Origin of the sequence: Pseudomonas sp. PARCl1, from assembly GCF_947311875.1 — a bacterium.
Lineage (GTDB): Bacteria > Pseudomonadota > Gammaproteobacteria > Pseudomonadales > Pseudomonadaceae > Aquipseudomonas > Aquipseudomonas juntendi.
In genome coordinates this window covers 1-57,671 of sequence record NZ_CAMZMX010000020.1, presented here as the reverse complement: position 1 = coordinate 57,671, position 57,671 = coordinate 1, and the positions used below count along the sequence as shown (strand labels likewise).

47 protein-coding genes, 2 tRNA genes and 1 other RNA gene (1 of these 50 running past the window's edge) are annotated in these 57,671 nt (G+C 62.1%); 28 read left to right on the top strand and 22 right to left on the bottom strand.

The window, feature by feature from the left end; all coding sequences use genetic code 11:
- The 6 genes from QME24_RS13305 to QME24_RS13280 form a co-directional block, all read right to left on the bottom strand.
- On the bottom strand, positions 1 to 51 hold the start of the coding sequence (locus QME24_RS13305; RefSeq protein ID WP_281690859.1) for an integrase domain-containing protein. It extends 1,206 nt beyond the left edge of the window; 51 of the gene's 1,257 nt are visible here — the first part of the coding sequence; it begins with the start codon at positions 49 to 51; its stop codon lies beyond the left edge, outside the window.
- Between the two features lie 187 nt (positions 52 to 238).
- Positions 239 to 637: a transfer-messenger RNA gene (gene ssrA, locus QME24_RS13300) on the bottom strand.
- Between the two features lie 99 nt (positions 638 to 736).
- Positions 737 to 1,027 (bottom strand): hypothetical protein, encoded by a 291-nt coding sequence (locus QME24_RS13295; protein ID WP_280091273.1) that lies wholly within the window; start codon positions 1,025 to 1,027, stop codon positions 737 to 739.
- Positions 1,028 to 1,302: 275 nt separating this feature from the next.
- On the bottom strand, positions 1,303 to 4,113 hold the full coding sequence (locus QME24_RS13290; protein ID WP_280091272.1) for an FAD-binding and (Fe-S)-binding domain-containing protein: 2,811 nt from the start codon (positions 4,111 to 4,113) through the stop codon (positions 1,303 to 1,305).
- A 75-nt stretch (positions 4,114 to 4,188) separates the two neighbouring features.
- Positions 4,189 to 5,334, bottom strand: a complete 1,146-nt coding sequence (gene lldD / locus QME24_RS13285; protein WP_009685323.1) for an FMN-dependent L-lactate dehydrogenase LldD — start codon at positions 5,332 to 5,334, stop codon at positions 4,189 to 4,191.
- A gap of 63 nt (positions 5,335 to 5,397) precedes the next feature.
- Positions 5,398 to 7,068 (bottom strand): lactate permease LctP family transporter, encoded by a 1,671-nt coding sequence (locus tag QME24_RS13280; protein ID WP_009685324.1) that lies wholly within the window; start codon positions 7,066 to 7,068, stop codon positions 5,398 to 5,400.
- 255 nt (positions 7,069 to 7,323) lie between these two features.
- On the opposite strand from QME24_RS13280, the gene QME24_RS13275 reads away from it, so the two are divergent.
- Positions 7,324 to 8,091 (top strand): GntR family transcriptional regulator, encoded by a 768-nt coding sequence (locus QME24_RS13275; protein WP_054881451.1) that lies wholly within the window; start codon positions 7,324 to 7,326, stop codon positions 8,089 to 8,091.
- 169 nt (positions 8,092 to 8,260) lie between these two features.
- On the opposite strand, the gene smpB is transcribed toward QME24_RS13275, so the two are convergent.
- A complete protein-coding gene (smpB, locus tag QME24_RS13270) occupies positions 8,261 to 8,743 on the bottom strand; it encodes an SsrA-binding protein SmpB (protein WP_029887491.1) in 483 nt (160 codons plus the stop codon).
- 163 nt (positions 8,744 to 8,906) lie between these two features.
- Here smpB and QME24_RS13265 point away from each other — a divergent pair, with 163 nt between their 5' ends.
- Positions 8,907 to 9,341, top strand: coding sequence for a type II toxin-antitoxin system RatA family toxin (locus QME24_RS13265; protein ID WP_009685329.1), 435 nt, complete (start codon positions 8,907 to 8,909; stop codon positions 9,339 to 9,341).
- 57 nt (positions 9,342 to 9,398) lie between these two features.
- Here the strand turns inward: QME24_RS13265 and bamE are convergent, their stop codons facing one another.
- On the bottom strand, positions 9,399 to 9,935 hold the full coding sequence (gene bamE, locus QME24_RS13260) for an outer membrane protein assembly factor BamE (protein WP_009685330.1): 537 nt from the start codon (positions 9,933 to 9,935) through the stop codon (positions 9,399 to 9,401).
- 97 nt (positions 9,936 to 10,032) lie between these two features.
- Between bamE and fur the strand changes: the two genes are divergently transcribed.
- Entirely contained in the window at positions 10,033 to 10,437 is a 405-nt protein-coding gene (gene fur / locus QME24_RS13255) for a ferric iron uptake transcriptional regulator (RefSeq protein ID WP_009685331.1), read from the top strand.
- A 124-nt stretch (positions 10,438 to 10,561) separates the two neighbouring features.
- Here fur and recN read toward each other — a convergent pair whose 3' ends face one another.
- Positions 10,562 to 12,235, bottom strand: a complete 1,674-nt coding sequence (recN, locus tag QME24_RS13250; protein WP_029887492.1) for a DNA repair protein RecN — start codon at positions 12,233 to 12,235, stop codon at positions 10,562 to 10,564.
- Positions 12,236 to 12,428: 193 nt separating this feature from the next.
- Between recN and grpE the strand changes: the two genes are divergently transcribed.
- From grpE to QME24_RS13210, 8 genes are all read left to right on the top strand, one after another.
- Positions 12,429 to 12,986, top strand: a complete 558-nt coding sequence (gene grpE / locus QME24_RS13245) for a nucleotide exchange factor GrpE (RefSeq protein WP_009685333.1) — start codon at positions 12,429 to 12,431, stop codon at positions 12,984 to 12,986.
- Between the two features lie 101 nt (positions 12,987 to 13,087).
- Positions 13,088 to 15,013: a molecular chaperone DnaK gene (dnaK, locus tag QME24_RS13240; protein WP_009685334.1), complete on the top strand. Its 1,926-nt coding sequence runs from the start codon at positions 13,088 to 13,090 to the stop codon at positions 15,011 to 15,013.
- Positions 15,014 to 15,209: 196 nt separating this feature from the next.
- Positions 15,210 to 16,334 carry a molecular chaperone DnaJ gene (dnaJ, locus tag QME24_RS13235; protein ID WP_009685335.1) on the top strand — a complete coding sequence of 375 codons (1,125 nt, stop codon included), beginning with the start codon at positions 15,210 to 15,212 and terminating at the stop codon, positions 16,332 to 16,334.
- Positions 16,335 to 16,347: 13 nt separating this feature from the next.
- Positions 16,348 to 17,151: a 4-hydroxy-tetrahydrodipicolinate reductase gene (dapB, locus tag QME24_RS13230; RefSeq protein WP_009685336.1), complete on the top strand. Its 804-nt coding sequence runs from the start codon at positions 16,348 to 16,350 to the stop codon at positions 17,149 to 17,151.
- A 265-nt stretch (positions 17,152 to 17,416) separates the two neighbouring features.
- Positions 17,417 to 18,553 carry a glutamine-hydrolyzing carbamoyl-phosphate synthase small subunit gene (gene carA / locus QME24_RS13225; RefSeq protein ID WP_003249935.1) on the top strand — a complete coding sequence of 379 codons (1,137 nt, stop codon included), beginning with the start codon at positions 17,417 to 17,419 and terminating at the stop codon, positions 18,551 to 18,553.
- Between the two features lie 105 nt (positions 18,554 to 18,658).
- Entirely contained in the window at positions 18,659 to 21,880 is a 3,222-nt protein-coding gene (gene carB / locus QME24_RS13220; RefSeq protein ID WP_029885745.1) for a carbamoyl-phosphate synthase large subunit, read from the top strand.
- Entirely contained in the window at positions 21,877 to 22,359 is a 483-nt protein-coding gene (greA, locus tag QME24_RS13215; protein ID WP_029885744.1) for a transcription elongation factor GreA, read from the top strand. Before carB ends, greA begins: the two co-directional genes overlap by 4 nt.
- Entirely contained in the window at positions 22,337 to 22,777 is a 441-nt protein-coding gene (locus QME24_RS13210; RefSeq protein WP_080709202.1) for an MFS transporter, read from the top strand. Before greA ends, QME24_RS13210 begins: the two co-directional genes overlap by 23 nt.
- Positions 22,778 to 22,936: 159 nt before the next feature.
- Here QME24_RS13210 and yhbY read toward each other — a convergent pair whose 3' ends face one another.
- Entirely contained in the window at positions 22,937 to 23,245 is a 309-nt protein-coding gene (gene yhbY, locus QME24_RS13205; protein ID WP_009685341.1) for a ribosome assembly RNA-binding protein YhbY, read from the bottom strand.
- A 102-nt stretch (positions 23,246 to 23,347) separates the two neighbouring features.
- On the opposite strand from yhbY, the gene rlmE reads away from it, so the two are divergent.
- The 16 genes from rlmE to QME24_RS13125 all read left to right on the top strand — a co-directional run bounded on the left by rlmE (position 23,348) and on the right by QME24_RS13125 (position 39,319).
- Positions 23,348 to 23,974, top strand: coding sequence for a 23S rRNA (uridine(2552)-2'-O)-methyltransferase RlmE (gene rlmE / locus QME24_RS13200; RefSeq protein ID WP_009685342.1), 627 nt, complete (start codon positions 23,348 to 23,350; stop codon positions 23,972 to 23,974).
- Between the two features lie 203 nt (positions 23,975 to 24,177).
- Entirely contained in the window at positions 24,178 to 26,082 is a 1,905-nt protein-coding gene (ftsH, locus tag QME24_RS13195) for an ATP-dependent zinc metalloprotease FtsH (protein ID WP_009685343.1), read from the top strand.
- An 8-nt stretch (positions 26,083 to 26,090) separates the two neighbouring features.
- Positions 26,091 to 26,942 carry a dihydropteroate synthase gene (gene folP, locus QME24_RS13190; protein WP_029885742.1) on the top strand — a complete coding sequence of 284 codons (852 nt, stop codon included), beginning with the start codon at positions 26,091 to 26,093 and terminating at the stop codon, positions 26,940 to 26,942.
- Between the two features lie 16 nt (positions 26,943 to 26,958).
- Positions 26,959 to 28,299 carry a phosphoglucosamine mutase gene (gene glmM, locus QME24_RS13185; protein WP_009685345.1) on the top strand — a complete coding sequence of 447 codons (1,341 nt, stop codon included), beginning with the start codon at positions 26,959 to 26,961 and terminating at the stop codon, positions 28,297 to 28,299.
- A gap of 65 nt (positions 28,300 to 28,364) precedes the next feature.
- Positions 28,365 to 29,120, top strand: coding sequence for a triose-phosphate isomerase (gene tpiA / locus QME24_RS13180; protein ID WP_232892402.1), 756 nt, complete (start codon positions 28,365 to 28,367; stop codon positions 29,118 to 29,120).
- A 4-nt stretch (positions 29,121 to 29,124) separates the two neighbouring features.
- On the top strand, positions 29,125 to 29,526 hold the full coding sequence (gene secG / locus QME24_RS13175) for a preprotein translocase subunit SecG (RefSeq protein ID WP_009685347.1): 402 nt from the start codon (positions 29,125 to 29,127) through the stop codon (positions 29,524 to 29,526).
- A 21-nt stretch (positions 29,527 to 29,547) separates the two neighbouring features.
- Positions 29,548 to 29,633: transfer RNA gene (locus tag QME24_RS13170), tRNA-Leu, on the top strand.
- A 100-nt stretch (positions 29,634 to 29,733) separates the two neighbouring features.
- Positions 29,734 to 29,810 (top strand) — tRNA-Met (locus QME24_RS13165).
- Between the two features lie 129 nt (positions 29,811 to 29,939).
- Positions 29,940 to 30,398, top strand: coding sequence for a ribosome maturation factor RimP (rimP, locus tag QME24_RS13160; protein WP_009685348.1), 459 nt, complete (start codon positions 29,940 to 29,942; stop codon positions 30,396 to 30,398).
- 59 nt (positions 30,399 to 30,457) lie between these two features.
- The gene (gene nusA, locus QME24_RS13155; RefSeq protein WP_009685349.1) at positions 30,458 to 31,939 is read left to right on the top strand and encodes a transcription termination factor NusA; all 1,482 of its coding nucleotides are present in this window, start codon (positions 30,458 to 30,460) and stop codon (positions 31,937 to 31,939) included.
- Between the two features lie 27 nt (positions 31,940 to 31,966).
- Positions 31,967 to 34,495: a translation initiation factor IF-2 gene (gene infB / locus QME24_RS13150; RefSeq protein ID WP_154211612.1), complete on the top strand. Its 2,529-nt coding sequence runs from the start codon at positions 31,967 to 31,969 to the stop codon at positions 34,493 to 34,495.
- Positions 34,496 to 34,611: 116 nt separating this feature from the next.
- Positions 34,612 to 35,010 carry a 30S ribosome-binding factor RbfA gene (rbfA, locus tag QME24_RS13145; protein WP_009685351.1) on the top strand — a complete coding sequence of 133 codons (399 nt, stop codon included), beginning with the start codon at positions 34,612 to 34,614 and terminating at the stop codon, positions 35,008 to 35,010.
- Positions 35,011 to 35,013: 3 nt separating this feature from the next.
- On the top strand, positions 35,014 to 35,931 hold the full coding sequence (gene truB / locus QME24_RS13140; RefSeq protein WP_009685352.1) for a tRNA pseudouridine(55) synthase TruB: 918 nt from the start codon (positions 35,014 to 35,016) through the stop codon (positions 35,929 to 35,931).
- 147 nt (positions 35,932 to 36,078) lie between these two features.
- Positions 36,079 to 36,348, top strand: coding sequence for a 30S ribosomal protein S15 (gene rpsO / locus QME24_RS13135; protein ID WP_009685353.1), 270 nt, complete (start codon positions 36,079 to 36,081; stop codon positions 36,346 to 36,348).
- Between the two features lie 250 nt (positions 36,349 to 36,598).
- The gene (gene pnp, locus QME24_RS13130) at positions 36,599 to 38,704 is read left to right on the top strand and encodes a polyribonucleotide nucleotidyltransferase (RefSeq protein WP_009685354.1); all 2,106 of its coding nucleotides are present in this window, start codon (positions 36,599 to 36,601) and stop codon (positions 38,702 to 38,704) included.
- Between the two features lie 264 nt (positions 38,705 to 38,968).
- On the top strand, positions 38,969 to 39,319 hold the full coding sequence (locus tag QME24_RS13125) for a BON domain-containing protein (protein WP_009685355.1): 351 nt from the start codon (positions 38,969 to 38,971) through the stop codon (positions 39,317 to 39,319).
- 69 nt (positions 39,320 to 39,388) lie between these two features.
- On the opposite strand, the gene QME24_RS13120 is transcribed toward QME24_RS13125, so the two are convergent.
- Positions 39,389 to 39,691: a putative quinol monooxygenase gene (locus tag QME24_RS13120; protein WP_280091271.1), complete on the bottom strand. Its 303-nt coding sequence runs from the start codon at positions 39,689 to 39,691 to the stop codon at positions 39,389 to 39,391.
- 58 nt (positions 39,692 to 39,749) lie between these two features.
- On the opposite strand from QME24_RS13120, the gene QME24_RS13115 reads away from it, so the two are divergent.
- Entirely contained in the window at positions 39,750 to 40,163 is a 414-nt protein-coding gene (locus QME24_RS13115) for a VOC family protein (protein WP_029886580.1), read from the top strand.
- A 154-nt stretch (positions 40,164 to 40,317) separates the two neighbouring features.
- Here the strand turns inward: QME24_RS13115 and QME24_RS13110 are convergent, their stop codons facing one another.
- The 11 genes from QME24_RS13110 to QME24_RS13060 all read right to left on the bottom strand — a co-directional run bounded on the left by QME24_RS13110 (position 40,318) and on the right by QME24_RS13060 (position 57,391).
- On the bottom strand, positions 40,318 to 43,254 hold the full coding sequence (locus tag QME24_RS13110) for a DUF748 domain-containing protein (protein WP_280091270.1): 2,937 nt from the start codon (positions 43,252 to 43,254) through the stop codon (positions 40,318 to 40,320).
- Positions 43,255 to 43,332: 78 nt separating this feature from the next.
- Entirely contained in the window at positions 43,333 to 44,202 is an 870-nt protein-coding gene (locus QME24_RS13105; protein ID WP_192440993.1) for an oxygenase MpaB family protein, read from the bottom strand.
- A 42-nt stretch (positions 44,203 to 44,244) separates the two neighbouring features.
- Positions 44,245 to 46,179, bottom strand: coding sequence for an acetate--CoA ligase (gene acs, locus QME24_RS13100; RefSeq protein WP_280091269.1), 1,935 nt, complete (start codon positions 46,177 to 46,179; stop codon positions 44,245 to 44,247).
- Positions 46,180 to 46,376: 197 nt separating this feature from the next.
- Complete coding sequence (gene pgi, locus QME24_RS13095) at positions 46,377 to 48,041, bottom strand: glucose-6-phosphate isomerase (RefSeq protein WP_009685361.1); 1,665 nt, start codon at positions 48,039 to 48,041, stop codon at positions 46,377 to 46,379.
- 147 nt (positions 48,042 to 48,188) lie between these two features.
- Entirely contained in the window at positions 48,189 to 49,052 is an 864-nt protein-coding gene (gene panC, locus QME24_RS13090; protein WP_054904429.1) for a pantoate--beta-alanine ligase, read from the bottom strand.
- The gene (gene panB / locus QME24_RS13085; protein WP_009685363.1) at positions 49,049 to 49,849 is read right to left on the bottom strand and encodes a 3-methyl-2-oxobutanoate hydroxymethyltransferase; all 801 of its coding nucleotides are present in this window, start codon (positions 49,847 to 49,849) and stop codon (positions 49,049 to 49,051) included. The genes panC and panB overlap by 4 nt, the downstream gene beginning before the upstream one ends.
- Before the next feature lie 262 nt (positions 49,850 to 50,111).
- Positions 50,112 to 50,591 (bottom strand): 2-amino-4-hydroxy-6-hydroxymethyldihydropteridine diphosphokinase, encoded by a 480-nt coding sequence (gene folK, locus QME24_RS13080; protein WP_009685364.1) that lies wholly within the window; start codon positions 50,589 to 50,591, stop codon positions 50,112 to 50,114.
- Positions 50,588 to 51,976 (bottom strand): polynucleotide adenylyltransferase PcnB, encoded by a 1,389-nt coding sequence (locus tag QME24_RS13075; protein WP_009685365.1) that lies wholly within the window; start codon positions 51,974 to 51,976, stop codon positions 50,588 to 50,590. Before QME24_RS13075 ends, folK begins: the two co-directional genes overlap by 4 nt.
- An 829-nt stretch (positions 51,977 to 52,805) precedes the next feature.
- Positions 52,806 to 54,251, bottom strand: a complete 1,446-nt coding sequence (locus tag QME24_RS13070; protein ID WP_054904430.1) for a sigma-54 dependent transcriptional regulator — start codon at positions 54,249 to 54,251, stop codon at positions 52,806 to 52,808.
- A 4-nt stretch (positions 54,252 to 54,255) separates the two neighbouring features.
- Positions 54,256 to 57,231, bottom strand: coding sequence for a sensor histidine kinase (locus tag QME24_RS13065; RefSeq protein ID WP_029886588.1), 2,976 nt, complete (start codon positions 57,229 to 57,231; stop codon positions 54,256 to 54,258).
- Entirely contained in the window at positions 57,215 to 57,391 is a 177-nt protein-coding gene (locus QME24_RS13060; RefSeq protein ID WP_003250005.1) for a hypothetical protein, read from the bottom strand. Before QME24_RS13060 ends, QME24_RS13065 begins: the two co-directional genes overlap by 17 nt.
- Between the last annotated feature and the right edge of the window lie 280 nt (positions 57,392 to 57,671).

Sequence of the window (57,671 nt, the reverse complement as noted above, 5' to 3'; positions counted from 1 at the left end):
TTTGACTCCCTTGAGCTGTCGATCGGAGAGGCGGAGGTTTTGAGCAGGCATGAGATTGTCCTCAGGCACTGATTCGGTATTCCAAAGATTAGCACCGGCTGAGCTGGAATACCGTCTGGAATACCCGAACGGCTGGAACTCAAAAACTCTCAAAAGACCGCAAAATCGCTGGAGGCCGCGTATTTACTGGATCGCAGGCACAAAAAAAGACGTCCATGGACGTCTTTGTTTGATCATTTGGTGGAGCCGGGGGGATTTGAACCCCCGTCCGCCAGTACTCCGCTGTCGGTACTACATGCTTAGCCGTGTCTACTGATTTAATCCGCAGCCGCCCGACGGGCAGGGTGCTTTGGATGAGTTGTGTAAGTTTTAGTCACTTCGCCCACAACGTGCTACGCGACGATCCTGTTCTATATGACAATCAGTTCGGGTTTACAGGCATCCCCTAGTGATTGCTGGAGCCGAAGCTACCAGAAGCAACGGGTCAAGAGGACTGCTTACGCAGCCAGCTTGTACTCCGCGCCGAAGGTTTCGTCATTGGCAACTATAAAAGTTGCAACAGTGGATTTACGAGTTCTGTTACCAACTCGGCATGCACCTAGAGTTTCGCTACCGGCGTCGAATCCTAATCGGCCCCTACACTAGCTCTTGGCTAACGCACCTTACGGCACGTGAGCCGGAGTATACGCCATTGTGCGGGCGACGTCGACAGCTGGTCCTGTCGCCCGCGCAGGGCTTAGGCGCCGCCGCTGCCCGTACCGCTGCCTTTATCGGTTTTTTCCAGGCGCTCCAGCACTTTGCTGGTGATGGCGATGCATTCCTTGGTGTCACCCGAGGCCTGGGCAGCCTTGGCTCTGTCGACGTGCTCGGTCAAGGCTTTGTCCAGGCCCTCGGAGGTGGCGCCGGCGGTGGCCATGCTGTCGTCGATTTTTTGCAGGTTGATGGCGCACAGGTCGTCAGCAGCGAACACCGGCGAAGCCAGCAGGGTAGCGGCCGCGAACAGGGCCGAAAGCGCGGTACCTTTCATGGGAGTCTCCTCTGGGGCCTCGGGAAGGTGGGCCTAAAAGATGGACCTTGGCAGTTTTGCAAGGGTTCAATCTTGTTCGTGCCGCGGGGGCGGGGTTGTTTGCGAGAGGGGGGCTTGCCCGCGAACACCGGCTTAGCCGGTGCCAGCTACCGCGCTGGATTCTTCGCGGGCACGCCCGCTCCCACACAGGGCGCGTCGCGCTTGCGGATTGAGTTCTCTTAGCGACAGCGCAGCCCGTTGGGCTGCGTTATCTCCCACAATGAATCGCGCAGGCTTCAGAGGCTGCGGGGGCGGGTGACGCGGTCCACCAGGTAGACCAGGCCGTGGTAGTCGATGCCGCTGTGGCTGCTCAAGCCGATCTCGCAGGTGCGGCTGGTGGAAATGCCTTCGCTGCAGTACTGCACGGCATCCTTCAGGCTGCGCAGCGAGTGGGCGTTGAGCTCGGGGGTGGTGAAGCCCTTGTCGCCAGCGAACCCGCAACAATGAATGCCTTCCGGGATCACTACCTGCTTGCTGCAGCGCCGGGCCAGGTCGATCAGGGCCTGGCTTTCGCCCAGGTGCTGGGTGCTGCAGGTCACGTGCACGGCCACCGGCTCATCCTGGGGGGTGAACTCCAGGCGTTCGAGCAGGTGGGTGCGAATGAAGCGCACGGGGTCGTACAGGTCCAGCCGGGTGTCGCCCAGGTCTTGTACCAGGCGCAGGGTGCAGGGGCTGGTGTCGCAGTAGATCGGGTCAATGCCGCCGCGGCTGGCGTGCAGCAGGGCGTTGATCAGCTCCTGGCGCTTGTGTTCGGCCTGCTCGGGGTAACCCTTGGACGCGAACGGCTGGCCGCAGCACAGGCTGTCGGCGTTGTCGGGGAACACGACCTGGTAGCCGGCCTTTTCCAGCAGGGCGCGGGTCTTGTCCAGCAGCGAGCTTTGCTCGCGGTCGGCATAGGCCGGGCCCATTACCCTGGACACGCAAGCCGCCAGGTACACCACCCGTGGGCGGGCGTCGTTGCTGGCCTGGCCGAAGGCGACCGGGCGCAGCGGTTGGGGCATGGCGGGCGTCCACTGCGGCAGGCGGCCGTTGCTGGCTTTGCGTAGGGTGGCGCTCAAGCGGCCCATGCGTGGGGCGCCGAGCAGCTTGCGCGCGCTGTTGGCTGCGGTCAGGGTCAGGCGGGCGCCGCCCAGTGCGGTGGGGAAGTGCTCGGCCAGCCAGTTGGCGGTGTTGCCGTGGTCGGCAGCCTGGCTGCGCAGTTTCTTTACCAGCTCGCCGGTGTTGATGCCCACGGGGCAGCGCTGGGCGCACAGGCCGGTGGCAGCGCAGGTGTCGATGCCTTGGTACTGGTAGGTGCGCCTCAGCTCGCGGGTGTCGACGCCGGCGCGCTGCTTGGCCTGGATGTCCCGCCACATCACGATGCGCTGGCGGGGGCTGAGGGTCAGGCCCTTGGACGGGCACACGGGTTCGCAGAAGCCGCACTCGATGCACTTGTCGACGATTTCGTCGGCGGCGGGCAGTGGCTTGAGGTTTTTCAGGTGAATGGCTGGGTCGTCACTCAGTACCACATCGGGGTTGAGGATGCCGTTGGGGTCGAGCAGGCGCTTGAGCTGCCACATCAGTTGGTAGGCGTCGTGGCCCCACTCCAGCGCCACGAACGGTGCCATGTTGCGCCCGGTGCCGTGCTCGGCCTTCAGCGAACCGCCGAACTCCACGGCCACCAGTTGCGCCACGTCGTCCATGAATGCCTGGTAACGGGCAACCTCTTCGGCGCTGTTGAACCCTTGGGTGAACACGAAGTGCAGGTTGCCTTCCAGGGCGTGGCCGAAAATGATCGCTTCGTCATAACGGTGCTTGTCGAACAGCTGAATCAGGCGGTTCACGCCCTCGGCCAGTTGCTCGACCGGGAAGGTCACGTCTTCGATGATGACGGTGGTGCCGGTCTGGCGCACGGCGCCGACGGCGGGGAAGGTGTCTTTGCGGATTTTCCACAGCTGGTTGTACACCGCCGGGTCTTCGCTGAAGTCCACGCGCTGCTCCAGCGGGAAGTCGGCGATCGAGGCCATTACCTGCTGCAGTTGCTCGTGCAGCAGGCTCTGGCTGGCCGCGCGTGACTCGATCAGCAGGGCGCAGGCGTTGGCCGACAGGCCTTTCACCCACAGCGGCATGCCGGCCATGTCCTGCACCGAGCGCAGGCTGCGGCGGTCGAGCAGTTCCACGGCCGACACCGGCTGGCGCTTGAGTACCGGCACCGCGCGGCAGCAGCTTTCCACGCTGGGGAACACCAGCAGGGCGCTGGCCTTGTGCGGGTGGTCGGGCACGGTGTTGTAGGTAACAGCGCTGATAAAGCCCAGGGTGCCTTCGGAGCCGACCAGCAAGTGCTGCAGAATATCCAACGGCTGGTCGTAGTCCACCAGCGCGTTCAGCGACAGGCCGGTGGTGTTCTTCAGCCGGTACTTGTGCCGGATGCGCTCGGCCAATGCCGTGTTGGCGCGGGTTTCGCGGCCCAGGCGGGCCAGCGCTTGCAGCAGCTCGGCATGGCTGGCTTCAAAGGCCGCCACGCTGGCCGGGTCTTCGCTGTCCAGGCGGGTGCCGTCTGCCAGCACCAGGCGCAGGCCGGCCAGGGTGTGGTAGGTGTTCTGGGCGGTGCCGCAGCACATGCCGCTGGCGTTGTTGGCGACGATACCGCCGATCTTGCAGGCGTTGATCGAGGCCGGGTCGGGGCCGATCTTGCGCCCGAACGGGGCCAGCCAGGCGTTGGCCTGGGCGCCGATCACCCCGGGCTGCAGGCGGATCTGTTCGCCTTGGCCACGGATCTCGCGGCCGTTCCAGTTATCGCCCAACACAATCAGCACCGAGTCGCTGATGGCCTGGCCAGACAGGCTGGTGCCGGCGGCGCGGAAGGTGACCGGCACCCGGTCGCGTTGGGCCAGCTTGATCAGGCCGACCACTTCGTCTTCGGACTCGACGCGCACCACCAGCTTGGGGATCAGCCGGTAGAAGCTGGCGTCGGTGCCGAAGGCCAGCGTCGAGGTGGGGTCGTCGAAGCGGCGTGCGGCGGGGATCAGGCGCTCGGCATCACGCAGAAACGCGGCGGGCAGGCTCATGCAGTCTCCTCGCGGGGCTGTGGCCTCTGCGTGCCACATGCCCCGGGTCTATCAGGCGGTCGTTGGTGCAGGCGCTCAGGCGCCCAGTTCGCGTACCAGCGAGTCGCGGGTGATTTCGCTGATGGTCTTGGCGCCGGTCAGCACCATGGCTACGCGCATTTCCTTCTCGAACAGCTCCAGCAGGTTTTTCACCCCGGCCTGGCCATGCACGGCCAGCGCATAGAGGAAGGCGCGGCCAATCAGCACGGTGTCGGCACCCAGGGCGATCATGCGTACCACATCCAGGCCGCTGCGAATGCCGGAGTCGGCGAGAATCTTCAAGTCACCTTTCACCGCATCGGCAATGGCCGGCAGGGCACGGGCGCTGGACAGCACGCCATCGAGCTGGCGGCCACCGTGGTTGGACACGACGATGCCGTCGGCACCGAACTTGACCGCATCGCGGGCATCATCGGCATCCAGGATGCCTTTGATGATCATCGGGCCATCCCAGAACTCGCGGATCCACTCCAGGTCCTTCCAGGAAATGGACGGGTCGAAGTTGTTGCCCAGCCAGCCGATGTAGTCGGCCAGGCCGGTGGGGTTGCCCCGGTACTTGGAGATGTTGCCCAAATCGTGCGGGCGGCCCATCACGCCCACGTCCCAGGCCCACTCGGGGTGGGTCATGGCTTGCAGCACGCGGCGCAGCGGGCCGTGCTTGCCGCTCATGCCAGAGTGGGCGTCGCGGTAGCGGGCGCCGGGCACGGGCATGTCCACGGTGAACACCAGGGTCTTGACCCCGGCCGCCTTGGCCCGCTCCAGGGCGTTGCGCATGAAGCCGCGGTCCTTGAGCACGTACAGCTGGAACCACATGGGGCGGTCGATGGCTGGCGCCACTTCTTCGATCGGGCACACCGACACCGTAGACATGGTGAACGGGATGCCATGGGCCGCCGCTGCCCGCGCCGCCTGCACTTCGCCACGGCGGGCGTACATGCCGGTGAGGCCGACCGGGGCCAGGGCCACGGGCATGCTCAGGGTTTCGCCGAACAGTGTGGTCTGCAGGCTGAGCTCGGACATGTTCTTCAGCACGCGCTGGCGCAAGGCAATGCTCGCCAGGTCGGCGACGTTGTGGCGCAGCGTGTGCTCGGCGTAGGCACCGCCGTCGGCATAGTGGAACAGGAAAGGAGGCAGCTTGCGTTGGGCCGCGGCGCGATAGTCGGTAGAGGCAGAAATGATCATGGATTCTCGCAGCGTTGCTTGGGGGGTATGCCAGGCGCCCGATGGCGCCCGGCCCCTTTCACTTTAGTGATGAACCAGCATGCCGGTCAGCCAGTAAGCCTGGATCAGGGTTATCAGGCCGACGATGGTGGCAAAGAACAGGCTGTGCTTGACGGTGAAGCGGAACAGGTCGGATTCCTTGCCGACCAGGCCGGTGGCGGCGCAGGCCACGGCGATCGATTGCGGCGAGATCATCTTGCCGGTCACGCCGCCGCTGGTGTTGGCCGCTACCAGCAGGGTGTCGTTGACCCCGATCTGGTGGGCGGTGGTGGCCTGCAGCGAGCTGAACAGGGCGTTGGACGAGGTGTCCGACCCGGTCAGGAACACACCCAGCCAGCCAAGGAACGGCGAGAAGAACGGGAACGCCGCGCCAGTGCCGGCCAGCACCAGGGCCATGGTCGACGACATGCCCGAGTAGTTGGTGACGAAGGCGAAGGCGAGCACCATGCCAATCGACAGGATGGGCCAGCGCAGCTCCCAGAAGGTCTCTTTGAAAGTGGTAAGACCAGTTTTGAAATTGATTTTCAGCACCGCCATGGAGATCAGTGCCGAGAGGAAGATCGCGGTGCCGGTGGCGGAGATCGGGTCCAGCTTGAACACTGCGGGCATGGCGGTTGGCGCGGCCACGATCGGTGCGGTCTTGATCACCAGTTGGTCAAGGTGCGGGATGGCGAAGTTGAACACGAAGTTGTACATCGCGCCGCCCGGGGCGAAGGCGGCCTTGAACGGTTTCAGGGTCCAGATGGTGACCAGCACGGTCAGGATCAGGAACGGCGACCAGGCCTTGAAAATTTCGCCAAAGCTGTAAGGGCTTGGCTGGCTGCCGCTTGGCTGCACCACGGCGGCACCCACGCTGGCCTTGGCTTCGCCGAACGCGCGCTTGGGTTGCCACACTTTCAGGAACAGGGTGAGGCAGATCAGGCTGGCCAGGGCCGAGGTGATGTCTGGCAGCTCGGGGCCGATGAAGTTCGAGGTGAAGTACTGGGTCACGGCAAAGCTCAGGCCGGCGACCAGGGCAGCAGGCCAGGTTTCTTTCACACCGCGCAGGCCGTCCATCATGAACACCAGCCAGAACGGCACGAACAGCGACAGCAGCGGCAGCTGGCGGCCGGTCATGGCGCCGATGTGGAAGGCGTCGATACCGGTCACCTGGCCGGCCACGATGATCGGGATGCCCAGGGCGCCGAAGGCGACCGGTGCGGTGTTGGCGATCAGGCACAGGCCGGCGGCGTACAGTGGGTTGAAGCCCAGGCCGACCAGCAGTGCGGCGGTGATGGCCACCGGCGCGCCGAAGCCTGCCGCACCTTCCAGAAACGCGCCGAAGCAGAAGCCGATCAGCAGTACCTGCAGGCGCTGGTCGTCGGTGATCGACAGCACCGAGCTGCGGATCACTTCGAACTGGCCGCTCTTGACCGTGAGTTTGTACAGGAACACCGCGGCAACGATGATCCAGGCAATTGGCCAAAGGCCGTAAAGGAAGCCGTAACCTGCGGCAGCCAGCGCCATGTCGACCGGCATCTGGAAGGCGAATATGGCCACCAGTACCGACAAGGCCAGGGTAATGCTACCCGCCACGTGGCCCTTCAGGCGGAACACGGCGAGGGCAAGGAAGAAGAACACGATGGGAATGACCGCCGCCAGTGCGGACAGGCCAAGACTACCAAGCGGGCTATAGAGTTGTTGCCAGGTTTGCATATGGGGTGGCCCCTAATTGTTGTTGGTCAGGCGCTGGCATTGGATAATTGGTAAGACCAATTTACAATGGCTGGTCGCTAGGTTAAAAGCGCTGTCGTGGGTGTGTCAATTTGTCCCGTGCAAAACTTTGGTCGCGTGCCGATGAGCGGGCAGCTGATGTGCCGGGAAAATCGTGGCCTGGTGGGTGTTCGCGCGCGCTGGATCGGCGAGAATAGGCACCCCCGGGTGTGTGCCGGGGTTTGTGGAGAGCATGTGATGGTTTTTGATCAGGTTCGCCAACGGCGCCTGTCCGACGATATTGTCGATCGGTTGGAAGCGATGATTCTGGAGGGCACCCTCACGTCGGGGCAGCGGCTGCCCGCCGAGCGTGCGCTTGCCGAACAGTTCGGCGTGTCGCGCCCGTCACTGCGTGAGGCGATCCAGAAACTGGTGGCCAAGGGCTTGTTGGTCAGCCGGCAGGGGGGCGGCAACTTTGTCGCCGAGTCGTTGGGGTCCACCTTCAGTGACCCGCTGTTGCAGCTGCTGGAACACAGCCCCGAGGCCCAGCGCGACCTGCTCGAGTTTCGCCATACGCTGGAGGCGTCCTGTGCGTATTACGCGGCGCAACGCGCTACCGAGCCAGACCGGGCGCGGCTGAAGGCGGCGTTCGACACGCTGCAGGACTGCTACGCCAGGGTCGATGAGGTGACCCGGGCCGAGGAGGGCGCGGCCGATGCGCGCTTCCACCTGGCAATTGCCGAGGCCAGCCATAACGCGGTGCTGTTGCACACCATTCGTGGCCTGTTCGACCTGCTCAAGCGCAACGTGGTGACCAACATCGGTGGCATGTACCAGCAGCGGACCGAGACCCGCGACATGCTGATCAGCCAGCACCGCGAGCTTTACCTGGCGATTGTCGAGGGCAGGGCGGAGGAGGCGCGAGAGGTGTCCAGCCGGCACATTCTGTATGTGCAGGAAGTGCTGGAAGAGGCGCATGAGGAGGCGCAGCGGGTGGCGCGGGCGGAGCGGCGTAGCGGGCGTTGACTCGGTCTCTTCATGCATGTGCGGTTAATGTAGGAGCGGCCTTGTGTCGCGATGGGCTGCGAAGCGGCCCCTGGGCTTCGGCAATGAGCCGAGATTGCTGGGGCTGCTTCGCAGCCCATCGCGACACAAGGCCGCTCCTACACTGACCGCGCTGCTGACAAAGAAGGTTTTAGTCTTCCTTGCCCTTGTTGCGCACCGCCCGCTGCAGCTCGCGGTTGGAATCGCGTTCGCGCACGGTGTCGCGCTTGTCGAATTCCTTCTTGCCCTTGCCCAGTGCAATTTCGCACTTGATCAGGTGCTTGCTCCAGTACAGCGACAACGCCACGCAGGTGTAACCCTTTTGCGCCACCGCCGCTTCCAGGCGTTCGAGCTCGCGCTTGTTCAGCAGCAGCTTGCGCGTGCGCATCGGGTCGGCGATCACGTGGGTGCTGGCCGTGGTCAGCGGGGTGATGTGGCTGCCGAACAGCCAGGCCTCACCGTCCTTGAGCAGCACGTAGCTGTCCACGAGGTGCGCCTTGCCGGCTCGCAGGCTTTTTACTTCCCAACCGGACAGGACCAGCCCGGCCTCGAACTTGTGTTCGATGAAGTAATCGTGTCGCGCTTTTTTGTTCTGCGCGATGGTCCCGGTCGGATGTTTCTTTTGTTTAGCCATAGGGCCGGCATTATAGGCAAGACCGTGCGTCGTTCGCTATGGGATTTCGGTGTGCTTGAGCCACCGCAATGAATACCGGACAATACAAGCCCTGTCCTGCCGACAGAATCTGTTTTTGGCACGCTGCGAAGCGCCGCCACCCAGCCTTGGAAGTGACGCCTGGATGACTACCCATATTCAACGCTCCGCCCTGCTGCCATACCCCGCCCAGGCGCTCTACGATCTGGTCAACGACGTGGCCAGCTACCCGCAGTTCCTGCCGTGGTGCTCGGCCGCGACGGTGATCGACAGCAGCGAAACGCACATGCGTGCCAAGCTCGAAGTGGCCAAGGGCGGCATGAGCCAGCACTTTGTGACGCGCAACGTGCTGGTGCCCGGGCAGTCCATCGAAATGAACCTGGAGGAAGGCCCTTTTACCCAATTGCATGGGGTGTGGGTGTTCAAGCCTTTGGGCGAGAAGGCCTGCAAAATCAGCCTGGATTTGTCGTTCGATTACGCCGGGCCCATTGTGCGTGCCACGTTGGGGCCGCTGTTCAACCAGGCGGCGAACACCCTGGTCGATGCGTTCTGCCAGCGTGCCAAGCAGCTGAACGGCTGATCAGGCAGGCAGCAACAAAAAGCCCGGAACAAGTCCGGGCTTTTTTGTTGCTTTCGATTACCGGGTTTCCAGCGGTGCTGGCGTAGGCACCGGGGTGGTCTCGATGGTATCGATTTCGCGCTGGATGGCCTCTTCGGTCGAACCAGGCTTGGCGGGTTGCTCCGCCGGTTGTGTGGCGGGCTGCTCGGTTTGGCCTGGCTCGGTGCCGGGGCTGACCGTGGTATCGCTGCTGCCACCCAGAATTTCCTGGTCGCGGCTAACGCCTGGCATAAAGTCGCCAGACAGGCTGACCAGTTGGTCGCTGTCGTTGAAGAAAATGCTCATGCGCTCCTGCTGGCGTTGGCCGCCACCAGGCTGCAGGCTGTAAAGGTAATCCCAACGGTTGGTGTTGAAAGTGTCCTGAATCAGCGGGTTGCCCATGATAAACCGCACTTGCCGTCGGGTCATTCCCGGGCGCAATTGGTCTATCATGTCCTGCGTGACGACATTGCCCTGCTGGATGTCGATTTTGTAAACCCCGGGAAACGAGCAACCGGCGAGTGCGAGCAGTCCCGCGAGGGCGAGGCTGTTTAGCAAGAGCTTGGTGTTTTGCATCGGTGGGCGACTTCCACTATCTTGGCTGGACAACGTAAACCCCGATCATACCCGTATTAAGAGAAGCTGCGAAGCAGCATCGGCGAGAAAGCTGACCATGGTTGAAAATAGCGAATTACGCAAAGCCGGTCTCAAGGTAACCCTGCCTCGAGTCAAGATCCTTCAGATGCTCGACTCTGCCGAGCAGCGTCACATGAGCGCCGAGGATGTCTACAAGGCGCTGATGGAGGCTGGCGAGGACGTTGGCCTGGCTACCGTGTACCGCGTACTGACCCAGTTCGAAGCGGCGGGTCTGGTGGTTCGCCACAACTTCGACGGCGGTCATGCGGTATTCGAACTGGCCGATGGCGGTCACCACGACCATATGGTCGACGTGGATACCAGTGAAGTCATCGAGTTCATGGACGCCGCCATCGAGAAGCGTCAGCGTGAAATCGTAGAGGAACACGGTTTCGAACTGGTGGACCACAATCTGGTCCTGTACGTGCGTAAGAAGAAGTAACGATTCAATCGTTATGGACAGCAAAGGCGACCTTCGGGTCGCCTTTGTGCTTTTAAGGGCAGTAGGTCAGTGAGCGGCATTGCGTCGCGACAGGGCCGCAAGCGGCCCCGGAAATCCAGTGGCTTCAGGCCTTGCTGGTGACCACCATCTTGCGCGCATGCGCCAGGGATTCCTTGGTCAGGTCGATGCCGCCCAGCATGCGTGCGACTTCTTCCACGCGCTCGCGCTTGCCCAGGCTGGCCACGGCGGTGTGGGTGGTGTCGCTGTTGCGCACCTTGTGCACGAACAGGTGGTGGTGCCCCTGCGCTGCCACCTGCGGCAGGTGGGTCACGGTCAGCACCTGGCCGCGCTCACCCAGCCGGCGCAGCAACTGGCCGACGATTTCCGCGGTGGGCCCGCCGATACCCACATCCACTTCGTCGAATACCAGCGTGGGAATGCGCGAGGTCTGTGCCGTGATCACCTGGATCGCCAGGCTGATGCGCGACAGTTCGCCACCCGACGCAACCTTGGCCAGGCCCTTGAGGGGTTGCCCCGGGTTGGCGCTGACCAGCAGCTCGATCTGCTCCAGGCCATGCGGCGAGAGCTCCGTACCCTCGTGCGGGGTCAGCTCGATACGGAAGCGCCCGCCAGGCATGCCCAGGCGCTGGATTTCCTGTTCCACCGCCACCGCCAATTGCTGGGCGGCCTGCCGGCGCAGGGCGCTGAGTTCGCTGGCCCGCTCTTTATAGTGCTGGGCGTACGCAGCCAGCTCTTCGCCCAGCTGTTCAATCGATTCATCGCTGGCGTTCAGGCCTTCCAGCTCTTCCATCAGTTGCTGCTGCAGGTGGGGCAGCTCGGTCGGGTGCACACGGTGTTTGCGCGCCAGGGTATAGATGGTGTCGAGGCGCTCCTCCAGTGCCTGCAGGCGCATCGGGTCGGCATCGAAGTTGTCCAGGAAGCGGTTGAGCTCACCCACCGCTTCTTCAACCTGGATCTGCGCGCTGGCGATCAGGTTGGCCGCCTCGGTCAGCGCCTTGGGCGACTGGGTGGCGGCGCCCAGGCGGTTGAGGCTGGCGGTGAGGGCGCTGAGTACGTTGCCCGAATCGCTTTCGCTGCACTGGTCGATGACCTGGCGGCAGATACCGAACAGGGCTTCGGCGCTGGTCAGGTTCTTGTGTTCCTGCTCCAGCTGTTCCAGCTCGTGCTCGCCGAGGGCAAGGTTGTCCAGCTCTTCCAGCTGGTAGCTGAGCAGTTGATGGCGGGCGCGCTGCTCGTCACCGGAGTTGGACAGGCGCTCCAGTTCCAGGCGGGTTTGCTGCCAGCGTTTGGCGGCCAGTTGCACCTGGCGGGCCAGGTCGACAGCACCGGCGTACTCGTCTAGCAGGCGGCGGTGGGTGTCGGTTTTCAGTAGCGACTGGTGCTCATGCTGGCTGTGGATGTCGATCAGCAGTTCGCCCAGGGCCTTGAGGTCGCCGAGCGGGCACGGGGTGCCGTTGATGTAGCCCCGGCTGCGCCCTTCGGCGGTGATGACCCGGCGCAAAATGCACAGGCCGTCGCTGTCCATGTCGCGCTCGGCCAGCCAGGTGTGCGCCTCGGGGATGTCCACCAGGTCGAAGGTGGCCAGGATATCGGCCTTGTCGGTGCCAGGGCGCACCACGCCGCTGTCGGCCCGGTCGCCCAGGGCCAGGCCGAGGGCGTCGAGCATGATCGATTTGCCAGCGCCGGTCTCGCCCGTGATGACGGACATGCCGCGGGCGATTTCGAGGTCGAGGTGTTCGACGATGGCGTAGTTGTGAATGGACAGGTGCACCAGCATGGGGGGCGGCTCCCGAAAAGTCAGGTCTGGTTATTTATACAGTACTTTTTTCAGGCCTGCCAATGCCTCTTGGCGGATTCTGTTTGTGCCTGAAAACCCGCTTGCCCCTTGAAGCTGGTTTTTCCGGCCCCATATAGCCGACAACCAAGGCGAGCCTGGCTCGCAGTCCACAAAATTGCGCAGGAGAGACCCCATGGCTGACGAACAGCTGAACGAAAAAGACCTTAATGTTGAAGAAACCGGTGCCCAAGCCACTGCGGATGCCCGTGTTCTGGAACTCGAGGAACAGCTGGCCGCCGCCAAGGACCAATCGCTGCGCGCCGTGGCCGACTTGCAGAACGTGCGCCGCCGCGCCGAGCAGGATGTCGAGAAAGCCCACAAGTTCGCCCTGGAGAAGTTCTCCAGCGACCTGCTGCCGGTGATCGACAGCCTGGAACTGGCCCTGGCCCACTCCAGCGCCGAGGATGAAAACGTCAAGCAGATCCGCGAAGGCGTGGAGCTGACCCTGAAAATGTTCCAGGACACCCTCAAGCGCTACAACCTCGAAGCGGTCGACCCGCATGGCCAGCCGTTCAACCCTGAGCACCACCAGGCCATGGCCATGCAGGAAAGCGCTGACGTAGAGCCTAACAGCGTGTTGAACGTGTTCCAGAAGGGTTACCTGCTCAACGGCCGCCTGCTGCGCCCCGCCATGGTGGTGGTCAGCAAGGCGCCGAGCGCGGCGCAACCCTCGATCAATGAAAAGGCTTGAAATCCGTCGGGGCATCCCCATCTAGGTGTCAAGCCTTCAAGTATTACCGCAGTTGGCCAAATTAGTCGCTGCTACCAAATTCAAGTTTCGGGAGAGTTAACATGGGCAAGATCATCGGTATCGACCTGGGGACCACCAACTCGTGCGTCTCTATTCTGGAAAACGGTAACGTCAAAGTCATCGAAAACGCCGAGGGTGCGCGTACTACCCCTTCGATCGTGGCCTACGCCAACGATGGCGAAATCCTGGTTGGCCAATCGGCCAAGCGCCAGGCCGTCACCAACCCGCACAACACCCTGTTCGCCGTGAAGCGCCTGATCGGCCGCCGCTTCGAAGAAGACGTCGTGCAGAAAGACATCAAGCTGGTGCCCTACAAAATCGTCAAGGCCAGCAATGGCGACGCTTGGGTACAAGCGGGCGGCAAAGACATGGCACCGCCGCAAATCAGCGCTGAAGTGCTGAAGAAAATGAAGAAAACCGCCGAAGACTACCTCGGCGAGGCCGTGACCGAAGCGGTAATCACCGTGCCGGCCTACTTCAACGACAGCCAGCGCCAGGCTACCAAAGACGCCGGCCGCATCGCGGGCCTGGACGTAAAACGTATCATCAACGAGCCGACTGCCGCTGCACTGGCCTACGGCATGGACAAGGCCAAGGGCGACCACACCGTCATCGTCTATGACCTGGGTGGTGGTACCTTCGACGTGTCGGTCATTGAAATTGCCGAAGTCGACGGCGAGCACCAGTTCGAAGTACTGGCTACCAACGGCGACACCTTCCTGGGTGGCGAAGACTTCGACATGCGCCTGATCGACTACCTCGTCGACGAGTTCAAGAAAGAGTCGGGCATGGACCTGAAGAACGATCCACTGGCCCTGCAGCGTCTGAAAGAAGCTGCTGAAAAAGCCAAGATCGAGCTGTCGTCCGCTCAGTCGACCGACGTCAACCTGCCGTACATCACTGCAGACGCCACCGGTCCGAAGCACCTGAACGTGAAAATCTCCCGCGCCAAGCTGGAGTCGCTGGTCGAAGACCTGGTTACCCGTACCATCGAGCCATGCCGCGTAGCGCTGAAAGACGCCGGCATCGACGCCAGCAAGATCGACGACGTGATCCTGGTCGGTGGCCAGACCCGTATGCCGCTGGTGCAGAAGGCCGTTGCTGACTTCTTCGGCAAAGAAGCCCGCAAGGACGTCAACCCGGACGAAGCCGTGGCCATGGGTGCTGCCATTCAGGGCGCGGTACTGGCAGGTGACGTGAAAGACGTGCTGCTGCTGGACGTCAGCCCGCTGACCCTGGGTATCGAAACCATGGGCGGCGTGATGACTTCGCTGATCGAGAAGAACACCACCATCCCGACCAAGAAGTCGCAGGTGTTCTCGACTGCCGACGACAACCAGGGCGCTGTGACCATTCACGTGCTGCAGGGTGAGCGTAAGCAGGCTGCGCAGAACAAGTCGCTGGGCAAGTTCGACCTGGCCGACATTCCGCCAGCGCCACGCGGTGTGCCGCAAATCGAAGTGACCTTCGACATCGACGCCAACGGCATCCTGCACGTCAGCGCCAAAGACAAGGCCACCGGCAAGTCGCAGTCGATCGTGATCAAGGCCAACTCCGGCCTGTCGGACGAAGAAATCGAGCGCATGGTGCGTGACGCCGAGGCCAACGCCGAGGAAGACCGCAAGTTTGAAGAGCTGGCTGCTGCCCGTAACCAGGGTGATGCGCTGGTTCACTCGACCCGCAAGATGGTCGCTGACGCCGGTGACAAGGTTACCGCTGAAGAGAAAACCGCCATCGAGGCTGCCGTGGTTGCCCTGGAAGCCGCTGTCAAAGGCGACGACAAGGCCGCTATCGACGCCAAGGTCGAAGAGCTGTCCAAGGTCTCTGCCCCGGTTGCCCAGAAGATGTACGCCGAGCAGTCGGCCGAACAGCCTCAGGGTGGCGCGCAGCAGGCCGAGCCGGAAGCCAAGCACGATGACGTGGTTGACGCCGAGTTCGAAGAAGTCAAAGGCGACGACAAGAAGTAATCGTTGCATGTTGTCGGCCAGTTCACCGTGGTTTGTCGGTGAACTGGTAGGATGTCGCCGCGCGGGGGCTTGCTCCCGCGTTGGCGTATCTGGAATTCGAGAATTTTTACAGCATCTGTCAGCGGCCCCACTGGGCGAGCGCAGGTGCTGATGGCGTGGCGCAGATGCCACACGCCCAACAAGGTGCAAATGACCTATGTCCAAGCGTGATTATTATGAGGTTCTGGGTGTCGAGCGCGGCGCCACCGAGGCAGACCTCAAAAAGGCTTATCGCCGTCTGGCGATGAAATACCACCCGGACCGCAACCCGGGCGATAAAGAGTCCGAAGACAAGTTCAAAGAGGCCAACGAGGCCTACGAAGTGCTGTCTGATGCAAGCAAGCGCGCGGCGTTCGACCAGTATGGCCATGCCGGTGTGGACCCGAGCATGGGTGGCGGCGGCCCTGGTTTCGGTGGCGCCAACTTCTCCGACATCTTCGGCGATGTGTTCAGCGACTTCTTCGGCGGTGGCCGCGGTGGCGGACGCGGTGGCGCCCAGCGTGGCAGCGACCTGCGTTACACCCTGGAGCTGAACCTGGAAGAAGCGGTGCGCGGCACTACGGTCAGCATCCGTGTGCCGACCCTGGTCAACTGCCAGCCGTGCGATGGCTCCGGCGCCAAGAAGGGCTCCACCCCGTCGACCTGCCCCACCTGTGGTGGCATCGGCCAGGTCCGCATGCAGCAGGGCTTCTTCTCGGTGCAGCAAACCTGCCCGCGTTGCCATGGCCAGGGCAAGATCATCACCGACCCTTGCACCTCGTGCCACGGCGAAGGCCGCGTCGAGGAATACAAGACCCTGTCGGTCAAGGTGCCGGCCGGTGTCGATACCGGTGACCGCATCCGCCTGTCGGGTGAAGGCGAGGCCGGCACCCATGGTGGCCCGACCGGCGACCTGTATGTGGTGATCAGTGTGCGTGAGCACGAGATCTTCCAGCGTGACGGCAAGCACCTGTACTGCGAAGTGCCGATCAGCTACACCGATGCTGCCCTGGGCGGCGAGCTGGAAGTGCCGACCCTCGATGGCCGCGTGAAGCTGCGTATTCCGGAAGGCACCCAGACCGGCAAGCAGTTCCGCTTGCGTGGCAAGGGTGTGGCGCCGGTGCGCGGTGGTGGTGCCGGTGACCTGCTGTGCCGTGTGGCGGTGGAAACCCCGGTCAACCTCAGCCGCCGTCAGCGCGAACTGCTCGAAGAGCTGCGTGATTCGCTGGAAGGCGACAGCTCGCACTCGCCCAAGGCCAGTGGCTGGTTCGATGGCGTGAAGCGCTTCTTCGGCGATCTCTGACAAGGAAAAGGCTATGCGACGTATTGCAGTGATGGGCGCGGCAGGGCGTATGGGCAAGACCCTCATCGAGGCCGTGCAGCAGCAACCCGGCGCCGGGCTGACGGCGGCGGTCGACCGCCCTGACAGCTCGCTGGTCGGCGCCGATGCCGGTGAACTGGCGGCCCTGGGGCGCATTGGTGTGCTGCTGTCCGACGACCTGGCCAAGGTGGTGGACGAGTTCGACGTGCTGATCGATTTCACCCACCCGTCGGTCACCCTGAAGAACCTGGCGTTCTGCCGCAAGCACGGCAAGGCCATGGTCATCGGTACCACCGGTTTCACCGTCGAAGAAAAGCAGTTGCTGGCCGAGGCGGGCAAGGACATTCCAATCGTGTTCGCTGCCAACTTCAGCGTTGGCGTCAACCTGAGCCTGAAGTTGCTCGACATGGCGGCACGCGTGCTGGGCGATGATGTGGATATCGAAATCATCGAGGCGCACCACCGCCACAAGGTCGATGCCCCTTCGGGTACGGCGTTGCGCATGGGTGAAGTGGTTGCCAACGCGCTGGGCCGCGACCTGCAGGAAGTGGCCGTGTATGGCCGTGAAGGGCAGACCGGCGCGCGCGACCGCAAGACGATCGGCTTTGCCACCGTACGTGCCGGCGACGTGGTCGGTGATCACACCGTGCTGTTCGCTGCAGAAGGCGAGCGCCTGGAGATCACCCACAAGGCCTCCAGCCGCATGACCTTCGCCAAGGGCGCCGTGCGTGCGGCGCTATGGCTCGACGGGCGTGAGCCTGGCCTGTACGACATGCAGGATGTGCTTGATCTGCGTTAAGCAGTGAGGGCTGTGTTGGGTCATTCGCGGGCTTGCCCGCGAAGAATCCAACACAATAGTCGGCCTGTCGCATCGATGTGTTTTAGAGGCACATATGCGGTAGACCGAAAACGCACTTTTCTGTAAGCTACAGCTTTAGTGTGTCCACTAAAAGCGCGCAGCGAATTGAATTCAGCACATGAAAGCGGGGTGACGTGTCCATACGTCACTCCGCTTTTTTGCAACCTGCGATCGCCCTTTCATGCTTGATTTACGGGAGGTCTTCTTGACAAAGCCAGCCATACTCGCCCTTGCCGACGGCAGTATTTTTCGCGGTGAAGCCATTGGTGCCGACGGTCAGACCGTTGGTGAGGTGGTATTCAACACCGCTATGACCGGCTACCAGGAAATCCTTACAGACCCTTCCTACGCGCAGCAAATCGTCACCCTGACCTACCCGCACATCGGCAACACCGGTACCACCCCGGAAGACGCCGAGTCCAACCGCGTGTGGTCCGCCGGCCTGGTCATCCGTGACCTGCCGCTGCTGGCCAGCAACTGGCGCAACACCCAGTCGCTGCCGGAGTACCTCAAGGCCAACAACGTGGTTGCCATCGCCGGCATCGACACCCGTCGCCTCACCCGCATCCTGCGTGAGAAGGGCGCCCAGAACGGCTGCATCCTGGCGGGTGACAACATCAGCGAAGAGGCGGCCATCGCCGCTGCCCGTGGCTTCCCGGGCCTCAAGGGCATGGACCTGGCCAAGGTGGTTTCCACCAAGGAACGCTACGAGTGGCGCTCCAGCGTGTGGGAGCTGAAAACCGACAGCCACCCGACCATCGACGCGGCCGACCTGCCCTACCACGTGGTGGCCTTCGACTACGGCGTCAAGCTGAACATCCTGCGCATGCTGGTTGCCCGTGGCTGCCGCGTGACCGTGGTGCCGGCCCAGACCCCGGCCAGCGAAGTGCTGGCGCTCAACCCGGACGGCGTGTTCCTGTCCAACGGCCCTGGCGACCCCGAGCCGTGCGACTACGCCATCCAGGCCATCAAGGAAATCCTCGAAACCGAGATTCCGGTATTCGGCATCTGCCTCGGCCACCAGTTGCTGGCGCTGGCCTCCGGTGCCAAGACCGTGAAAATGGGCCATGGCCACCACGGTGCCAACCACCCGGTGCAAGACCTGGACACCGGCGTGGTCATGATCACCAGCCAGAACCACGGCTTTGCCGTTGACGAAGCCACCCTGCCGGGCAATGTCCGCGCCATCCACAAGTCGCTGTTCGACGGCACCCTGCAGGGTATCGAGCGTACCGACAAGAGCGCGTTCAGCTTCCAGGGCCACCCTGAAGCGAGCCCAGGCCCGACCGACGTCGCGCCACTGTTCGATCGTTTCACCGATGCCATGGCCAAGCGCCGCTGAGCATCCTGCTTCAAGGCCCCGGGCCGGCACACGCCGCGCCCGGCAGCGCCTGACCCAGATTGTTCAAAGCGGCTTGCCGACTGACCCCGGATTTGAGTGACCACCATGCCAAAACGTACAGACATCAAAAGCATCCTGATTCTCGGCGCTGGCCCGATCGTGATCGGCCAGGCCTGTGAATTCGACTACTCCGGCGCCCAGGCTTGCAAAGCCCTGCGCGAGGAAGGTTTCCGCGTCATCCTGGTGAACTCCAACCCAGCCACCATCATGACCGACCCGGCCATGGCCGACGCCACCTACATCGAGCCGATCAAGTGGCAGTCGGTGGCCAAGATCATCGAGAAAGAGCGCCCAGACGCCGTGCTGCCGACCATGGGTGGCCAGACTGCACTGAACTGCGCCCTGGACCTGGAGCGCCACGGCGTTCTGGAAAAGTTCGGCGTAGAGATGATCGGTGCCAACGCCGACACCATCGACAAGGCCGAAGACCGCTCGCGCTTCGACAAGGCCATGAAGGACATCGGCCTGGAGTGCCCGCGTTCGGGTATCGCCCACAGCATGGAAGAGGCCAATGCGGTGCTGGAGAAGCTGGGCTTCCCTTGCATCATCCGCCCGTCGTTCACCATGGGCGGCACTGGCGGCGGTATTGCCTACAACCGTGAAGAATTCGAAGAAATCTGCACCCGTGGCCTGGACCTGTCGCCAACCAAGGAATTGCTGATCGACGAATCGCTGATCGGTTGGAAAGAGTACGAGATGGAAGTGGTCCGCGACAAAAAGGACAACTGCATCATCGTCTGCTCCATCGAGAACTTCGACCCGATGGGCGTGCACACCGGTGACTCGATCACGGTTGCCCCGGCGCAGACCCTGACCGACAAGGAATACCAGATCATGCGCAACGCCTCGCTGGCGGTGCTGCGTGAAATTGGTGTGGAAACCGGCGGCTCCAACGTGCAGTTCGGTATCTGCCCGAACACCGGCCGCATGGTCGTGATCGAGATGAACCCGCGCGTTTCGCGTTCCTCGGCATTGGCCTCCAAGGCTACCGGCTTCCCGATCGCCAAGATCGCCGCCAAGCTGGCCATCGGCTACACCCTCGACGAGCTGCAGAACGACATCACCGGCGGCCGTACCCCGGCCTCCTTCGAGCCGTCGATCGACTACGTGGTCACCAAGCTGCCGCGCTTCGCCTTCGAGAAATTCCCCAAGGCCGACGCCCGCCTGACCACCCAGATGAAGTCCGTGGGTGAAGTCATGGCCATCGGCCGTACCTTCCAGGAGTCCCTGCAGAAAGCCCTGCGTGGCTTGGAAGTGGGCGCTTGCGGCCTCGACCCGAAAGTCGACCTGGCCAGCCCGGAAGCTGCCAGCATCCTCAAGCGCGAGCTGACCGTGCCGGGTGCCGAGCGTATCTGGTATGTCGCCGACGCCATGCGTTCGGGCATGACCTGCGAAGAAATCTTCAATCTGACCGGCATCGACATGTGGTTCCTGGTGCAGATGGAAGACCTGATCAAAGAAGAAGAGAAGGTCAAGACCCTGGCCCTGTCGGCCATCGACAAGGACTACATGCTGCGCCTCAAGCGCAAGGGCTTCTCTGACCAGCGCCTGGCCAAGCTGTTGGGTATCACCGACAAGAACCTGCGCCGCCACCGCCACAAGCTCGAAGTGTTCCCGGTGTACAAGCGCGTCGACACCTGCGCCGCCGAGTTCGCCACCGACACCGCCTACCTGTACTCCACCTACGAGGAAGAGTGCGAGGCCAACCCGTCGACCCGTGACAAGATCATGATCCTGGGTGGTGGCCCGAACCGTATCGGCCAAGGTATCGAGTTCGACTACTGCTGCGTACACGCGGCCCTGGCGCTGCGTGACGACGGTTACGAGACCATCATGGTCAACTGCAACCCGGAAACCGTTTCCACCGACTACGACACCTCCGACCGCCTGTACTTCGAGCCGCTGACCCTGGAAGACGTGCTGGAAGTGTGCCGCGTCGAGAAGCCCAAAGGCGTGATCGTGCACTACGGCGGCCAGACCCCGCTGAAACTGGCGCGCGCCCTGGAAGAGGCCGGTGTGCCGATCATCGGTACCAGCCCGGACGCCATCGACCGCGCCGAAGACCGCGAGCGCTTCCAGCAGATGGTCCAGCGCCTGAACCTGCTGCAGCCGCCAAACGCGACCGTGCGCAGCGAAGAAGAGGCCATTCGTGCCGCCGGCAGCATCGGCTACCCGCTGGTCGTGCGCCCATCCTATGTACTGGGTGGCCGTGCCATGGAGATCGTCTACGAACTGGACGAGCTCAAGCGCTACCTGCGTGAGGCTGTTCAGGTTTCCAACGACAGCCCGGTACTGCTCGACCACTTCCTCAACTGCGCCATCGAAATGGACGTGGATGCGGTGTGCGACGGTACCGACGTGGTCATCGGCGCGATCATGCAGCACATCGAACAGGCCGGCGTTCACTCCGGTGACTCGGCATGCTCGCTGCCACCTTACTCCCTGAGCAAGGGCGTGCAGGACGAAGTGCGCGAACAGGTCAAGAAAATGGCCCTGGAGCTGGGCGTGGTCGGCCTGATGAACGTGCAGCTGGCCCTGCAGGGCGACAAGATCTACGTGATCGAAGTCAACCCGCGTGCATCGCGTACCGTGCCGTTCGTGTCCAAGTGCATCGGCACTTCCCTGGCCATGATCGCCGCCCGGGTCATGGCTGGCAAAACCCTGAAAGAGCTGGGCTTCACCCAGGAAATCATCCCGAACTTCTACAGCGTCAAGGAAGCCGTCTTCCCGTTCGCCAAGTTCCCAGGGGTTGACCCGATCCTCGGCCCTGAGATGAAATCGACCGGTGAGGTCATGGGTGTTGGTGACAGCTTCGGTGAAGCCTTCGCCAAGGCCCAGATGGGTGCCAGCGAAGTGCTGCCTACTGGCGGCACCGCGTTCATCAGCGTGCGTGACGACGACAAGCCACAAGTGGCTGGCGTTGCCCGTGACCTGATCGCCCTGGGCTTCGAAGTGGTTGCTACTGCCGGCACCGCCAAGGTTATCGAGGCGGCTGGCCTGAAAGTGCGCCGCGTGAACAAGGTGACCGAAGGCCGCCCGCACGTGGTCGACATGATCAAGAACGACGAAGTGTCGCTGATCATCAACACCACCGAAGGCCGCCAGTCGATCGCCGACTCCTACTCGATTCGTCGCAATGCGCTGCAGCACAAGATTTACTGCACCACTACCATTGCGGCTGGTGAAGCCATCTGCGAGGCGTTGAAATTCGGTCCCGAGAAGACTGTTCGTCGCCTGCAGGATCTGCATGCAGGACTCAAAGCATGAGCATTACCAAATACCCGATGACCGTCCAGGGCGCTCGCGCCCTGGAAGAGGAGCTGACCTTCCTGAGCAAGACCGAGCGCCCGCGCCTGAGCCAAGCCATTGGTGAAGCGCGTGAGCTGGGCGACCTCAAGGAAAACGCCGAATACCATGCCGCGCGTGAAGAGCAGGGCATGGTCGAGGCGCGTATCCGTGATATCGAAGGCCGCCTGCAGAACTCGGTGGTGATCGACGTCACCACCATCGCTCACACCGGCAAGGTGATTTTCGGCACCACCGTGGTGCTGGCCAACACCGAAACCGATGAAGAAGTGACCTATCAGATCGTTGGCGAAGATGAAGCCGATGTGAAGAAAGGCAAGCTGTCGAACAGCGCCCCGATTGCCCGTGCCATCATTGGCAAGGAAGAAGGGGATACCGTTGTCGTCAAGACGCCTAACGGTACGGTCGAGTACGAGATTGTCGAAGTCAAACACATCTGACCGGCGCCTGCGGGCGCCATCCCTCGAGGGGATTCTCTGGCAACTGGCCCAGGTGTTCTGGGTCGGTGGCCTGTGGGTGTTCCATGTGGGGCTGGTGCCTGCGCTCAAGGTCAGCGGCCTGGCGCCGCTGCTGGTGCAGGATATCGCCGGGCAGATCGACCGCTGGTTGATCGGCGTGGCGTTGCTTGGCTTGTTGACCCAGCTGGCTGTGCTGGCAAGGGTGGAAGGCCTGGCGGCCTGGTGGCGGCAGTTTCGCGGCCAGATGCTGTTGCTCGGCTTCGGTGCGTGTGTGGGGTACTACACCCTGCGTTACGGCATTTCCGTTGGCGAGCGCTGGCAGATGTTCTGCTTCCTGGTGCTGGGCTTCTCCGGCATCGTGCTGGTGGCCCAGCCGGTGCCGGTCAAAGCCCGGCGCTAGCCCAGGCGGTTGCAGTCCCTGGTAGGAGCGGCCTTGTGTCGCGATGGGCTGCGAAGCAGCCCCCAGATATCAGCTTAACCACAGATATTGCAGGGGGCCGCTTCGCAGCCCATCGCGACACGAGGCCGCTCCTACACAGGCGGCGCGCTATCCTTTCCGTTACTTGTAACGGTGAATGTTGGACAGCTGCTTGTTCGGTTGTGGGTTCTTGCGGTAGATCAGGGCTTTCTTGCCGATGGTCTGCACCAGTTCGGCGCGGCCGGCCTTGCACAGCTCAGCGATGGTCTCGGCGCGTTCTTCGCGGTCTTCCGAGCGAATCTCGACCTTGATCAGTTCATGATCGACCAGTGCGCGTTCCAGCTCGGCGACCACGCCTTCATTCAAACCGTTGCCAGCAACGATCAGGACCGGCTTCAGGTCATGACCAATGGACTTGTATTGCTTCTTCTGCTCGTTATTGAGCGGCATAATCTGACCCTTTCCGTCTGATTCTGTAAAATTGACCGGCATTTTACCCGAGGGCCACCGGCTCCGCCCAGTCAATCACGACGCATATCATCGAGGTGCCCCGTGGTACAACGTTCCAAAAGCAGCGCAAACTGGCTGCGAGAGCATTTCAACGATCCTTTTGTGAAACAGGCACAGAAGGACGGCTACCGCTCGCGTGCGAGCTACAAACTGCTGGAGATCCAGGAAAAGGACCGCCTGATCCGCCCCGGCATGAGCGTAATCGACCTGGGTGCGGCCCCGGGCGGGTGGTCGCAGGTGACCAGTCGTCTGATTGGCGGCCAGGGCCGGCTCATCGCTTCGGATATCCTGGAAATGGACTCGATCCCAGACGTTACCTTCATCCAGGGCGATTTCACCGAAGACGCCGTGCTCCAGCAAATCCTCGACGCGGTCGGTGATTCGCACGTGGACCTTGTGATTTCCGACATGGCCCCCAATATGAGTGGTACGCCCGAAGTGGACATGCCACGTGCCATGTTCCTCTGCGAGCTGGCCCTGGACCTGGCAACCCGCGTGCTCAAGCCCGGCGGGGATTTCCTGATCAAGATTTTCCAGGGCGAAGGCTTCGACATGTACCTGAAGGACGTGCGCACCAAGTTCGACAAGGTGCAGATGCGCAAGCCTTCTTCATCGCGGGACCGCTCGCGTGAACAGTACCTGTTGGGCAAAGGTTTCAAAGGCGCTTGAAAGGCGTGAAGCGCGGCGGCCGATAGTTATTTCCAATCGGCCGCGGCGTCAGGATCGTCCGAACTTCGTGTAGTCTAGCTTTCACAAAGGGTTACAGACGGTGCCTGCGGCTGCGTAGGTAATGTAGTAAGTTAGGGCGATGAATATCATGCGAGGCACGGCTGCGTCGTGCGCCGGCCTCAGAGGGTAGCGAATTGAACGACATGGCAAAGAATCTGATCCTGTGGTTGATCATCGCAGCTGTCCTGGTGACAGTGATGAACAACTTCTCCAGCCCTAACGAGCCGCAGACCCTCAACTACTCCGACTTCATCCAGCAGGTCAAGGATGGCAAGGTCGAGCGTGTGACCGTCGACGGCTACATCATTACCGGCAAGCGCTCCGATGGCGACAGCTTCAAGACCGTGCGCCCGGCCATCACCGATAACGGCCTGATCGGCGACCTCGTCGACAACCACGTAGTGGTCGAAGGCAAGCAGCCTGAGCAGCAGAGCATCTGGACGCAGCTGTTGGTAGCAAGCTTCCCGATCCTGGTGATCATCGCCGTGTTCATGTTCTTCATGCGCCAGATGCAGGGCGGTGCCGGCGGTAAAGGCGGGCCCATGAGCTTTGGCAAGAGCAAGGCGCGCCTGCTGTCCGAAGACCAGGTCAAGACGACCCTGGCCGACGTCGCCGGTTGCGACGAGGCCAAGGAAGAAGTTGGCGAGCTGGTCGAATTCCTGCGTGACCCGGGCAAGTTCCAGCGCCTGGGCGGCCGTATTCCGCGTGGCGTGCTGATGGTAGGCCCGCCTGGTACCGGTAAAACCCTGCTGGCCAAGGCCATTGCCGGTGAGGCAAAAGTCCCGTTCTTCACCATTTCCGGTTCGGACTTCGTTGAAATGTTCGTCGGTGTCGGTGCCAGCCGTGTGCGCGACATGTTCGAACAGGCCAAGAAGCATGCACCGTGCATCATCTTCATCGACGAGATCGACGCCGTGGGTCGCCACCGTGGTGCCGGCATGGGCGGTGGTCACGACGAGCGTGAGCAAACCCTGAACCAGCTGCTGGTGGAAATGGACGGCTTCGAGATGAACGATGGCATCATCGTCATCGCCGCCACCAACCGCCCGGACGTACTCGACCCGGCGCTGCTGCGCCCCGGCCGTTTCGACCGCCAGGTGGTGGTCGGCCTGCCGGACATCCGCGGCCGCGAGCAGATCCTGAAGGTGCACATGCGCAAGGTGCCGGTCAGCGAGAACGTCAACCCGGCCGTTATCGCGCGGGGTACGCCGGGCTTCTCCGGTGCCGACCTTGCCAACCTGGTCAACGAAGCTTCCCTGTTTGCCGCCCGCTCCAACAAGCGCCTGGTGGAGATGAAGGAGTTCGAGCTGGCCAAGGACAAGATCATGATGGGCGCCGAGCGCAAGACCATGGTCATGTCCGAGAAAGAAAAACGTAACACTGCCTACCACGAGGCGGGCCACGCCATCGTCGGCCGCCTGGTGCCTGAGCACGACCCGGTCTACAAGGTTTCGATCATCCCGCGTGGTCGGGCCCTGGGTGTGACCATGTTCCTGCCGGAAGAGGACCGTTACAGCCTGTCCAAGCGTGCCTTGATCAGCCAGATCTGCTCGCTGTACGGCGGTCGTATTGCCGAAGAAATGACCCTGGGCTTCGACGGGGTCACCACCGGCGCTTCCAACGACATCATGCGTGCCAGCCAGATCGCACGAAACATGGTGACCAAGTGGGGCCTGTCCGAAAAACTCGGTCCTTTGATGTATGCCGAAGAAGACGGCGAGGTGTTCCTGGGCCGCAGCGCTGCCAGCCAGCACGCCAGCGTTTCCGGCGAAACCGCCAAGCTGATCGACTCCGAGGTGCGCAGCATCATCGACCAGTGCTACGCCACGGCCAAGCAGTTGCTGGTCGAGAACCGCGACAAGCTCGAAGCAATGACCGAAGCGCTGATGAAGTATGAGACCATTGATGCCGATCAGATCGACGACATCATGGCTGGGCGTACGCCGCGCGAGCCGCGTGACTGGGACGATGATACGGATTCGGGCACGCCAGCTGCCCAGAACGATCGTCCGGAATCGCCGATTGGCGGCCCGGCAGCTCAACACTAAGGGCATCTATGAGCTCAGTGCAGTACCCGACCCGGTTGCCTTGCGGCAACCGGGTTCTTGATTTGTCACGTACCCATGTCATGGGTATTCTCAATATCACCCCCGATTCCTTCTCCGATGGCGGGCGCTTCAACCAGCGTGACGAGGCCTTGCGCCATGCCGAAGCCATGGTTGCTGCCGGTGCCACGCTGATCGACATCGGTGGTGAGTCCACCCGGCCTGGGGCGCGCGCCGTTTCGGTCACCGAGGAGCTCGAGCGTGTGGCGCCGATGGTCGAGGCCATCAACAGTCGCCTGGACGTGGTCATCTCCGTCGATACCTCAACCCCGGCCGTCATGCGTGAGTCTGCGCGCCTTGGCGCCGGGTTGATCAACGACGTGCGTGGCCTGGAGCGCGACGGCGCCCTGGATGCCGCTGCCGCCACCGGCCTGCCGGTGTGCCTGATGCACATGCGTGGCGAGCCTGGCAACATGCAGGACGACCCGCACTACGAGAACGTGACTGCCGATGTTGCCCGGTATCTGCAGCAGCGCATGGCGGCCTGCGCATCGGCCGGTATTGATGAACAACGCATCATCCTTGATCCGGGCTTTGGTTTCGCCAAAACGCTGGCGCACAACCTGAGCCTGTTCAAACACATGGAAACGCTCCATCGTCTTGGGCGCCCACTGCTGGTGGGGGTCTCGCGAAAGAGCATGATCGGCCTGACGCTGGAACGTCCGGTCGACGAGCGCCTGTACGGCAGCCTCGCACTGGCGGCCCTGGCCATGACCAAGGGCGCGAGCATCCTGCGTGTCCACGACGTGGCCGAAACGGTCGATGTGGTGCGCATGATCGCTGCGGTACAAGGCGCCGAATAAGAACATTGGAGTCCCTATGAGCAGAAAATACTTTGGTACCGACGGCATTCGTGGCCGCGTCGGCGAATACCCGATCACCCCGGACTTCATGCTGAAGCTGGGTTGGGCGGCCGGCATGGCCTTCCGCAAGCTCGGCCACTGCCGGGTGCTGGTGGGCAAGGACACGCGTATCTCCGGCTACATGTTCGAGTCTGCCCTCGAAGCCGGCCTGTCGGCGGCAGGCGCCGACGTGATGCTGCTGGGGCCGATGCCGACACCGGCCATCGCCTACCTTACACGTACCTTCCACGCCGAAGCCGGTATCGTCATCAGTGCCTCGCACAACCCGCATGACGACAACGGCATCAAGTTCTTCTCGGGCCAGGGCACCAAACTGCCGGACGACGTCGAACTGATGATCGAGGAACTGCTCGATCAGCCGATGACCGTGGTCGAGTCGAGCAAGCTGGGCAAGGTGTCGCGTATCAACGATGCTGCTGGCCGCTATATCGAGTTTTGCAAAAGCAGCGTACCGAGCAGCACCAGTTTCGCAGGCCTCAAGCTGGTGGTCGATTGCGCTCATGGTGCCACCTACAAGGTTGCGCCAAGCGTGTTCCGCGAGCTGGGTGCCGATGTCACTGTGCTGCATGCCCAGCCCGACGGGTTGAACATCAACGAAAACTGCGGCTCGACCCATATCGAATCGCTGCAGGCTGCGGTGCTGGTCGGGCATGCCGATCTCGGCATTGCCTTCGACGGTGACGGTGACCGCGTACTGATGGTTGACCACACCGGCGCGATCGTCGATGGCGACGAGTTGCTGTTCATCATTGCCCGCGACCTGCAGGAGCGGGGCAAGCTCCAGGGCGGGGTAGTGGGTACGCTGATGAGCAACCTGGGCCTGGAGCTGGCGCTCAAGGACCTGGATATCCCCTTCGTGCGGGCCAAGGTCGGTGACCGTTATGTGATGGCCGAGCTGCTTGAGCGTGAGTGGCTGGTGGGCGGCGAAAACTCGGGCCACGTGGTGTGCTGCAACTACACCACTACCGGTGATGCGATCATTGCCGCGTTGCAGGTGCTGATGGCGCTCAAGCGCCGCGGCGAGGGCCTGGCCCAGGCCCGCCAGGCCCTGCGCAAATGCCCGCAGGTGCTGATCAATGTGCGCTTTGGCGGCAGCAAGGTCGACCCGCTGCAGCACCCGGCCGTGCAGGAAGCCAGCGCCAAGGTCACCGAGGCGCTGGCGGGGCGCGGGCGTGTGCTGTTGCGCAAGTCCGGTACCGAGCCGCTGGTGCGGGTAATGGTTGAAGGCGAGGACGAAGCGCAGGTTCGTGGCCATGCCGAAGCCCTGGCCAAACTGGTTGGCGAAGTTTGTGTCTGAAGGCGCTTGCCAGCGCAGATCTGGTTGGGTAAGATCTGCGCCCACTTTGACCGACGAGGTAAAGCATGCGTCGCCCTATGGTAGCTGGTAACTGGAAGATGCACGGTACCCGCGCTAGCGTCGCTGAGCTGACCGAAGGCTTGAGCAATCTCGCCTTGCCGAGCGGAGTGGAAGTCGCAGTATTTCCACCGGCCTTGTTCATCAATCAAGTGATCGATGGCCTGGTAGGTAAAGAAATTACTGTCGGTGCACAGAATTCTGCTGTACAACCCGAACAGGGTGCGCTGACCGGGGAAGTTGCTCCCGAGCAGCTGGTTGAAGCAGGCTGCAAGTTGGTGTTGATTGGCCATTCCGAGCGTCGCCAGATCATTGGCGAAACCGACGAAGTGCTGAATCGCAAGTTTGCAGCGGCCCAGGCCAAAGGTTTGAAGCCAGTGCTTTGCATAGGGGAAACCCTGGAAGAGCGCGAGGCAGGCAAAACGCTCGAAGTTGTCGGGCGTCAACTAAGCAGTATCATCGAAGCATTCGGTGTTAAGGCTTTTGCCAATGCAGTAATTGCCTATGAGCCTGTATGGGCCATCGGCACTGGCCTTACGGCCACGCCACAGCAGGCCCAGGATGTGCACGCCGCCATCCGCGGCCAGCTGGCGGCAGAAGATGCTGAAGTGGCTGCGAAGGTGCAGTTGCTCTACGGCGGCAGCGTGAAGGCGGCCAATGCGGCCGAACTGTTCGGCATGCCGGATATCGATGGGGGGCTCATTGGTGGGGCGTCCCTGAACGCAGACGAATTCGGTGCAATTTGTCGCGCCGCAGGAAACTGAACAAATGCTGGAAACAGTCATCGTTGTTTTTCATCTGTTGGCAGCGCTTTCGCTAGTAGTGCTGGTACTGTTGCAACAGGGTAAAGGTGCTGAAGCAGGTGCATCTTTCGGCGCGGGTGCTTCTAATACCGTGTTCGGGAGCCAAGGCTCTGCAACGTTCCTAAGTAAATTAACTGCTATACTCGCTGCCACTTTCTTTTTGACAGCACTTGGGTTAGGATACTTCGCGAAGCAACAAGCTCACCAGCTTAGCCAAGCAGGTCTTCCAGATCCAGCAGTGCTGGAAGTGAAAGAGCCGCAAAAACCGGCAGTCAATGATGATGTACCGGTGCTCCAACAGCAGCAGAAGAGCGAAGCCACTCCTAATACGGGTGATGTACCTCCTCCGGCAGAAGAGCAGAAGTAACGGGTTTCAAGTAGTAGTATTGCCGAGGTGGTGGAATTGGTAGACACGCAACCTTGAGGTGGTTGTGCCCATAGGGTGTAGGGGTTCGAGTCCCCTTCTCGGTACCAATTGAAGCTTGAGAGCCCGCTTTAGCGGGCTTTCTTGCAGGTGAAGGTTTGGATTTGACCCTCAGCAGGGTTCGGTCTTATACTTTCGCCCCAGCTTTGTCGCGGGGTGGAGCAGCTTGGTAGCTCGTCGGGCTCATAACCCGAAGGTCGTTGGTTCAAATCCAGCCCCCGCAACCAGCTTCAGCGGAGCCCCTTTTCAGGGGCTTTTTGCTAACCGAACAGTTTCGGCGTCGTTGTCCAACGGCGCTTTCAGGGATGGGCGCTTTGCCCATTTTTTATTTGCACAGCATGCACGAGGGGGTTCAGGTGTCGAGCAAGCTAGAACAGTTGCAGGCCTTGTTGGCCCCGGTTGTCGAGGGTCTGGGCTATCAATGCTGGGGGATCGAGTTCGTTTCCCAGGGTAAGCATTCGGTATTGCGCATCTACATCGACAAGGAAGGCGGTATTCTGGTGGACGATTGCGAAGCAGTCAGCCGTCAGGCCAGCGCAATCCTCGATGTGGAAGATCCAATCAGCAGTGAATACACCCTAGAGGTGTCTTCTCCAGGCATGGATCGCCCACTGTTCACTCTGGAACAGTTTGCCTCGCATGCCGGCGAACAAGTGAAGATCAAGCTGCGCTCACCCTTCGAGGGTCGTCGTAACTTCCAGGGCCTTCTCCGCGGTGTGGAGGAGCAGGACGTGGTGGTCCAGGTGGACAACCAGGAATTCCTTCTGCCGATCGATTCGATCGACAAGGCCAATATTATTCCCAGTTTTGACTGAGACGTGCCGGGCCCGGCGGACTATCCGGGCCCAATGGCTTGCGCAAGGCGAGGCGTACGATGAGCAAAGAAGTACTGCTGGTTGTTGAATCGGTATCCAACGAAAAAGGTGTACCGCCCGGCGTCATTTTCGAAGCGCTGGAGGTGGCCCTGGCCACTGCAACCAAAAAACGTTTTGAAGACGAAGTCGATCTGCGTGTGGAAATCAACCGCCACACCGGTAGCTACGAGACCTTCCGTCGCTGGACCGTGGTAGATGAAGCCGATCTGGACGATCCGGCGATCGAGACCTGGCTGGACAAGATCAAGGACACCCACCCTGAAGCCAAGGTAGGTGACGTGATCGAAGAGAAGATCGAGTCCATCGAATTTGGTCGCATCGCCGCCCAGACCGCCAAGCAGGTCATCGTGCAGAAGGTCCGTGAGGCCGAGCGTGCCCAGGTGGTCGATGCCTACCGCGAACGCGTTGGCGAAATCATCTCCGGTACCGTTAAAAAGGTTACCCGCGACAACGTCATCGTTGACCTGGGCAACAACGCCGAGGCCCTGTTGGCCCGTGAAGACATCATTCCCCGCGAAACCTTCCGTGTTGGCGTGCGCCTGCGTGCGCTGCTGAAGGAAATTCGCACTGAAAACCGTGGCCCTCAGCTGATCCTGTCGCGCACCGCGCCGCAGATGCTGATCGAGCTTTTCCGCATTGAAGTGCCGGAAATCGCCGAGGGCCTGATCGAAGTCATGGCTGCTTCCCGTGACCCGGGTTCGCGAGCCAAGATCGCCGTCCGCTCCAAGGACAAGCGTATCGACCCGCAAGGTGCCTGTATCGGCATGCGTGGTTCGCGCGTCCAGGCTGTATCCGGGGAGCTGGGTGGTGAGCGTGTGGATATCGTCCTGTGGGACGATAACCCGGCGCAGTTCGTCATCAACGCCATGTCGCCGGCTGAAGTCGCGGCGATCATCGTTGATGAAGATGCCCATGCCATGGACATCGCCGTCGCCGAGGACAACCTGGCCCAGGCCATTGGCCGTGGCGGTCAGAACGTTCGTCTTGCCAGTCAGTTGACCGGCTGGACCTTGAACGTGATGACCGAGAAGGACATCCAGGCCAAGCAACAGGCCGAAACCGGTGACATCCTGCGCAATTTCATCGATGAACTGGAAGTCGACGAGGAGCTGGCCCAAGTGCTGGTCGACGAAGGCTTCACCAGCCTCGAAGAAATTGCCTACGTACCGTTGGAAGAAATGCTCAACATCGATGGCTTTGACGAAGATATCGTCAATGAGCTCCGCGCTCGAGCCAAGGACCGTTTGTTGACCAAGGCCATCGCTACCGAAGAAAAACTGGCAGACGCCCACCCGGCCGAAGACCTGCTCTCCCTTGAGGGCATGGACAAGGACCTGGCGGCTGAACTGGCGGTGCGCGGCGTGGTTAACCGCGAAGACCTGGCCGAGCAGTCGATCGACGATCTGCTCGACATCGACGGCATCGACGAAGAGCGTGCCGGCAAGTTGATCATGGCCGCCCGAGCCCACTGGTTCGAGTAATTAGGCGCGGCCTGAGGAGAGAAGTGCATGACGCAAGTCACGGTGAAAGAACTGGCCCAAGAGGTCGAGGCACCGGTAGAGCGCCTGCTGCAGCAGATGCGTGAGGCAGGTCTGCCGCACACCGACGCCGGTCAGGTAGTGACCGACAATGAGAAGCAGACCCTGCTGACTCATTTGAAGAGCAGCCACAAGAGCAAGGCGGAAGAGCCGCGCAAGATTACCTTGCAGCGCAAAACCACCAGCACCCTGCGTGTCGCCGGTAGCAAGAGCATCAGCGTAGAAGTACGCAAGAAGAAAGTTTTCGTGCAGCGCAGCCCGGAAGAAATCCAGGCTGAGCAGAAGCGTGAGCTGGAAGAGCGCCGTGCGGCCGAAAACGCCGCGCGCGACAAGGTCGAGGCCGAAGTTCGCCAGCGCAACGAAGAACAGGCACGCCGTCAGGCTGCCGATACCGCAGCAGCAGCCCCGGCGCCTGCCGCTAAGCCAGAGCCGGCGCCTGCCGCGGCCCCGGCCCCGGTCGTCGCCGACGCGCCAGCCTCCGAAGACGCTGCAGCCCGTGCTGCCGAGCGCAAGAAGGACGAGACCCGTCGCAACGAGAGCCGTACCCGTGATGACGACCGTCGTCGTGGCGAAGCCCCTCGTGTGTCGATCAAGGTCAAGGTCAAGGAGAAGGAAAAGGCTCCAACGCCACGTGCCGCTCCGCGTACCACCGATGAAGAGAGCGACGGCGCCCGTCGTGGTCGTGGTGGCAAGAGCAAGCTGAAGAAGCGTAACCAGCACGGCTTCCAGAACCCGACCGGTCCAGTCATCCGTGACGTGACCATCGGCGAGACCATCACCGTCTCCGAACTGGCCCAGCAGATGTCGGTCAAGGCCGCTGAAGTGGTCAAGTTCATGTTCAAGATGGGTACCCCGGTCACCATCAACCAGGTGCTCGACCAGGAAACTGCCCAGCTGATCGCTGAAGAGCTGGGCCACAAGGTCACGCTGATCAGCGACACCGCGCTGGAAGATTCCCTGGCCGAATCGCTGAAGTTCGAAGGCCAGGCCGAGTCCCGCGCGCCGGTGGTTACCGTCATGGGTCACGTTGACCATGGCAAGACCTCGCTGCTCGACTACATCCGTCGTGCCAAGGTTGCTGCTGGCGAAGCCGGTGGCATTACCCAGCACATCGGTGCCTACCACGTGGAAACCGACCGCGGCATGGTCACCTTCCTCGATACCCCGGGCCACGCTGCGTTCACCCAGATGCGTGCCCGTGGTGCCAAGGCGACCGACATCGTCATCCTGGTGGTGGCGGCGGACGACGGCGTAATGCCGCAAACCCGCGAAGCGGTTCAGCATGCCAAGGCAGCTGGCGTTCCGCTGGTGGTTGCAGTGAACAAGATCGACAAGCCGGGTGCTGACCTCGATCGTATCCGCAACGAACTGGCCGTCGAAGGCGTTACCTCCGAGGATTGGGGTGGTGACACGCCATTCGTCAAGGTATCGGCGAAGATGGGTACCGGTGTCGACGAGCTGCTCGAAGCCGTGCTGCTGCAGGCCGAGATCCTCGAGCTGACTGCTACCCCGACTGCACCTGGTCGTGGCGTGGTCGTCGAATCGCGCCTGGACAAGGGCCGCGGCCCGGTCGCGACCATTCTGGTTCAGGACGGTACGCTGCGTCAGGGCGACATGGTGCTGTGCGGTTCCAACTATGGCCGCGTGCGTGCCATGCTCGACGAGAACGGCAAGCCTGTGAAAGAAGCCGGCCCGTCGATCCCGGTCGAGATCCTTGGCCTGGACGGTACCCCGGAAGCCGGTGACGAGCTGTCCGTGGTTGCCGACGAGAAGAAAGCCCGCGAAGTTGCCATGTTCCGTCAAGGCAAGTACCGCGAGGTCAAGCTGGCCCGCGCTCACGCCGGCAAGCTGGAGAACATCTTCGAGACCATGGGTCAGGAAGAGAAGAAAACCCTCAACATCGTGCTCAAGACCGATGTGCGTGGTTCTCTCGAGGCGCTGCAGGGTTCGCTTGGCGGCCTGGGCAACGACGAAGTGCAAGTGCGCGTGATTGGTGGTGGCGTCGGTGGTATCACCGAGAGCGATGCCAACCTGGCGCTGGCTTCGAACGCTGTACTGTTCGGCTTCAACGTGCGTGCCGATGCCGGTGCGCGCAAGATCGTCGAGCAGGAAGGTCTGGATATGCGTTACTACAACGTGATCTACGACATCATCGAAGACGTCAAGAAGGCCCTGACCGGCATGCTGGGCAGCGATGTTCGCGAGAACATCCTGGGTGTTGCCGAAGTGCGTGACGTGTTCCGTTCGCCGAAGTTCGGCGCCATCGCTGGCTGTATGGTCATCGAGGGTACCGTGTACCGCAACCGTCCGATCCGCGTACTGCGCGACGACGTTGTGATCTTCGAAGGCGAGCTGGAATCGCTGCGTCGCTTCAAGGACGACGCCTCCGAAGTGCGTTCGGGCATGGAGTGCGGTATTGGCGTCAAGAGCTACAACGACGTCAAGGTCGGCGACAAGATCGAAGTCTTCGAGAAAGTCCAGGTGGCTCGTACCCTTTAAGGGCGAGCGAGCCGCAAGCGCCCCTTGCAGGGCGGCTTGCGGTACCTCTTCAGGTAGCGCCCGGTCAGGCTCAGGTCTGCCCGGGCGTTTGCCGCTTTAAGTTACAGGTAGCAAGAATGGCCAAAGAATATAGCCGTACCCAACGTATTGGCGATCAGATGCAGCGCGAGCTGGCCGAGCTGATCCGTCGCGAAGTCAAAGACCCGCGTGTCGGCCTGGTGACCATCACCGCCGTGGACGTGAGCCGCGACCTGGGCCATGCCAAGGTGTTCATCACCGTCATGGGCGAAGAAACTCCGGACGCGGTGCAGCAGTCGCTCAAGGCACTCAACAGCGCCGCCAGCTTCCTGCGCCTGCACCTGGGGCGTTCGATGCAGCTGCGCAGCGTGCCGCAACTGCACTTCCACTTCGATGAAAGTGTCAGCCGCGGTGTGCACCTGTCGGCGCTGATCGAGCGTGCAGTGGCCGAAGACCGCATGCACAAGGAAGCCGACGAGCCGGACACCAAGGAGTAAGCGGTGGCCCAGGTCAAACGTATCCGCCGCAACGTCAGCGGCATCATCCTGCTGGACAAGCCGCTGGGCTTCACCTCCAATGCCGCCCTGCAGAAAGTACGCTGGCTGCTGAATGCGGAAAAGGCCGGCCACACCGGTAGCCTCGACCCGCTGGCAACCGGCGTGCTGCCGTTGTGCTTTGGCGAGGCGACCAAGTTTTCGCAGTACCTGCTCGACTCCGACAAGGGCTACGAAACGGTCATGCAGCTGGGGCAGACTACCAACACCGGCGACGCCGAAGGTGAGGTTCTGCAGACCCGCGAGGTGACCGTTGGTCGCGCCGATATCGAGGCGGTGCTTCCGCGTTTTCGCGGCCCCATCAGCCAGATACCGCCGATGTACTCGGCACTCAAGCGTGATGGCCAGCCGCTGTACAAGCTGGCACGTGCAGGAGAGGTAGTGGAGCGCGAGGCGCGTTCTGTTACTATTGGCCGCTTGGAGTTGCTCGAGTGCGAAGGCACCCGTGCACGGTTGAGCGTAGGTTGCAGCAAAGGCACCTATATCCGCACCCTGGTGGAGGATATTGGCGAGGCCCTGGGCTGCGGCGCCTATGTTGCCGAGCTGCGCAGGACCCAGGCCGGGCCCTTCGCGCTGGCACAGACGGTGACCCTCGAAGCGCTCGAACAGGCTCACGCCGAAGGCGGCAACGAAGCGCTGGACCGCTTCCTGATGCCCTCGGACAGCGGCCTGCAGGACTGGCCAATGGTCAGCCTGTCCGAACACAGTGCGTTCTACTGGCTGCATGGGCAAGCGGTACGCGCGCCGGACGCGCCACAATTTGGCATGGTCCGGGTACAGGATCATAATGCGCGCTTCATCGGTATCGGTGAAGTGAGCGAAGACGGGCGCATCGCGCCACGTCGGCTTATTCGGTCGGAATGACCGAAACCGCGGGGCCAGGCAATTGCCGAACCCCACGGCAGCAAGGGTGGCTGTCAGTAGGCACGGTCACACCTTTTTTATTAATACAGGGATTTGTCCCTGGCCTATTGGACCCCGCGTGCGGGATCCGTTATCAGGAGAAGCCAAATGGCCCTCAGCGTTGAAGAAAAAGCTAAGATCGTTGCCGAATATCAGCAAGCCGCCGGCGATACCGGTAGCCCGGAAGTGCAGGTTGCTCTGCTGACCCACAACATCAACAAGCTGCAAGGCCACTTCAAGGCCAACGATAAAGACCACCACTCCCGTCGTGGTCTGATCCGTATGGTTAACCAGCGTCGTAAGCTGCTGGACTACCTGAAGGGCAAAGACACCACTCGTTACAGCGCCCTGATCGGTCGCCTGGGCCTGCGTCGCTAATAGCGGCCTGGTCAGTGGTGTGCATGGCGTGTCGCAGGCTTCGGCTTTGCTGTTTCGCAGCAGGGTCGTCGGGCACGCCACGCGTATCTCCGAGGTTGGCAGCCTGGTTCAGCTGAGCGGTTTACCGCGCAGCGGCCAGGCTCCCAGCCTCGTGTTGTATCTGGACGGTCAATGGGGCCGATTCCCCGTTCTGCCCAAGAATTCGCAAGAAACCAGTTCCCCCAAGAGCCACTGAAAAAGGTAGGAAACCGTGAACCCGGTAATCAAGACTTTCCAGTTCGGTCAATCGACCGTCACTCTCGAAACGGGCCGTATTGCCCGTCAGGCAACCGGCGCCGTGCTGGTTACTGTCGATAACGACGTCACCGTGCTGGTGACTGTGGTAGGCGCCAAACAGGCTGATCCAGGCAAGGGCTTCTTCCCGCTGTCGGTTCACTACCAGGAAAAGACCTACGCCGCCGGCAAGATCCCAGGTGGCTTCTTCAAGCGTGAAGGCCGTCCTTCCGAGAAAGAGACGCTGACCTCGCGCCTGATCGACCGTCCGATCCGCCCGCTGTTCCCGGAAGGCTTCATGAACGAAGTGCAGGTCGTCTGCACCGTGGTTTCCACCAGCAAGAAGACTGACCCGGACATCGCTGCGATGATCGGTACCTCGGCTGCCCTGGCCATTTCCGGTATTCCGTTCGAAGGCCCGATCGGCGCCGCGCGCGTGGCCTTCCACGAAAGCACCGGCTACCTGCTGAACCCGACTTACGAGCAACTGGCTGCCTCCAGCCTGGACATGGTCGTTGCCGGTACTTCCGACGCCGTGCTGATGGTTGAATCCGAAGCCCAAGAGCTGACCGAAGACCAGATGCTGGGCGCGGTACTGTTCGCCCATGACGAGTTCCAGGCCGTGATCCAGGCCGTGAAAGAGCTGGCTGCCGAAGCGGGCAAGCCAACCTGGGACTGGAAACCTGCGGTGGCCAACACCGAGCTGTTCAACGCCATCCGTGCCGAGTTCGGCGAAGCGGTTTCGCAAGGCTACACCATCACCGTCAAGGCCGACCGCTATGCGCGCCTGGGCGAGCTGCGTGACCAGGCGGTTGCCAAGTTCTCCGGTGAAGAAGGCCAGCCTTCGGCTGCTGAAGTAAAAGACATCTTCGGCGAAATCGAATACCGCACCGTTCGCGAAAACATCGTCAACGGCAAGCCACGTATCGACGGCCGCGACACCAAGACCGTTCGCCCGCTGAACATCGAAGTGGGCGTGCTGCCGAAAACCCACGGTTCGGCGCTGTTCACCCGCGGTGAAACCCAGGCCCTGGTGGTTGCGACCTTGGGTACTGCCCGTGACGCCCAGCTGCTGGACACCCTCGAAGGCGAGAAGAAAGACCCCTTCATGCTGCACTACAACTTCCCACCGTTCTCGGTAGGTGAGTGTGGCCGCATGGGCGGCGCTGGCCGTCGTGAAATCGGCCACGGCCGTCTGGCCCGTCGTTCGGTCCAGGCCATGCTGCCTGCCGCCGACGTGTTCCCGTACACCATCCGCGTGGTATCGGAAATCACCGAATCCAACGGTTCCAGCTCCATGGCTTCGGTTTGCGGTGCTTCGCTGGCGCTGATGGACGCCGGTGTGCCGATGAAGGCGCCAGTGGCCGGTATCGCCATGGGCCTGGTGAAGGAAGGCGACAAGTTCGCGGTCCTGACCGACATCCTCGGTGACGAAGACCACCTGGGCGACATGGACTTCAAGGTAGCCGGTACCGCCAAAGGCGTCACCGCGCTGCAGATGGACATCAAGATCAACGGCATCACCGAAGAGATCATGGAAATCGCCCTGGGCCAAGCCCTGGAAGCGCGCCTGAACATACTCGGCCAGATGAACCAGGTCATTGGCCAGTCGCGTACCGAGCTGTCGGCCAACGCGCCTACCATGATCTCGATGAAGATCGACACCGACAAGATCCGTGACGTGATCGGTAAAGGCGGCGCCACCATTCGCGCCATCTGCGAAGAGACCAAGGCTTCGATCGACATCGAAGACGACGGCTCGATCAAGATCTTCGGCGAAACCAAGGAAGCGGCAGATGCTGCCAAGCAGCGCATCCTTGGCATCACCGCCGAGGCCGAGATCGGCAAGATCTACGTCGGTAAGGTCGAGCGTATCGTCGACTTCGGCGCCTTCGTCAATATCCTGCCTGGCAAAGACGGCCTGGTGCACATCTCCATGCTGAGCGATGCGCGCGTCGAGAAAGTCACCGATATCCTGAAAGAAGGCCAGGAAGTTGAAGTACTGGTGCTGGACGTGGACAACCGCGGCCGTATCAAGCTGTCGATCAAGGACGTAGCCGCGGCCAAGGCCTCGGGCGTTTAAGCGACCGCTACGCAGCAATGGAAGAGCCCTTCGGGGCTCTTTTTTTTTGACCGGGGCAGGAACCTTTTGCGGAGTTGCATCTTGCATGCAGGTTGCAGGTGCAGATTGCAAAATGCATGACTACTGCCGTTTGGCATAATCGCTAACATACTGATTTATAAGGTTTTAATAGAAAATCAAAACCTGGCACAGCGCATGCAACTACCTTCATACCTGACGCCAGGACACACGGCGCAGACCTTTCGAAAAACAGGAGTGACCCACATGAAGAAGTTCGCCATTGCTGCCGCTACTGCTACCGCTCTGACCCTGACCATGGCTAATGCGGCTTTTGCCCAACAGACCACCCAGGCCCCGATGATGCTGGCGGCCGGTGAGGTGACCAAAGCCAAGGAAGCTACCTCCGATACCTGGATCACCACCAAGGTCAAAGCTGACCTGATGACCGAGAAAGGCGTACCGGGCAGCGACATCAAGGTAGAAACCAACAAAGGCGTGGTTTCGCTGTCGTCTGACATGAAAGTGACTGAGTCCCAGAAAGAAATGGCAGTCAGCATTGCCAAGAAGATCAAAGGCGTACAGGCCGTTTCGGCTGACGGCCTGAAAGCCGAATAAGGAATGTCCCGTCGGCCAAACGGATTTGGCCACCCAATGCTGTAGGGGCCGCTTCGCGGCCCCTTTTATTCAATAAGCCGGATTACGCGCTACCACACCACTCTCGAAGCATTCCTGCTCAATGATCAGCGGCTCGACCAGGGGCCGGCTATCTCGAAAATGGGCGGTCTGGGTATGCGCCTCATACGCCGCATCATCGCGGTAGATCTCATACAGGTAGATCACATCCGGATCGACCTTGTCCTGCGACACATCGAACACCAGGCAACCCGCCTCGCTGGCCACCGAAGCAGCGGCATTGACTTTGATCGCGCTAAGGAAAGCATCGGCACATCCGGGCTTCACGCCGGTCTTGATGAACAGGCTATACACAAAGCGCTCCTTTTGTTTTAAATTCAATAATGAATTGTATACAAAAAGGAGCCTAGCCATGTCTGAATTGCCTGCCCGCCCTGGCCGCCTGAATGGCCTGCGCCATATTGCCTTGCTGGTACCCAACCTTGAGGAGTGCGAACGCTTTTACGTCGATGTGCTGGGTATGGAAGTACTGAGCCGCGCCAATGAAGACTTGGTGTACCTGACCTGCGGTAATGACAACATGTCGCTGGGGCGCGGGGCAGGGGCTGCCAACGGGTTGCAGACCTTGGACCATTACGGGTTCATCGTGGACAGCGTCGAGGAACTGGAGGCCTGGTATGCGTACTTCAAGGCCCGAGGGGTGACCCTGCTCGACCGGCCTTTCAACCATGGTGATGGCGCGCGCAGCTTCCACCTGCTGGACCCGGCGGGGAACAAGGTGCAGCCGCTGTATCACCCGGCGGTGTCGGGGCAGCGGTTGGTCTGAAGCCTGCGCCCGCCTCTGTGGGAGCGGCATTGTGTCTCGAAAGGACCGCGCCGCGGCCCCAGGGTTTCAGCAGCGATTTATCAATTACTGGGGCCGCTTTGCGGCCCTTTCGCGACACAAGGCCGCTCCTACAGGTGCGCGTCAGGCTTGCTAATTACTCAGCATCCAGATGCATTGGCGTGACCACCCGGCCGTCTTTCTCGGGCTGGCCCAGGCTGGTGTCGATGAAGTACACCCGGTCATCTTCCAGCTTGCCTTTGTCGACCAGGTAATCCTTGATGCTGCTGGCCCGCTCCTGACCCAGCGTGCGCAACAACGCAGTACTCTCCGCCCACGACTTGATCACCGCATCGCGCAACTTGGCTGTGCGTTCGTCACGGCTTAGTTGCTCCCATTCGGCCGGCGGTTGTTGCTTCAGGCGCGTACGGTAGATGCCTTCGAGCATCGCCGGTTTGTCGCTGTCGTCGACCACCAGCATCGAGGCATTGGCAGGCACCTTGTCGCCGCGGCGCTGCAATATCTTGTACCAGGTGGCCTGATACTCACGTTCCAGGCGTTGCTGGGCAATCAGTGGGCCATCGCTGGCCTGGGCGCTGGTGCCCTCGATTTCCAGGCGCAATTCCGGGCGTTCTTTAAGCGCGGAAGCCAGCTTGTCCAGCGCCGCCTGGGCATCGCCACTGAGGGTACTGGAACCGGGGGCAAAGGCGACGTTACCCAGGTCTTGCGAACCGCCGCCAGTGATCAGCCCACCGATGAACTTGAAGGGCGCCTGGGCTGCCCGCAGCACCAGGTTGCGCAGGGTTTGCCAGACGATCGGCATCACGCTGAACTGCGGGTTGTTGAGGTCGCCCGACACCGGCAGCTCGATCGAGATCTTGCCTTGAGTGTCCTTCAACAACGCCACCGCCAGGCGGATCGGCAGGTCGACCGCATCCGGGCTGTCGACTTTCTCACCTAACTGCAGTTGCTCCACCACCACCTTGTTCTCGGCTTTGAGCTGGCCATTGGTGATCAGGTAGTGCAAGTCGAGGTTGAGCCGGCCTTTGCGAATGCGGTAACCGGCGAATTTGCCGGAATAGGGCGTCAAGGTGGTCAGCTCGACGCGCTTGAAGCTGGTGGCGATATCCAGGCTGGCCAGCGGGTTGAACGGGTTGAGGGCGCCCTTGATGGTAACCGGGGCGTAGCGGTCGACCTTGCCTTTCACGTCAACCTTGGCAGGCACCGGCTTGCGGTTGTCGATGGTGCCGATCTGGCCGTTGAGTTGCTGCACGGCGGTGGCGAAGTTGGGGGTAAGGGACAGGTCGGCAAAGTTGGCCGAGCCGTTCTTGATGTCGACCTGGCCAATATGAATGCCCAGCGGCTTGCTGCTGCTGGCGGGGGCCGTTGTGGCCGGGCTGCTTGGCTTGGCGCCGGCCGGTTGCGGGATCAACAGGTCATTGACGTTGGTCGTGCGGTCTTCGTTGATGATGAAGCGCGCGTAGGGCTCCTGCAGGGTCACCTTGTCGATCGACAGGGCGTCACCGTGCACATACGACAAGCCGTCTACGTTGACCTGTTGCCATTTCACGAAGTCCCGGCTCTTGATGGTATCCAACGTATGCAGTTGGCTGACTTGGGCCTTGCCGGTGACCGTGAAGGCCAGTGGCGTGGTGTTCTTCAGGTCGACCTTGAGGTCACTGTCGAGCATGCCGCTGCGCAGTTCCAGCAGGATGAACGGGCTGACGTAGGCCTGGGCCACGCGCAGGTCGATGTCGCGGGTGCTGACGTCGAGCTTGGCCTGGATGGGCGCCAGGTTCACCTGGCCGGCGGCCTGCAGCTTGCCTTGCTTGCCTACGCCGGTATCGAGCTTGAGGGTGAAGGGGGACTGGTTGAGGCTGTCGAAGCCTTGCAGGTCGACATTCAGCGGGCCGACATCGAGCGCTACCGGTTCTTTCTGGCTGCGATCTGCCAGGTGCACCAGGTAGTTGCGCAGTTGCACGTTCTTGAGCAATACCTGCCAAGGCTTGGCCGGTTCGTTGGCCGATTGCGGCTCAGGCGCAGGGCCGGCGGCAGCCGGTTCGGCCTTTTCTTTCGGCGTGGCTTTGGCCGGTTGGCTGGCGAACAGCTTCTGCCAGTCGAGCTGGCCGTCCTTTTCCAGTGCTGCCCAGGTTTCCAGCTTGTCGCTGCGCAGCTTGCCCACACTGACCTGTTGCTTGACCAGGTCGACGGTCGTCTCGCTCACCTCCAGGTTGGCCAGGCGCGCCAACGGGCGGCCGTCTGGCGCGTTGATGGCGAACGGGGCCACCCGCAGCGTGGCGTTGTCCAGCAGCAGCTCGGTCTGCTTGGCGAGATTGAGCTTGTACTGGGTCTGAAGGCTGACCAGCCCGTCCTGCAGCACCAGGGGCACGGCATCACGCACGTAGGGCCAGAACAGCTTCATCTTGGCGTCGGTGACTTTCAGCGTGCCTTGCGAGGCGATCGGCGACAGGCTGAGGGTGCCGTTCCAGTCGATGCGCCCGCCGTTGGGGCCGTTGGCCACCAAGGTCATGTCGGCGTTGTCGTCAGGCAAGGTGCTGAGGTTCTTCAGCTCCAGGTTCATGTTGTCGTAGAGGAACTCGATGGGTTCGCTCGGGCGCATGTCCTGGAAGTGCAGCAAGCCTTGCTTGAGCTTGATGCTGCCGATACGCAACGGGAAGGGGTCGCTGGGTGGCTCGTCGGGCTTGGCTTCGCTCGGCGGCAGCTTGAACAACGTCGTCAGGTTGAGTGTGCCGTCTTTGGCGAACAGGACCTGGTTGCGGGGCTTGTCGAGCTCGACCGCTTCCAGGTGCAGGGCCTTGCTCCACAGGCTGTCGAGCGACAGGTTGGCGTACAACCGGTCGAAACCGACCTGCTCCTTGCCAGGCTCGCCAAGCTGCAGGCCCCACATGGTCAGCTCAAGGCTGAAGGGGTTGAGTTCGATGCGTTCAAGGTGCGCGGGCACGGTAGCGTACTTGGTCAATTGCTGATTGGCGATACGCAGTGCCACGCCGGGAAGAATCAGGAACCCAAGCAGGCTGTAGAGGGCTACCAGGGCCACGATGGCGCCAGCGGCGCGAGTCAATCCTTTGTGCATGTGTCGCTTCGTCGGTCTGAGCAGGAGTGCTTGGAGTATGGCACGTTAAATCAGTTCCGCAGGCGCGACCTGTTGCCCTCACTCGATGCCCATGCGCCGCCTGGCGCGGTGCGCGGAGCCGTCGCGCATTGCCCAGCGCAGCAGCGCTGCCGTGGGTTTGAGGCCCAGGCGGATCAGGCGCTGCTGCCAGGGCCGGTGCTGCAGGCCAAGCAGGCTCTGGCCCCAGCCAGGCAGCAGGTCGATGCCGGCGTGCAGCATCAGTTTGCCCACCGGTTGAGCCAGGCGGCTGGGGGCAGGGGCGTCGAGCAGAATCCGCATGACCTCCCGGCTGCGCGCATCACAGTGCAGTTGCGGGCGCATGGCTTGCAGGTAGGCGTCCACCTGCTGGCACGAGCGTGGTACGTCACGGGCGCCAAGGCGCTCGGCGATCAAGGCGATTTCGTTGTAGTAGGCATCTTGCTCGCTGCGCGGCATGTGCGGGTTACGGTAGCGCAAGTGGGCGGCCAGAAAGCTGCTGACCTCTGCCACATGCACCCAGGTCAGCAAGGCTGGGTCGCTGGCCGCGTAGGGCCGGCCATCCGGTGCAGTGCCGGTCACTTGCAGGTGGATGGTGCGCACTTTCTCGATCAGCCACTCGGCATCACCCGTCGCGCCGAAGGTTGTACCGGAGATGAACTGGCTGGTGCGCCGCAGGCGGCCGAGCAAGTCCTCGCGGAAGTTGGAGTGGTCCCAGACGCCGGCAAGGGCCAGCGGATGCAACAGCTGCAGCATCAGTGCGCTGATGCCGCCGACCAGCATGCTCGGAAAATCGCCATGCACCTGCCAACTGACACTGTGCGGGCCGAACAGCCCTGGGTCACCCTTGGGGGACTCCAGGTCGAGCTGGCCGAGGGCCAGCCCGGTAAGGCTCATGACCTGGATTTCGATACGGCGGCGTAGGGCTTCCATGGCGACCTGCGATACAGGGCGGCCATCAGCAGCGGCCGCCGGTTACTGGTTGAGGCGTTTGTCGATCAGGTCCTGCACCACGGCGGGGTCGGCCAGCGTCGAAGTATCGCCCAGGTTGTCCAGTTCGTTGCAGGCGATCTTGCGCAGTATACGCCGCATGATCTTGCCGGAGCGGGTTTTGGGCAGTGCCGGGGCCCACTGGATCAGCTCGGGCTTGGCGAAACTGCCGATTTCCTTGCTGACCATGGCGAGTAGCTCGGCCTTGAGCGCTTCGTCCGGTGTAACGCCATTCATGGCCGTGACGAAGGCGTACACGCCCTGGCCCTTGAGGTCATGCGGGTAGCCGACCACGGCGGCTTCGGCGACGCGATCATGCAACACCAGTGCGCTTTCCACTTCGGCCGTGCCGATACGGTGCCCTGACACATTGATCACATCGTCAATACGCCCGGTGATCCAGTAGTCGCCGTCGGCGTCGCGGCGGGCGCCATCGCCGGTGAAGTAGTAACCGGGCATGGGTTTGAAATACGTGTCGACCATGCGCTGGTGGTCGCCATAGACACTGCGGATCTGCCCGGGCCAGCTGGCCTTGATCACCAGCAGGCCGGCCCCCGGCCCGTCTATCACCTCGCCCTTTTCATCCAGCAGGGCGGGCTGTACGCCGAACATGGGCTGGGTGGCACAGCCCGGCTTGAACGTGGTCGAGCCGGGCAGGGGGGTCAACATGATGCCGCCGGTTTCGGTCTGCCACCAGGTGTCGACGATGGGGCAGCGCTTTTGCCCGACCGCTTCGAAGTACCACTCCCAGGCTTCCGGGTTGATCGGCTCGCCGACACTGCCCAGCAGGCGCAGGCTTTTGCGCGAGGTGCCCTGCAGTGGCCCAGAGCCCTCGCGCATCAGTGCCCGCAGCGCGGTCGGCGCGGTGTAGAAAATATTGACCTGGTGCTTGTCCACCACCTGCCAGAAGCGCGAGGTGTCTGGGTAGTTCGGTACCCCTTCGAACATCAGCGAGATGGCGCCGTTGGCCAATGGGCCGTAGACGATATAGCTGTGCCCGGTCACCCAGCCCACATCCGCGGTGCACCAGAACACTTCGCCGTCGCGGTAATCGAACACCACCTTGAAGGTCAGGGTTGCCTGCAACAGGTAGCCGGCGGTGGTGTGCAGCACGCCCTTGGGTTTGCCGGTGCTGCCAGAGGTGTAGAGGATGAACAGCGGGTCTTCGGCTGCCATGGGCTCGGGGGCGCAGTCGTCGCCGGCGTGTTCGGTTGCCTCGTGATACCAGAGGTCGCGGCCCTCGGCCCAGTCCACCGCGCCTGCGCTACGGCGTACCACGAAGACGCTGCTGACGGCCGGGCAACTGGCCAGGGATTTGTCGACGTTCTGCTTCAACGGGATACGCTTGCCGCCGCGCACGCCTTCATCGGCGGTAATCACCGTACGGCAGTCGGCATCGAGAAGACGATCACGCAGGGCGTCCGGCGAGAAACCACCGAACACCACCGAATGGATAGCGCCGATGCGGGTGCAGGCCAGCATGGCGAACGCTGCTTCGGGGATCATCGGCATGTAGATGCACACGCGGTCGCCTTTCTTCACCCCGCGCGCCTTCAGGGCGTTGGCCAGGCGGCAGACTTCGCGGTGCAGTTCGCGGTAGCTGATGGCTTTGGCATCTTTAGGGTCGTCGCCTTCCCACAGCAAGGCCGTCTGCTCAGCGCGCTGGGCCAGGTGGCGGTCGATGCAGTTGTAACTGACGTTGAGCTGTGCGCCGTCGAACCAGCGGGCCTCGCCGGAGCGCAGGTCGCACTGCTGCACGCTTGACCACGGCTTGATCCAGTCCAGGCGCTTGGCTTGCTCGGCCCAGAAGGCGTCGGGGTCTTCTACCGACTGGCGGTAAAGGCGCTGGTAGTCGTCGGGTGTGAGGGCGGCGGACTGGCTGACGGCCAGGGCCTGGGGATATTTGCGGATATCGAACATGGCGGTGGTCCTGCTCTTGTAAGGGGCGAGGGACTGCAACGGCTATTCGATAGGACAGTGTAGCTGGGAGAGGTGTTCAAATTGTGCCGGCCGCTTCGCGGGCATGCCCGCTCCCACAGCAATAGCGCCGCCCGCAAGCGAGGCGCAGTGTCTGTGGGAGCGGGCGCGCCCGCGAAGAGGCCGGCACAGGCCTGAGATCACCCGCGATGACGGCCGCGGAAGTAGTTGATCAGGCCTTGGGTCGAACCATCTTCGGCGCTGTCGTCCAGGCTGCCGACCAGGCGCTGGTACACGCCCTTGCCCAGCTCCTTGCCCAACTCCACGCCCCACTGGTCGAAGGCGTTGATGCCCCAGACCACGCTTTGCACGAACACCTTGTGTTCATACATGGCCACCAGCGCCCCCAAACGGCGTGGGCTGATGCGTTCTACCACCAGGGTGTTGCTCGGGCGGTTGCCCGGGATCACCTTGTGCGGGGCCAGCTTTTCGATGTCTGCTTCGTTCAGCCCTTTGCCACGCAGTTCGGCTTCGGCTTCTTCGCGGGTTTTACCCAGCATCAGGGCCTGGCTTTGCGACAGGCAGTTCGCGTACAGCCACTGGTGATGGTCGGCGACCGGGTTGAAGCTCACGACCGGCACGATGAAGTCGGCCGGAATCAGCTGGGTGCCTTGGTGCAGCAACTGATGGTAGGCGTGCTGGCCATTACAGCCGACGCCACCCCAGATTACCGGGCCGGTTTCGGTTTTGACCGGGGTGCCGTCCTGCAGCACGCTCTTGCCGTTGGACTCCATGTCCAGCTGCTGCAGGTGCTTGGTGATGTTGCGCAGGTAGTGGTCGTACGGCAGGATCGCATGGCTGCTGGCGCCCCAGAAGTTGCCGTACCACACGCCCAGCAGGGCCAGCAGTACCGGCATGTTCTTGTCGAACGGCGCGGTCTGGAAATGCTGGTCCATGGTGTAGGCGCCGGACAACAGCTCCTTGAAGTTGGCCATGCCGATGGCCAGGGCAATCGGCAGGCCGATGGCCGACCACAGCGAGTAGCGCCCCCCGACCCAGTCCCACATCGGGAAGATGTTCTCTTCGCGGATACCGAAGGCCACCGCGGCAGCCTTGTTGCTGGAAACCGCAATGAAGTGGCGGTACAGCTCGGCCTCCGAACCGCCCTGGGCCAGGTACCAGGTACGCGCGGCCATGGCGTTTTTCAGGGTTTCGAGGGTGTTGAACGACTTCGACGAAACAATGAACAGGGTCGTTTCGGCGCGCAGCTTGGCCGACAGTTCGTGGAACTCGCTGCCGTCGATGTTGGCCAGGTAGTGGCAGCGTACACCGCGCTGCGCGTAGGGCAGCAGGGCTTCGGAAACAAGCTCCGGGCCGAGGAACGAGCCGCCGATACCGATGTTGACCACGTCGGTGATCGGCTTTTCGCTGTAGCCACGCCACAGGCCATCATGGATGCGGCCAACCAGTTCGGTGATCTGGTTGAGTACCTTGTGTACTTCCGGCATGACGTTCACGCCGTTGACGCTGAGTTTGTCGCCAACCGGCCGGCGCAATGCGGTGTGCAGCACCGGGCGGCCTTCGGAGGTGTTGATGATTTCGCCACTGAACATCGACTTGATAGCGTCCTGCAGGCCCACTTCATTGGCCAGGTTGACCAACAGATCGCGGGTTTGCTCGGTGATCAGGTTTTTCGAGTAGTCGAGGAACAGGCCGCAAGCGCTAAGGGAAAACTGGTCGAAGCGTTGGGCATCGGCGGCGAAGGCGTCGCGCATGCTGAAGCTCTGCATGGCGTCGCGGTGTTGCTGAAGCGCCTGCCAGGCGGGCAGCGCCGTCACATCGTGGGGTGTACGGTAATACGCCATTGCGCGGGGTTCCCTTAATGCGTGGTGAGGCCTTTGACACGGCAGTCATTGCCGGGTTCAGGCTGCATCATTATAGGCAAAGGTCACGCGCTGGGAATGGCTGTGGGACGGGGATTTTGAGGGGGCTGCAAACAGCCCCCAAGGCCTTTATGCGGTTTTCTCTTCCACGTGCAGATACAGATTGTCGATCAACCGGGTGTTACCCAGGTAAGCCGCCGCAATCACCACAAGGTCGCGATCATCGATCACTGCCGGGCGCAGGCTCACGGCATGGCGCACTTCCAGGTAATCTGGACGCAAACCCGCGGCAGCCAGCTGCGCCTGCCCTTCGGTAACCAGCGCGGCAAAGTCCCGCTGCCCGCGGCCAATGGCCGAAGCGATATGCTGCAGCGTACGGTACAGCGCGGGCGCGGTGGCCCGCTGCTCGGGCGTGAGGTAACCATTACGCGAAGACAGCGCCAGGCCATCGTCGGCCCGCACGGTAGGCTCGCCAATGATCTGGATCGGCATGTTCAGGTCGCGGACCATGGCGCGGATCACTGCCAGTTGCTGGAAGTCCTTTTCACCGAACACCGCAAGGTCTGGCTGGACCATGTTGAACAGCTTGGTGACCACGGTGGCCACACCTTCGAAATGCCCTGGCCGGCTGGCGCCGCACAAGCCTTCGGAAAGCTGGGGAACACTGACCCGGGTTTGCACGCTCATGCCGTCGGGGTACATCTCTGCCACGCTGGGTGCGAACAAAAGGTTGCAGCCGGCCTGCAGCAGGCGCTCCTGGTCGGCGGCCAAGGTACGCGGGTAGCTGTCCAGGTCTTCGTTGGCACCGAACTGCAGCGGGTTGACGAAGATGCTGGCGACCACGAAATCGGCACGCTGCGCGGCCTTGGTGACCAGGGCCGCGTGGCCGCTGTGCAGGTTGCCCATGGTCGGCACGAAACCGATGCGCTTGCCCTCACCGCGGGCACGGGCTACTGCTGCGCGCAGTTCGCGGACGGTCTTGACTGTATTCATGCACTGAACCCGTGTTCGCTGCCTGGGAAACTGACTTGCTTGACGGCCTCGACGTAAGCGACGAGGGCGCTGTGGATATCCGGTTGGCCCTGCATGAAGTTCTTCACGAACTTGGGCACCCGGCCGCTCAGCGACAGGCCAAGCATGTCGTGCAGCACCAGCACCTGGCCATCGGTGGCACTGCCGGCGCCGATGCCGATCACCGGAATACCGACCGCGTTGGTGATTTCCGCGGCCAGTTCGCTGGGTACGCACTCCAGCAGCAGCATGGCTGCACCGGCCTGTTCCAGGGCAATGGCATCAGCGCGCATCTGCCGGGCCTGGGCTTCCTGGCGGCCTTGCACTTTATAGCCGCCCAGTACGTTGACGGTCTGCGGGGTCAGGCCCAGGTGCGCACACACCGGTACGCCACGCTCAGCCAGCAGGCGAATGGTTTCTGCCAGCCAGGCGGCACCTTCGATCTTGATCATGTGGGCGCCTGCCTGCATCAGCGTGGCGCTGTTGGCAAACGCCTGTTCCGGGGTGGCATGGGCCATGAATGGCAGGTCTACCAGGATCAGCGCGCCGTCATTGCCACGTTTGACGCTGGCGGTATGGTAGGCCATGTCGGCCGTGGTGACCGGCAAGGTACTGTCGTGGCCCTGCAGGACCATCCCCAGCGAGTCGCCCACCAGCAACACTTCAACACCGGCCTGGCTGGCGACTTTGGCGAAGGTCGCGTCGTAGCAGGTCAGCATGGTGATTTTTTCACCCTTGGCCTTGAGGCCATGCAGGGTGGTCAGGGTTACTTCAGGCATGTAGGAAATTCCTCGTTCAGGCGCTGTAAAAAACGACTGCATTCAACGCGTGTAGTCATCTTCCGGAGCGGCACATCATCGCGCGTGATGTTCGGGCACAGGTCCGTCCGGGCCTAAATACGGGTATGCGGCAGTCAGTTGCCACACGGGACGCCTATAGTCGTGAGCGAGGTGGGGGAAGTCAATCACCCTGTTACCGCATTGTTACGATCAGGGTGTTACTGGCGTTACCCGGTCGGTGCAACGGGCTGGAGCACCCGGTTTACAAGCGCTCCAGGCCGATGAATGGGCAAGCCTCAAGCAGCTGCGCAAGGGCGCGGCCATCGGCCAGGCGGAAATCGCCCGGTACCAGCTCGGCCAGCGGGTACAGTACGAAGGGGCGGGCATGCATATGGTAATGCGGCACCTTCAAGCGGGGCTCGTCGAGCACCTGGTCGCCGAACAGCAGGATGTCCAGGTCCAGCGTGCGTGGGCCCCAGCGCTCCGCGCGCACCCGGCCCTGGTCGTTCTCGATGGCTTGCAGGGCATCGAGCAAGGCCAGCGGTGCGAGCTGGGTATCCAGCGCCGCGACGGCGTTGGTATAGCGTGGCTGCCCGGGCAACAGCGAATCGCTGGTGTAAAAGGCAGAGGCTGCTACCAGGCGCGTGGCCGCGACCTGGTCCAGCGCCTGCAACGCGCTGCGCAACTGCTCGGCCGGTGCAGCCAGGTTGCTGCCCAGGCCGACGTAGGCGCGCGTCGTCACTCGAATGCCTCGTCGCCAGCGCGCTTGCGTTTGCTGCCGCTGCGCTTGCGTTTACGCGGGCCGGCAGTGCTGCCTTCGTCACGGTTGCCCAGGTCGCGGATCATCTCGCGGCGCTCGCTGTCGTTGGCGTCCTGGTAATCGGTCCACCATTGCCCCAGGTCGTCGGTTTCTTCGCCCGCGCTTTCACGCAGCAGCAGGAAATCGTAACCGGCACGGAAGCGCGGGTTGTCCAGCAGCATGTCGGCGCGCTTGCCGCTGCGGCGTGGCAGACGCTCCTGCATGTCCCAGATTTCCCGGATTGGCAGGGTGAAGCGCTTGGGGATGGCGATGCGGGCGCATTGCTCGGCGATCAGGTCGTGGGCTGCGCCATTCATGGCCGGAATCGGGGGTACGCCCTGGCTCTGCAAATGCAGCACGCGGGCTGGCAGGGCAGGCCACAGCAGCGCGGCGAACAGGAACGCCGGCGTTACCGGTTTGCCCTGCTTCACCCGCAGGTCGGTGTTGTTCAGTGCCTGGCTGATGAGCGTGTGGGTATAGGTCGGGCGCTCTTCCAGCGCGTGCGCACTGGCCGGGAACAGCGGCTCGAACAGCTCCAGGTCGACCAGCATTTCAAAGGCGATGGCACCTTGGCCCGAGAGGAACAGCTTCAGGCTCTCTTCGAACAGGCGCGCTGGCGGGATTTCGCGCAGCAGTGGGGCCAGTTCGCGGATCGGCTTGAAGGTGTGCTTCTCGATACCGAAGTCCAGCTTGGCCGCGAAGCGCACTGCGCGCAGCATGCGCACGGGGTCTTCCTGGTAGCGGTGCGTCGGGTCGCCGATCAGCCGCAGCAGGCGGTTGCGAACATCGTGCACGCCGTTGGCGTAATCGAGAATGCGCTCGCTGACCGGGTCGTAGTACAGGGCGTTGATGGTGAAGTCGCGGCGCTGCGCGTCTTCTTCCAGGGTGCCGTATACGTTGTCACGCAGGATGCGACCACTGGCGTTATGCGACGAACGGTGGCTGTCATTCTGGTCATCTTCCGTATGCGGGGCACGGAAGGTAGCGACTTCGATGATTTCACGGCCGAAATGCACATGGACCAGCTTGAAGCGGCGGCCAATGATGCGCGCATTACGGAACTCGGCACGGACCTGTTCAGGGGTAGCGCTGGTGGCTACGTCGAAGTCTTTCGGCGTAATGCCCAGCATCAGGTCGCGGACGCAGCCACCGACCAGGTAGGCCTGGTAACCGGCAGCCTGCAAGCGCTCGACAATGTTCACCGCGTGGCGGCTGAACTGGTGGCGCTGCAACGAGTGCTGGCTCTTGTTGATCACCTCAGGCGTGGTGCGCCTGTGGTGCTGGCCCGGTACGGGCGGGCGGAACGACTGGAACAGCTTCTTCAGCATGGGATGCACTGTTTGAAGGAATGTTCGGCCAAGAATAGGAGAATGGCCGCATGATGGGCGGGGATTCTAGCATTTACTCAGGGAATGGTGTAGGCGGGTAGCAGGAAGCCTGCGGGAATCGCAGAAACGACAAGGGGAGCCTAAGCTCCCCAAGAAGTGTCGTTGCGTGCTCTTATTATTTTTTTGCCGGGCTTTTTGTTTTTGTTGAGTGCCCTGCCCACAAAGCCTGAAGCTTGTGGACGACCCCCAAACCGGGGGTAAAGAGCAAACGGATTGCTTTGGCCGCTGATGTCACGTTGATCTGTTGATCCAACCAGTTCAGGCGCTGCTTTTTAGTGCAGTTTTTGTTGTTCTCTGCCTGGTCGTGGGGCAAGCCCCAAACACGCATCCTCTCCAAAAGAATCAGTTAGCTGCGCCTCCGCCGTCTTGTTTTTATTGTGCGTGAGCCGTTTCGTCTTGTTCTTATTATGAGTTGCAGTGCTTGTTATTGTTCTTGTACCAGAGATATAGCAGGTGCCGTGCCAACTTTTGAAAAGCCAGTAAAATCAAGGGGTTGGTGGATTCTGCAGGTTTGTGGCAGGCCCGAAATGTGGAAATTTCGTTACCGTACGCCTCGGTGACTGTTACGGCGCAGAGGGTGGGTAACAGATTTTTGCGGCAGCAGATGTGTTACCTGGGGTATGGTGGCAGGCCGTTTCGCAGGCTTGCCCGCTCCCACAGGATCACTGTGGCTGCCAGGTTGCGCTGTGCTTGTGGGAGCGGGCAAGCCCGCGAACAGGCCGGTGAGGCTGGTAGAGAAGGGGCAGGAGGAACCTCCCACCCAAGCAGGTCAGTTATCGCTGGTGGCGTTGCTCTTGCGCCGCGGAATGCCCAGGCGTTGGCGGCGTTCCCACAGGCACTTGCGGCTGACGCCGAGTTTGCGGGCCAGTTCGGTCTCGGTCATGTGGTCCTGGTGCTCGAGCACGAAGTGCTGGAAGTAGTCTTCCAGCGACAAGTCCTCGGTCGGCTCGTGGCTGGCACTGGCCGCGCTGGCCACCGCCAGGGCGTTGTCGAGAATATCGTCTTCTTCCAGGTCGCTCAGCTCGATGTCGATACCCAGCAGGTCGGCAGAAATTTCTGCGCTCTCGCTGAGAATGACCGCGCGCTCCACGGCGTTTTCCAGCTCACGTACGTTGCCCGGCCAGCTGTAGTGACGAATGGCCTGTTCGGCTTCGGCAGAGAAGTGCAGGTCATCCCGGCCGATGCGCGCACTCTGGCGGGCCAGGAAGGCACTGGCGATTTCATTGACGTCGCTGCCGCGCTCGCGCAGCGCGGGCAGCTTCAGGGCGATCACGTGCAGGCGGTAGTACAAGTCTTCGCGGAACTGGCCGGCCTTGGCCAGGTTCTTCAGGTCGCGGTGGGTCGCGGCGATCAGGCGCACATCGACCTTTTGCGACTGCACCGAACCGACCCGGCGAATTTCCCCTTCCTGCAGCACGCGCAGCAGGCGGGCTTGGGCTTCCAGGGGCAATTCGCCGATTTCATCGAGGAACAACGTACCACCGTCGGCGGCCTCCACCAGGCCCGCACGGCCGGCACTGGCGCCGGTGAACGCGCCTTTCTCGTGGCCGAACAGCTCGGACTCGATCAGGGTTTCGGGGATGGCCGCGCAGTTCACCGAAATCATCGGCGCCTTGGCGCGCCGCGACAGGTTGTGCAGGGCGCGCGCCACCAGCTCTTTACCGGTACCCGATTCGCCCTGGATCAGCACATTGGAATCGGTAGGGGCCACCTTGCGGATCTTGCTGTACATGTCCTGCATGGGCGGGCACGAGCCGATGATACCGATGTCGCCATTGGCCGCTGCCGGGGCGGCTTTGTCGGCAGGGGCTGCCTTGCCGGTGGTGGCGCGGGGCTCGGCAGCCGGTGCTGCAGCCGGGGCGTTCTGCCGGTCGCGCAGGATGCGGGCCACCGCTTGCAGCATTTCGTCGTGATCGAAGGGCTTGGCGATGTAGTCCACCGCGCCCATCTTCATCGAGTCCACGGCTGAGCGCAGGCTGGCGTAGCTGGTCATGATCAGCACCGGGGTGCCTTGGCCGAGCTTGATCAGCTCGGTGCCGGGTGCACCTGGCAGGCGCAGGTCACTGACGATCAGGTCGAAAGTGGCAATGCTGAAGCGTTCCTGGGCTTCCTGCACCGAGCCGGCTTCGCTGACCTGGTACTGGTTCCGCTCGAGCAGACGACGCAAGGCCGAGCGGATGATGGTTTCGTCTTCGACGATCAGAATGTGCGGCATTGATTCAATTCTCTCGACGGTCTCGAATTTCAGGGGACGTCGCTACGACATGCCGGGGCAGGGTCACGCGGATCCGGGTGCCACGTTGCCGTTCGATGTCGGCCGGGCTGTCGATGGTGATTTGCCCATAATGCTCTTCCACGATGGAATAGACCAGAGCGAGGCCCAGTCCGGTTCCCTCGCCGGGGTCCTTGGTGGTGAAGAACGGCTCGAACAGACGGTCCTGGATGTTCTTCGGGATGCCGCTGCCCTCGTCCTCGACGATCAGGTCGACGGTGTGCTCGCTCACCTCGCTGCGCACGCGCACTGCGCTGCCGGGCGGCGAGGCGTCGCGGGCGTTGGAAAGCAGGTTGATCAGCACCTGGGCCAGGCGCTGCGGGTCGCCTTCTACCCAATGGTCGGGGTCGCAGAGGTTGAAGAACTGTACTTCGAAATTACGCCGGTTCAACGCCAGCAGACCAATGGCGTCCTGCGCCACTTCGGCCAGGCACACCGGTTCCTCGCTGTTCTGGTGGCTGCCACCGGCATGGGCAAAACTCATCAACGACTGGACGATGCGTGACACGCGTTTGGTCTGGTCGAGGATCTGGCTGGACAGCTCGGTGATTTCGCCGTCGCCTTCACGCTCCTCGCGCAGGTTCTGCGCCAGGCAGGCGATGCCGGTGATCGGGTTGCCGATTTCGTGGGCCACGCCGGCGGCCAGCCGGCCGATGCTGGCCAGGCGCTCGGAATGCACCAGCTTGTCTTCCAGGGCCTGGGTTTCGGTCAGGTCCTCGACCAGCAGTACCAGGCCGCTGTTACCGGGGGCCAGTGGTTCATCGATGGCCGCCTTGTGCAGGTTCAGCCAACGTGGCTGGCCATCCAGAGCCAGGCGTTGTTTGTGCAGGTGCTCGTCGGGCACGTTGATGAAGCCCTGCAGCAGCCCGCGCCAGGGCTCGGCGATGGTCACCAGGCGTGAGCCGACCACGTGCTTGGCGGCAATCCCGGTGAGCTCTTCCATGGCCTTGTTCCACATGAGGATTTCCTGGTCCTTGGCCAGCGAGCAGACGCCCATGGGCAGCTCCTGCAAGGTCTGGCGGTGGTAGCGGCGCAGGGCATCGAGCTCGGCGGCCAGGCCGGTCAGGCGCGAGTGGTAGTCTTCCAGGCGGCTTTCAATGAAGTGGATGTCCTCGGTGACGTAGTTCTCGTTACCGGACTTGTACGGCAGGAAGGTCTCGACCATGTCCTGGGCCACGCTCGGGCCCATCAGGCCCGACAGGTTGGCCTCGATGCGGTCACGCAGGCGGCGCAAGGCGTATGGCCGGCGTTCGTCGAACGGCAGGTAAAGGTCGCGCAGGGCCTGCTCCACTTCCTTTTGCGCGGCTTTGGCGCCCAGCGGCTTGGCCAGTTGGGTCGCGAATTCCTGGGGCGAGGCTGCGTGCAGTTCGCGGCGCTGTGGGCGGCGCACGTTGTCCACCGCGCAGGCTTCTGCGGCGCTGACCTCTTCGGTGCTGGCGTTGGTGAACAGCGAAATCAGGGTGAACAGCAGCACGTTGGCCGCCAGCGAGGCGATCGCCGCCATGTGCCAGCTGGTATCGTCCAGCACGTAGATCATGTCCAGCAGCGGGATATAGAAGCCTTGCAGATTGCCCAGCAGCGGCAGCAGCATGGTCACCATCCACACCAGCGTGCCGGCCAGCAGCCCGGCGATGAAGCCGCGGCGGTTGGCGGTCGGCCAGTACAACACGGACAGCACGCCGGGCAGGAACTGCAGCGTGGCCACGAACGCCACGATGCCCAGGTTGGCCAGGCTCTGGTGGTTGTTCTGGGTCAGGTAGAACATGAAACCAGCAGTGATGATGGCGACGATCAGTGCGCGGCGGGTCCATTTCAGCCAGCGGTAGATGTTGCCCTCGGCCGGGGGCTGGTATAGCGGCAGCACCAGGTGGTTGAGGGCCATGCCCGACAGCGCCAGGGTGGTGACGATGATCAGGCCACTGGCCGCCGACAGGCCGCCTATATAGGCCAGCAGGGCCAGTGCCTGGTTGTTGGCGGCAATGCCCAGGCCCAGGGTGAAGTATTCGGGGTTGGTACTGGCGCCCAGGCGCAGCCCGGCCCAGAGTACCAGCGGCACGGCCAGGCTCATCAGCAGCAGGAACAGCGGCAGGCCCCAACTGGCGCTGACCAGCGAGCGTGGGTTGAGGTTTTCGGTGAAGGCCATGTGGTACATGTGCGGCATGACGATGGCCGAGGCGAAGAACACCAGCAGCAGGGTGCGCCACGGGCCTTCCTGCAACGGGGTGTGCAGGGCAGCCAGGGCGGTCTGGTTCTGCAGCAGCCACACTTCCAGCTCGTGCGGGCCGCCAAACACGCCATACAGGGCGTACAGGCCGATGCCGCCCAGTGCCAGCAGCTTGATCACCGACTCGAAGGCAATGGCGAACACCAGCCCTTCATGCTTTTCGCGCGTGGCGATATGCCGTGAGCCGAAGAAGATGGTGAACAGAATGATCAGCGCACAGAACGCGAAGGCCACCCGGGCCTTGACCGGCTCACCGGTAAGGATGCTGATCGAATCGGCCACCGCCTGGATCTGCAACGCCAGCAACGGCAGTACGCCAATCAGCATGATAAGGGTGGTCAACGCGCCGGCCCAGGTGCTGCGGAAGCGGAACGCCAGCAGGTCGGCCAGCGACGACAGCTGGTAAGTGCGGGTGATCTTCAGGATCGGGTACAGCAGCACTGGCGCCAGCAGGAATGCACCGGAGACCCCCAGGTAACAGGCAAGGAAGCCGTAGCCGTACTGATAGGCCAGGCCCACCGACCCGTAGAACGCCCAGGCGCTGGCGTATACGCCCAGGGACAGGGTGTAGGTGAGCGGGTGGCGAATGATGGCGCGCGGGATCAGCCCGCGCTCGCTGACCCAGGCTACGCCGAACAGCACCATGAGGTACCCGGCGCTGATCAGGATCATCTGGGTCAGGCTAAAGCTCATCGGCATCTCGTTGGCTCTGCAGGATGAAGGTGACGACGATCAGGATCAGCCAGAGCAGGTACGGGCGGTACCACGCTCCGGTCGGTTCGATCCACCAGTCCATGATGGCCGGGGAGAACAGGTAGATCCCCACGACCAGAAGCAGGACCAAACGATAGATGTACATGCTGGCCTCGATGGTTGGGCGCTGCGGGTTTGAACTTATTATTGGCGCAAATGATTGGGCGGATGCTAGCGGGAATCGCTGAGGTTAGCCAAGGGTTTGAATTTGTTGGGCTTTTGATTTGAGAGAAAGGTGGCCTGTTCGGGCCCTATCGCTGGCAAGCCAGCTTGTATGGTTAGACTTGAAGGGAGGAGGAGGGACAAAGCCAGCTTCTGACTGTTAGCGCAGTACAGACCGTGGGAGACCTCGCCCCTCCTCCCTTTTCACCCAAGCGCCGATAAAG

Bases quoted from the DNA above. Each gene is read 5' to 3' on its own strand.
- QME24_RS13295 (WP_280091273.1), bottom strand. From the start codon at position 1,027: ATGAAAGGTACCGCGCTTTCGGCCCTGTTCGCGGCCGCTACCCTGCTG.
- QME24_RS13290 (WP_280091272.1), bottom strand. From the start codon at position 4,113: ATGAGCCTGCCCGCCGCGTTTCTGCGTGATGCCGAGCGCCTGATCCCC.
- lldD (WP_009685323.1), bottom strand. From the start codon at position 5,334: ATGATCATTTCTGCCTCTACCGACTATCGCGCCGCGGCCCAACGCAAG.
- QME24_RS13280 (WP_009685324.1), bottom strand. From the start codon at position 7,068: ATGCAAACCTGGCAACAACTCTATAGCCCGCTTGGTAGTCTTGGCCTG.
- QME24_RS13275 (WP_054881451.1), top strand. From the start codon at position 7,324: ATGGTTTTTGATCAGGTTCGCCAACGGCGCCTGTCCGACGATATTGTC.
- smpB (WP_029887491.1), bottom strand. From the start codon at position 8,743: ATGGCTAAACAAAAGAAACATCCGACCGGGACCATCGCGCAGAACAAA.
- QME24_RS13265 (WP_009685329.1), top strand. From the start codon at position 8,907: ATGACTACCCATATTCAACGCTCCGCCCTGCTGCCATACCCCGCCCAG.
- bamE (WP_009685330.1), bottom strand. From the start codon at position 9,935: ATGCAAAACACCAAGCTCTTGCTAAACAGCCTCGCCCTCGCGGGACTG.
- fur (WP_009685331.1), top strand. From the start codon at position 10,033: ATGGTTGAAAATAGCGAATTACGCAAAGCCGGTCTCAAGGTAACCCTG.
- recN (WP_029887492.1), bottom strand. From the start codon at position 12,235: ATGCTGGTGCACCTGTCCATTCACAACTACGCCATCGTCGAACACCTC.
- grpE (WP_009685333.1), top strand. From the start codon at position 12,429: ATGGCTGACGAACAGCTGAACGAAAAAGACCTTAATGTTGAAGAAACC.
- dnaK (WP_009685334.1), top strand. From the start codon at position 13,088: ATGGGCAAGATCATCGGTATCGACCTGGGGACCACCAACTCGTGCGTC.
- dnaJ (WP_009685335.1), top strand. From the start codon at position 15,210: ATGTCCAAGCGTGATTATTATGAGGTTCTGGGTGTCGAGCGCGGCGCC.
- dapB (WP_009685336.1), top strand. From the start codon at position 16,348: ATGCGACGTATTGCAGTGATGGGCGCGGCAGGGCGTATGGGCAAGACC.
- carB (WP_029885745.1), top strand. From the start codon at position 18,659: ATGCCAAAACGTACAGACATCAAAAGCATCCTGATTCTCGGCGCTGGC.
- greA (WP_029885744.1), top strand. From the start codon at position 21,877: ATGAGCATTACCAAATACCCGATGACCGTCCAGGGCGCTCGCGCCCTG.
- yhbY (WP_009685341.1), bottom strand. From the start codon at position 23,245: ATGCCGCTCAATAACGAGCAGAAGAAGCAATACAAGTCCATTGGTCAT.
- ftsH (WP_009685343.1), top strand. From the start codon at position 24,178: ATGGCAAAGAATCTGATCCTGTGGTTGATCATCGCAGCTGTCCTGGTG.
- folP (WP_029885742.1), top strand. From the start codon at position 26,091: ATGAGCTCAGTGCAGTACCCGACCCGGTTGCCTTGCGGCAACCGGGTT.
- glmM (WP_009685345.1), top strand. From the start codon at position 26,959: ATGAGCAGAAAATACTTTGGTACCGACGGCATTCGTGGCCGCGTCGGC.
- tpiA (WP_232892402.1), top strand. From the start codon at position 28,365: ATGCGTCGCCCTATGGTAGCTGGTAACTGGAAGATGCACGGTACCCGC.
- secG (WP_009685347.1), top strand. From the start codon at position 29,125: ATGCTGGAAACAGTCATCGTTGTTTTTCATCTGTTGGCAGCGCTTTCG.
- nusA (WP_009685349.1), top strand. From the start codon at position 30,458: ATGAGCAAAGAAGTACTGCTGGTTGTTGAATCGGTATCCAACGAAAAA.
- infB (WP_154211612.1), top strand. From the start codon at position 31,967: ATGACGCAAGTCACGGTGAAAGAACTGGCCCAAGAGGTCGAGGCACCG.
- rbfA (WP_009685351.1), top strand. From the start codon at position 34,612: ATGGCCAAAGAATATAGCCGTACCCAACGTATTGGCGATCAGATGCAG.
- rpsO (WP_009685353.1), top strand. From the start codon at position 36,079: ATGGCCCTCAGCGTTGAAGAAAAAGCTAAGATCGTTGCCGAATATCAG.
- QME24_RS13125 (WP_009685355.1), top strand. From the start codon at position 38,969: ATGAAGAAGTTCGCCATTGCTGCCGCTACTGCTACCGCTCTGACCCTG.
- QME24_RS13115 (WP_029886580.1), top strand. From the start codon at position 39,750: ATGTCTGAATTGCCTGCCCGCCCTGGCCGCCTGAATGGCCTGCGCCAT.
- QME24_RS13110 (WP_280091270.1), bottom strand. From the start codon at position 43,254: ATGCACAAAGGATTGACTCGCGCCGCTGGCGCCATCGTGGCCCTGGTA.
- QME24_RS13105 (WP_192440993.1), bottom strand. From the start codon at position 44,202: ATGGAAGCCCTACGCCGCCGTATCGAAATCCAGGTCATGAGCCTTACC.
- acs (WP_280091269.1), bottom strand. From the start codon at position 46,179: ATGTTCGATATCCGCAAATATCCCCAGGCCCTGGCCGTCAGCCAGTCC.
- pgi (WP_009685361.1), bottom strand. From the start codon at position 48,041: ATGGCGTATTACCGTACACCCCACGATGTGACGGCGCTGCCCGCCTGG.
- panC (WP_054904429.1), bottom strand. From the start codon at position 49,052: ATGAATACAGTCAAGACCGTCCGCGAACTGCGCGCAGCAGTAGCCCGT.
- panB (WP_009685363.1), bottom strand. From the start codon at position 49,849: ATGCCTGAAGTAACCCTGACCACCCTGCATGGCCTCAAGGCCAAGGGT.
- QME24_RS13075 (WP_009685365.1), bottom strand. From the start codon at position 51,976: ATGCTGAAGAAGCTGTTCCAGTCGTTCCGCCCGCCCGTACCGGGCCAG.
- QME24_RS13070 (WP_054904430.1), bottom strand. From the start codon at position 54,251: ATGCCGCACATTCTGATCGTCGAAGACGAAACCATCATCCGCTCGGCC.
- QME24_RS13065 (WP_029886588.1), bottom strand. From the start codon at position 57,231: ATGCCGATGAGCTTTAGCCTGACCCAGATGATCCTGATCAGCGCCGGG.
- QME24_RS13060 (WP_003250005.1), bottom strand. From the start codon at position 57,391: ATGTACATCTATCGTTTGGTCCTGCTTCTGGTCGTGGGGATCTACCTG.